Origin of the sequence: Streptomyces sp. NPDC006872, from assembly GCF_040635845.1 — a bacterium.
Taxonomy (GTDB): Bacteria; Actinomycetota; Actinomycetes; order Streptomycetales; family Streptomycetaceae; genus Streptomyces.
This window is the reverse complement of sequence record NZ_JBEYIL010000012.1, coordinates 241,078-295,312: the sequence shown is the minus strand read 5'-3', so window position 1 is coordinate 295,312 and position 54,235 is coordinate 241,078. Positions and strand designations below refer to the sequence as shown.

The following is a 54,235-nucleotide window of genomic DNA, read 5'->3' as shown; positions in this document are numbered from 1 at the left end:
GTAGACGTCGGCGGTGTCGAAGAAGGTCACTCCCGACTCGGCAGCCGCCTCCAGAACCGCCAGGGCCTCCTTGTCGTCGACGTCTCCCCAGTCGGCCCCCAACTGCCAGGTGCCGAGACCGACGACGGATGCGTGCTGACCAGACCTACCGAATTCGCGCTCGTCCATGGCGTCAGTCTGTCATCCGCCGTGGCGTGGTGCGGAACGGGCCGCTCCGGGGCCGCCACCTGTGAATCGTTCACTCACAAGGGTGATGCCGTTCGACACACGGGCCGTACCTGTCGACCGGCCCTTAGCGTGAGCGCGTGACTGATAGTTCACTGAGCAACCATCAGCCGGGGGACCCCTCCTGGACCCGCTCCTGGACCCGCCGCGGCTTCCTGCGCACCACGGCCGCCGCCCTGGCCGCCGTACCGGTCCTGGTCGCCGCCGATCCCGCCGTCGCGGCGGAGCAACTGCCGGACTTCCCCGCGGAGGTGTCCCTGTCCCGTCCGGGGTACCGGAACTGGGACGGCGAGATCACCGTGACCGGTCTGTGGGCCTGTGCGCCCGCGAGCCCGGACCAGGTGGTCGACGTCGTCAACTGGGCCTGGCGGCACGGCTGGACGGTCCGGCCCCGGGGCGCGTCGCACGGCTGGTCGCCCTTCACCGTCCCGGAGGGCACCCCGGCGGACGCGCCCGTCCTGCTCGTCGACACCGCCCCGCACCTGACCGGCCTGGCCCTGGAGTCGTCCGACGAGGTGCGCGCCGGGGCCGGCGTCACCCTGGAGGCCCTGCTCACCTTCCTCGAAGGGCACGGCCTCGGCGTCACGGCGGCGCCGGCCCCCGGCGACCTCACGCTGGGCGGCGCCCTCGCCGTCGACGCGCACGGCACCGCCGTACCGGCGCGGGGCGAGGACCGGCTGCCCGGGCAGACGTACGGCTCGCTCAGCAACCGCGTCCTCGCCCTGACGGCCGTGGTGTGGGACGCGGAGACCGGGGCCTATGCGCTGCGGACGTTCCGGCGCGACGAGGCGGACTGCGCCGCGCTGCTCACCCATCTCGGGCGGTCGCTGGTGACCGAGGCGGTGCTGCGGGTGGGGGCGAACAGCAACCTGCGGTGCGTGAGCCGGACGGACATCCCGGCGAGCGAGCTGTTCGCGGCGCCCGGCTCGGGAGGGCGGACGCTGGCGAGCTTCCTGGAGTCCGAGGGGCGGGTCGAGGCCATCTGGTTCGCGTTCACCGAGTTCCCGTGGTTCAAGGTGTGGTCCGTCGAGCCGACCAGGCCGCTCACCTCGCGGCGTGTGACGTCGCCCTACCCCTATCCCTTCTCCGACAACGTCCCGACCCCGGTGGCCGACCTGGCCGGGCGGATCGTCTCGGACGCCACCTGGTATCTGGCGCCGGTGCTCGGCAACGCGCAGCTCGACGCGGCCGCGCTCGGACTCGTGGCGACGCTCTCGGCGGACGTCTGGGGGCCGTCGAAGAACACGCTGCTGTACATCAGGCCGACCACGCTGCGGGTGCACGCCAACGGCTACGCGGTGCTGACCCGCCGGGAGCAGGTGCAGCATGTCGTGGCCGGGTTCACCGAGTTCTACCGGGAGCGGCTGACCGCGTACGCGGCTCTCGGGCGCTTCCCCGTCAACGGTTCGGTGGAGATCCGGGTGACCGGTCTCGACGAGAGCGCGGAGGCCGAACTCGCCGGCGCCCGCCCGCCGTCGCTCTCCGCGCTGCGGCCCGACCCGGACCACCCCGAGTGGGACACGGCCGTCTGGCTGGATGTCCTGACGCTCCCGGGGACTCCGTACGCCGACGCGTTCTACCGCGAGTTGGAGGCCTTCCTGCTCACGACGTACGACGGCGCCCTCGGTCTGACCCGGGTGGAGTGGTCGAAGGGGTGGGGGTACACGGACGAGGCCGCGTGGAGCGACGGCGAGGTGCTGGGGACGGTGGTGCCGGAGTCCTTCGGCAGCGCGTGGGACGAGGCGGCGGAGGTGCTGGAGCGGCTGGACCCGCACCGGGTGTTCCGCGCGCCCCTGCACGAGCGGTTGTTCCCCTAGGTCGTGTCCGGGTCCTGGCCGTCCAGGTGGGCCTGCACCGTCGGCGCGTAGCGGTCGACGATCTGTTCGACCGGCAGCGCCCGCAGTTCGGTCCCGCGGGCGATGCCGAACATCACGCCGAGGCCGAGCAGGGCGGCCATGGCGAGCTCGGCGCGGACACCCGTGTCGGGCCCGGTGAGCCGGGCGGCGAGGCGATCGGTGACCTGGGCGCGGAAGTTGGCGCGCAGGATGTCGCCGTGGTCGCCGTGCAGGGGCGCGAACGCGATGCGCAGGACGGGGTCGGCGCCGCGCTCGCGCTGACTGACCAGCACATGCCGGACCATGTGCCGGCCCAGCCGGTCCAGCGGTGCGTCCAGCAGGACGTCGGCGTCCTCCTGGAAGGACATCACCCGGGCGAACAGGGCGTCCTTGTTGCCGAAGTACTTCAGGACCAGCGGCGCGCTCACCCCGGCGCGCTCCGCGACGGCCTTGAGGGTGATGTCGGCATGCGCCTGACGGGCGAGGAGGTACCGGGCGGCGCGCAGGATGGCCGCCTTGGTCGCCTCGGCGTCGCGCCGGGCGGGGGCCGCAGGGTTGCTCACGGCCGCGGCGTCGGGTGGAGTGCTCACACCCTTCATGCTCCCTCCATCACCCCGTCGCTCACAGACCGGGTGGCGCGGCCCTGGCCACGCCGCGTGTCCTGCGGGCCGTCGTCCGGGTCTGCGTCGCCGGGGATGGTGAGCGCCACCGCGCAGGCGGCCAGGGCCACTCCGCCCGCGACGCCGAAGGCCAGCAGATAGCCGTGCAGCGTCGGCACCGGGGCCCCGCCGACGAGGCTGGTGTGGTGCACGAGGACGGCGGCGACGGCGGCGCTGGAGACGGCCTGTCCGATCGTGCGCATCAGGACGTTGACGCCGTTGGCCGAGGCGGTCTGCCCGGCCGGGACGGCCCGCAGGATCAGCGCGGGCAGCGCCGAGTAGGCGAGCGTGGTGCCGGTCGCCACGACCGTGGCACCCACCATGATCATCCACAGTTCGCGGCTGTCGACCACGCGCAGCGCGTACCCGAAGGCGATCACGGCGGCGCCGAGGGCGAGGGTGATCCGCGGACCGCGCGCCTCGGAGATACGCGCGGAGACCGGCGAGAACAGCAGCATGGTGATGCCGCCGGGCAGCAGACACAGGCCGGTCTGGACGATGGACAGCCCGAGCCCGTACCCGCTCGCCTCGGGGGCCTGCACCAACTGGGCGGTGACCAGCGAGTTGGCGTAGAAGGCGAAGCCGGTCAGGAGCGCGGCCACATGGGACAGGCCGACCCTGGGCCGGGACACCAACCGCAGGTCCACCAGCGGCCGTTCGGAGCGCAGCTGCTGCCACCACCACAGGCCCAGGACCACCACGGCGGCGCCGAACAGCCCGACGATCCGGGCGCTCGCCCAGCCCCACTGGCCGCCCTGGGACACGGCGAGGAGCAGGCAGATCAGCCCTGCGGCCAGCCCGAGCGCGCCCGTCACGTCGAACCGGCCGGGCTCGCGCACCGGTGACTCCGGAACCGCCCATCGGATCAGCGCCACGCCGGTCGCGCCGAGGGCGGCGGTCACCCAGAACATCACATGCCAGTTCGCGTACTGCACCACCACGGCCGCCGCGGGCAGCCCCAGCGCCGCGCCGATGCCGACGGTGGAGCTCATCAGCGCCACCGCGGAGCCCCGGCGTTCCGGGGGGAGTTCGTCGCGCAGGATGCTGATGGACAGCGGGACGACGGAGGACGCGGCCCCCTGCAGCGCCCGGGCCGCGATCAGCACCCGGATGTCGGAGGTGAGGGCGCAGATCACCGAGCCGGCGGCCATCAGGCCGAACGACAGGAGCAGCACGCGCCGCTTGCCGTACATGTCGCCGGCCCGGCCGAGGACGGGGGTGAGGACCGCGCCCGACAGCAGCGAGGCGGTCACCATCCAGGAGACGGCGCCCGCGGAGGCGCCGGTCAGCCGGGGCAGGTCGGGCAACAGGGGGACGACGACGGTCTGCATGACCGCCATGAGGATGCCGCAGTACGCGAGGACCGGGATGGTGAGCCGGGTCCGCAGACCGGCGCCTTTGCCGGTCGGGGCGGATATCGGAGCGGGCGACGCCATGGTGCACTCCAGCGGCCTGTACGACATGAAAAAGGGTGAATGGAAATTCACCGTAGCAGTGAATCGCCATTCACCCAAGGTTCGCTCGGCTAGTCGCGCGAGGTCAGTGCCCTTGCGTGTGCACCGCGCGCCAGCTTCGGACCCAGCCAGCGCTTGAACCGGCGCAGGGCTTCCGACTGTCCGGCGGCCCTGTCGAGCCGGTAGTAGAGCTGGGGCGGGACATAGGGCAGCAGGGGCGAGTGCCGCTGGCCGAGCAGGGCGAACATCTGCTCCGGGGGGAGGTGGATGTAGCGGGCGAGGTTCTCGTACCACCGGGCGCTGTAGCGGGCGGCGCTCTGCGGGGTCAGCAGGGCGGACTTGCGTTCGCGTTCGTAGCGGACGAGGGCGCCCGGAAGGTCGGCGCTCTCCCGCAGGGCCTCGGCGAGGGCGATGGCGTCCTCCAGGGCGAGGGTGGTGCCGGCGCCGATCGAGTAGTGGGTGGTGTGGGCGGCGTCGCCGAGGAGGACGAGGTTGCCGCGGTGCCAGGTGCGGTTGGTGAGCGTGCGGAAGGTCAGCCACGGGGAGCCGCCGTCCGCCGCCGTGGCGCGGCCGGTCAGGGGGTGGCCGTCGAGGATGTGCACGAAGAGCTTCTCCAGGTCGGCCAGGCCGTCGGCCTCGCTCGCCCGGTCCAGGCCGAGTCCGGCGAGGGTCTCGGGGGCGCACTCGATCACGCAGGTGCTCTGCTCGGCGCTGAAGGGGTAGCCGTAGCACCAGATCCAGCCGTGCCCGGTCTCCACGAAGGCGAAGGTGAAGGAGTCGAAGACCTTGCTGGTGCCGAGCCAGACGTAGGAGTTGCGGCCCGGTGCGAGTTCGGCCCCGAAGTCGTCGGCGTGGTGGGTGCGCAGGGCGCTGTGGACCCCGTCGCAGGCCACCACCAGGTCGGCCTCGGGCAGGTCCGCCCCCGTGATCTCGCGATCGAACTCCAGCCGTACGCCGAGTGCGCGGGCGCGGTCGGCGAGGATCTCCAGCAGCCGGTGACGGCCGATGCCGTGCCCCTCGTCGCCGGGCCGACGGGTCGCCAGGTCCCGTACGTGGGCGACGCCTTCGTTCCAGCGGACGGAGCTCTCCTCGATCGTGCGCGCGGACTCGGGGTCGCAGACATGGAGTCTGTCGAGGAGCGCCCGCCAGTAGGTCACGCCCCAGCCGTAGGTCGAGCCCTCCGGGTTGCGCTCGTGGACGGTGATGTCGTGGGACGGGTCCTGTCGCTTGAGCAGGATCGAGAGGTAGAGGCCGGCGGGCCCGCCGCCGACGCAGGCGACCTTCACGCGCACTCCCAGGAGTTACCAGACGTGTTCGATTGACGACGCAGGGTAGCAGGATCGGGCACCCGTCGACGGACGCCTCACCTGCCCGTTCGCGCCACTTTCCGCACGTGAGCCACACCACCGACGCCACGGCGGCGCGCAAAAGACCACCGGAAGCGACGGCCGAACGGAAAGGAATTGCCGCTTCCGCCTCGCGCGGGCCCCGCACGCAGCAAGATCATCTTCGTTCAAGATTGCACGACATTTAATTAATTGTCCGGATCGCAGCCAACCGGTCTCGGGCGATTTCTCCCCTTCTCCTCCCACTCGATAGGCATGCGGGGTCGTCAACCGAACGCACCCCAGGAGGACCCGCATGCCAGAACTCAGCCGTCGCACCGCACTCGGCGCCGCCGCCTTCGCCGCCGGAACCCAACTGCTCGGCGCACCCACCGCCCGCGCCGAAGAGCCCCACCGGCACGACTCCCCCGCCTCCCCCGCCTCCTTCGACGAGGTCTACAAGGGACGCCGGATACAGGGCCGGCCCACCGCCGGGGGCGGTCATCACCACGGCGGCGGCTACGCCGTGCACATCGACGGGATCGAACTGCATGTGATGCGCAACGCCGACGGCACCTGGATCAGCGTGGTGAGTCACTACGACCCGGTGACCACCGCACGGGCCGCCGCCCGGGCCGCGGTGGACGAGCTGCAAGGCGCCCGGCTCGCCCCTTCCCGGCCAACTGACCTTCCCCCCTCACGCACTTGGAGCAACCGCACATGACCGTCCGCAAGAACCAGGCGTCCCTGACCGCCGACGAGAAGCGGCGGTTCGTCGCCGCCGTCCTCGAACTCAAGCGCACCGGCCGCTACGACGCCTTCGTCACCGCGCACAACGCGTTCATCCTCGGCGACACCGACGACGGCGAGCGCACCGGCCACCGTTCGCCGTCGTTCCTGCCGTGGCACCGCAGATTCCTGCTGGAGTTCGAGCGGGCGCTGCAGTCGGTGGACGCGTCGGTGGCGCTCCCGTACTGGGACTGGTCCGCCGACCGCTCGACGCGTTCGCCGTTGTGGGCGCCGGACTTCCTCGGCGGCAGCGGACGCAGCCGGGACGGCCAGGTGATGGACGGGCCGTTCGCCGCGACAGCGGGAAACTGGCCGATCAACGTCCGGGTGGACGGCCGCGCCTATCTGCGGCGCTCGCTCGGGGCGAGCGTCCGCGAGCTGCCGTCGCGGGCCGAGGTCGAGTCGGTGCTGGCGATGCCGACGTACGACATGGCCCCCTGGAACAGCGCCTCGGACGGCTTCCGCAACCACCTGGAGGGCTGGCGCGGGGTCAATCTGCACAACCGGGTGCATGTGTGGGTCGGCGGGCAGATGGCGACCGGGGTCTCCCCCAACGATCCGGTCTTCTGGCTGCACCACGCCTTCATAGACAAGCTGTGGGCCCGGTGGCAGCGCCGGCACCCCGGCTCCGCGTACCTCCCGGGCGGCGGGACACCGGACGTCGTCGACCTCCACGAGACGATGAAGCCGTGGAACGACACCACCCCGGCGGACCTTCTCGACCACACCGCCCACTACACGTTCGACGTCGACTGATCGCCGCGCCGGCGGTCAGCCCGCGTCGGCGTCCGCCGTACGGCACTCCGGGTGCCCCCAGCCCTGCGCGTTCTTGGCGATGTCCTCGCCGGCCGCGTACGGGCGGCCGCACACACAGCGGCCGGGGAACTTGGCCTTGATCGTGCGGGACGACGAACCACCGCCGCGCCGGGGCGACTTGCTCCCGGCGGAGCCCGCCGACTTCGGCCCGGACCTCGGCCCGGACTTCGCCTTCGGGGTGTCCGGCGAGGCCGGCGGCTCCGGGGAGCCCTGGTCGCTGCCGGCCGGCTGCTGGACGATCGCCGCCTGGCTGGCGGCGCGGTCGGCGAAGTCGTTGAGCGGATCGCCGTCGACCTGGTGGGCGGGCACATAGCGGAAGTCGACCGAGCGGCCGACGAGCAACTCGTCGATGCGGACGACCAGCTCCTGGTTGGCCACCGGCTTCCCGCCGGACGTCTTCCAGCCGTTGCGCTTCCAGCCGGGCAGCCAGGTGGTGACGGCCTTCATGGCGTACTGGGAGTCCATCCGGACCTCCAGCGGCACGGTCGGGTCGGTCGCCGCCAACAGGCGTTCCAGGGCGGTGAGTTCGGCGACGTTGTTGGTGGCCTTGCCGAGCGGGCCCGCCTCCCAGCGGGCCGGCGCCTCGGCGTCGTCGGCGACCACCCACGCCCAGGCCGCCGGCCCGGGGTTTCCCTTCGAAGCCCCGTCGCACGCGGCCACCACTCGTTCACGCATGCGCACGATCATGCCATGGCCGCGTGCATGGACCGCTCAGACGGGCGTGCTCCCGGGCACCTCGCCCTCCGTCGTCGTGAGGTCGATCACCGAGAAGTTCGCGCCCTGCGGATCGGTCAGGGCCGCGAACCGGCCGAACGGACTGCTCATCGGCCCGAAGCGCAGAACGGCGCCGAGCTTGGTCGCCCTGGCGACGGCGTCGTCGCAGTCGGCGACGACGAAGTACAGGTTGACGTAGGACGGCACCTCGGGCGGGAACTCCTCCGTCATCTTCATCCGGCCCAGCACGGTCTCGTCGCCGACGTTGAACATACGGAAGTCGATCGCGTCGTCCTCCATCTGCTGCGCGGTGTACGGGAACACGGCGCTGAAGAACCGGTCCGCCTTCTCGGGCTCGCGGGTGAAGACCTCGGCCCAGCCGTAGGCCCCGGGGACGGCCTGCGCCTCGAAGCCCTCGTGGACGCCCGCCTGCCACACGCCGAACACCGCGCCGCTGGGCTCGCGCCCCAGGCACATCGTGCCGAAGTCGCCGACCTGCATCGGCTCCATCAGCACCTCACCGCCGTTGGCACGGATCTTGCCGGCGGTCGCGGCGGCGTCCGGGGAGGCGAAGTACAGACACCACTGCGACTGGCCCTCCTGGCCGGGCATGGGCGGGACGACGGCGGCGACCGCCTTGCCGTCGGCGTAGGCCTGTGTGTAGTTCCCGTACTCCGACGACGCCTCGCCGAAGGTCCAGCCGAGGACGTCGCCGTAGAAGTTCTTGGCGCCCTCCAGATCGCTGAACATCGCGTCGGCCCAGCAAGGGGTTCCCTCTGGTCGTACGGCCATGACGACGGCCCTCCCGATGAGATGAGTTGTCCGGTTTCTCACGCTAGTCACCCGGCTGTCGACTCGCGCGCCGAACCCGGAACCAACCCTCGGCGACCCCTGAGCGCCCCGGCGCGCGGAAGCACGCGCAGGGAGCGGCCGGGCCACCCGAGCCGCGCTCCGCCTCAGGCGACCGGTTTACACCTCTGCGTCACGAAAGTCGCCCCCTTCACGCCGTACCCCATCCGTCACTCACGGTGTTTGGCTGGTCCCTGCGGATCACCGAACCGATCTTCGGGGACGGTCCGCTCATCTCCGCGCACCTTTCCTGGAGGGAATGTGTCCACACCGGACAGCGCCACCGGTTCCGCCCTCGACGAACCCGCCCCGCAGCCGTCCGCCGACGGGCAGCTCACCAGCCTCAGCACCCGGGCGGCCCGTCAGCTCGCCACGACCCACAAGTCCGAACCCCAGATGCAGGCCATCAGCTCGCGCTGGCTGCTGCGGATGCTGCCGTGGGTGGACGTCAAGGGCGGCACCTACCGCGTCAACCGGCGCCTGCAGCTCAAGGTCGGCCGGGGGCGGGTGCAGTTCGAGCACAACGGCGCGGACGACGTACGGGCCATCCCGGAGACCCTCACCGAGCTGCCCGTACTGCGCGGCTACTCCGACAACGGGACCCTCGCGGAGCTCTCCTCCCGCTTCCAGGTGCGCGAGGTGCGGGCCGGGCAGGTCGTCTTCGAGGCCGGGCAGCCGGTCACGGAGACCTACCTCGTCGTGCACGGCCGGTTCACCCGCTTCACGGCCGGCAAGTACGGCGAGGAGGAGATCGTCGGGGTCGTCTCCGGCGGCGACCAGCTGGGCGACGAGGCCCTCGGGCAGGACGACCCGCTGTGGCTGAGCTCGGTGCGCGCGGACACCTCGGGCGTGCTGCTGGCCCTGCCGTGGGACGTGCTGATGGAGTTCGTGGGCCGTGTGCCCTCGCTCGCCGCCCATCTGGAGTCCTACGCGGCACGGCAGCGGCTGCCGATGAACCGCAAGGGCGAGGCCGACCTGCCGATCCAGGCCGGCCATGTCGGCGAGCCGACGCTGGGCGCGGGCTTCGTCGACTACGACCTCTCGCCGCGCGAGTACGAGCTGTCGCTGACGCAGACCGTGCTGAAGGTGCACACCCGGGTCGCCGACCTCTACAACGACCCGATGAACCAGACCGAGCAGCAACTCCGCCTCACCGTCGAGGAGATCCGCGAGCGGCAGGAGTGGGAGCTGGTCAACAACCGGGAGTTCGGGCTGCTGCACAACGCCGACTACTCCCAGCGCGTCAGCACGTTCACCGGCCCGCCGACCCCGGACGACATGGACGAGCTGCTGTCGATGCGGCGCAAGACCAAGCTGTTCCTGGCCCATCCCAAGGCGATCGCGGCCTTCTTCCGGCAGTGCAACCGGCGCGGGCTGATGCCGGGCACGGCCACCGTCGAGGGGCATGAGATCCCGGCCTGGCGCGGGGTGCCGATCTTCCCCTGCAACAAGATCCCGATCACCCCCCAGCACACCAGCAGCATCCTCGCGCTGCGCACCGGCGAGGCCGACCAGGGAGTGGTCGGCCTGTACCAGACGGGCATCCCGGAGGAGTTCCAACCCGGCCTGAACGTGCGGTTCATGGGGATCGACGCCAACTCGATCATCCGCTACCTGGTGACCGCCTACTACTCGATGGCCGTCCTCGTGCCGGACGCCGCCGGGGTCCTGGAGAACGTCCAGGTCGGCCGGACCGCCGAGTGATGAGCACCGGATTCACCCTGCCCGGACCGCCCGACCTCGCGAGCGGGGTGCGGGCCCGGCGCAGCGGGGCGGTCCCGGGCCTCAGATACCGGCAGGTCGCGCCCGCCGACCCGGAGAAGGCGGCGGAGGTCGATCGGCGGCTGGAGGAGTGGGCGCGCGGTCTCGACCTGTTCCCGCCGGCCTGGGACGGGGACTTCGCGGGGTTCCAGGTCGGTCGTGCCGTGGTGCTCCAGCATCCGGCCGCGCTCGACCTGGACCGGCTGACGGCGGCCGGCAAGCTGCTGCTCGCGGAGAACGTGGTCGACAGCTGTTACTGCGAGGAGGACGAAGGCCGCGGCGCGTCCCGCAGCGGCCTGGCCGGACGGCTGGTCCTCGCACAGTCGGCGCTCGACCCGTACCACGGCCCGCCCGGCTTCCAGGCGCAGTGGGAGGAGGGCATGCAGGCCGACGGTCCGCTGCGCTCCTACTACTGGGGGCTCAAGGACTTCGCGGCCGTCGCCACCCCCAGCCAGACGGACCGGTTCGTGCACGACATGTCCCGGCTGCACCTCGGCTACCTCGCCGAGGCGGCCTGGGGCGAGACCGGGTACCAACCGCGGACCTGGGAGTACCTGGTGATGCGGCAGTTCAACAACTTCCGGCCGTGTCTGTCGATCGTCGACGCGGTCGACGGCTACGAACTGCCCGAGCAGCTCTACGCCCGTCCGGAGATCCAGCGGGTCACGGCGCTGGCGTGCAACGCCACGACCATCGTCAACGACCTGTACTCCTTCACGAAGGAGCTGGCCTCCGATCCCACCCATCTCAATCTGCCGCAGGTCGTCGCGGCCAACGACCGGTGCGGTCTGCGGGCCGCCTATCTGCGGTCGGTCGAGATCCACAACCAGATCATGGAGACGTTCGAGGAGGAGTCGGCCGTGCTCGCCGCCGGCTCGCCGCTTCTCGCGCGCTATCTCCAGGGGCTGTCGGACTGGGTGGCCGGCAACCACGAGTGGCACTCCACCAACACCCACCGCTATCACCTGCCCGACTACTGGTGACCAGCAATTCTCCAAGTTCTCTGACAGATCGTCATGCCCAGCGCCACAAGGAGCCACCGTTGACCACAGCCCACGACGCCGGCACCAAGACCGTCCCGGTGCCCACCCAGTCCACGTACCAGAACCGCGTCGCGGACTACTGGAACGCCGAGGAGAACCCGGTCAACCTCGAACTCGGCAGGATCGACGACCTCTACCACCATCACTACGGCATCGGCGACGCCGACTGGTCGGTGCTCGACGAACCCGACGCCGGGCTGCGCCGCGAGGCCGTCACCGCCGAGTTGCACCGGCTGGAGCACGCCCAGGCCGAACTGCTGGCCGGCCGGCTCGGCCGACTGACCCCCGCCGACCGCGTCTTCGACGCCGGCTGCGGGCGCGGCGGCGGCAGCATCGTCGCGAACCTGCGCCACGGCTGCCACACGGACGGCGTCACCATCTCGGCCAAGCAGGCCGCGTTCGCCAACGAGCAGGCCCGTAAGCGGGGCGTCGACGACAAGGTGCGGTACCACCACCGCAACATGCTCGACACCGGCCTCAAGTCCGGGGCGTACGCGGCGTCCTGGAACAACGAGTCGTCCATGTACGTCGAGCTGGACCTGCTGTTCGCCGAGCACGCCCGGCTGTTGCGCCGCGGCGGACGGTACGTCGTCATCACCGGCTGCTACAACGACACCTACGGGCAGGCCTCGCGGGAGGTGTCGCTGATCAACGCCCACTACATCTGCGACATCCATCCGCGCTCGGCGTACTTCCGGGCGATGGCGGCGAACCGGCTGGTGCCGGTCCATGTGGAGGACCTGACGGAGGCGGCCCTGCCCTACTGGGAGTTGCGCAGTCAGGCCGACCACCTGGTCACCGGCATCGAGCAGACGTTCCTGACCGCCTACAAGAACGGCAGCTTCCAGTACCTGCTGATCGCGGCGGACCGCGTCTGAAATCCGTTGGACAGCGCGGAGGTCGACCTCGTGCAATGGGACGCATGTGTGCCGCGAAGATGCGTCCGGACGAGATCGACCTCGACGCCCCGCTGGTGAGCCGCCTCGTCGCCGCCCAGTTCCCGCAGTGGGCCGGGCTGCCCGTGCGGCGGCTGGCGTCCGCCGGGACCGAGAACGCCATGTTCCGCCTCGGCACCGACATGGTGGTGCGGCTGCCCCGGTATCCCGGCGCGGTGGACAGCGTGGCGCACGAGCGGCACTGGCTGGCCCGGTTGGGTCCGAGGCTGTCGGTCGCGGGACCCGTTCCGCTGGCATCGGGCGAGGCCGACGAGGACTTCCCATGGCCCTGGTCCGTCTACCGGTGGCTGGACGGCCGCAACCCGGTCGCGGGCGCCGTCGAGCAGCCGGAGCTGCTGGCGGCGGACCTGGGGGCGTTCGTGGCCGCCCTGCGCGGGATCGAGGCGCAGGGCGGGCCGGCCAACCATCGGGGCGTGCCGCTGGCCGAGCGGGACGCGCCCACGCGCGAGGCCCTCGGCCAGTTGCAGGGGCGGATCGACACCGCCGCGGTCACCGCCCTCTGGGAGGAGGCCCTGCGGGCGCCGGGGCGCTCGGAGCCGCCCGTCTGGGCCCATGGGGACCTCTCGCCCGGGAACGTGCTGGTCGAGGACGGACGGCTCACGGCAGTGATCGACTTCGGCTGTGTGGGGGTCGGTGACCCGGCCGTCGACCTGATCGTCGCCTGGAACCTGCTGCCCGCCCCGGCCCGCGGCGTCTTCCGCGAGGCGGTGGGCGCGGACGACGCCGAGTGGGCGCGCGGCCGGGGCTGGGCGCTGTCGATCTCGCTGATCCAGCTGCCGTACTACTGGGACACCAATCCCACGCTGGCGGAGAACTCCCGGCATGTGATCAAGGAGATCCTGGCCGAGGCCTACTCGCCGTCGTAGGCCTTCTTCAGGGCGGCGACGTCGAGCTTGCTCATGGCGTACATGGCCTTGGTGGTGCGGACGGCCTTCTCGGCGTCGGCGTCGGTGACCATGTCGATCAGGCCCTCCGGGACGACCTGCCAGGACAGGCCGTACTTGTCCTTGAGCCAGCCGCAGGGGCCGGGCTCGCCGCCGTTCTCGGTGAGCCTGGTCCAGTAGTAGTCGATCTCCTCCTGGTCCGCGCAGAAGATCTGGAAGGAGATCGCCTCGCTGAACGTGAACTGCGGGCCGCCGTTGATGCCGATGAACCGCTGCCCGTTGGCCGTGAACTCCACGGCCAGCACGGAGCCTGCCACGCCGGGGCCGGCCTCGTTGTAGCGGCTGATCCTCCCGATGCTGGAGTTCTTGAAGATCGAGACGTAGTGGTGGGCGGCTTCCTCGGCCTGGCCGTCGAACCAGAGAGACGCGGTGAATCCGTCGGTGGTCATGAGTACCTCCTGGGCGTGGAACGCGGTCATCAGTGTCGACCGTTCCCCTCCCCGGAACTCATCGCTCGCCCGGGAGATTAATCCGAACGGCCCCGCCGGGTGCGCCCTTAGCATCCGGCTCATGACGTCACCCAGCGCCGACAACGGCATCCGGCCCTTCCGTCTCGCCGTCCCGCAGAGCGACCTCGACGATCTGCACGACCGGCTGGACCGGACCCGCTGGCCCGCGGGACTGCCCGCGACGGGCTGGGCGTACGGGGTGCCGACGGACTATCTCCGCGAGCTGGTCCGGTACTGGCGCGACGCGTACGACTGGCGGGCGGCGGAGGCGCTGCTGAACGAGTGGCCGCAGTTCACGACGACGATCGACGGGGCGAACGTCCACTTCGCGCATGTCCGCTCCCCCGAGCCGGACGCCACGCCGCTGGTCCTCACGCACGGCTGGCCGGGATCGATCGTCGAGTTCCTGGACGTGGTCGGCCCGTTGACGGACCCGGCGGCGCACGGCGGGGACCCGGCCGACGCCTTCCACCTGGTCGTGCCGAGCATCCCGGGGTTCGGCCTGTCCGGGCCCGTCGCGGAGAGCGGCTGGGAGGCGGGTCGGGTCGCCGACGCATGGGCCGAGCTGATGAGTCGCCTCGGCTACGAGCGGTTCGGGGCGCAGGGCGGCGACTGGGGCGCGGTGATCTCCCGGGAGCTGGGCCGCGCCCACCCGGACCGGGTGATCGGCGTCCATCTGAACCTGCTGCCGGGCGCGCAGGCCACCCGGGAGCCCACGCCCGAGGAACTCGGCGCACTGAGCCCCCAGGAGCGGGAGCACACGCTGCGGTCGTGGCGGCGGTGGGTCGCGTTCTCGGTGGAGGGCACCGGCTACTACGTGCAGCAGGCCACCCGACCGCAGACCCTGGCGTACGGGCTCAACGACTCGCCGGTCGGTCAACTCGCCTGGATCGTCGAGAAGTTCCGGGAGTGGACGGACTCCGAGGAGCTGCCGGAGGAGGCCGTCGACCGCGACCGGCTGCTGACGAACGTGATGCTCTACTGGCTGACCGGGACGGCGGGTTCGTCGGCCCGGATGTACTACGAGCGCGAGCACGCCACCGGGCGGGCGGCCGCTCCCCGGGAGCCGTCGACCGTGCCGACGGCACTCGCCCTCTTCCCCGCCGAGCCGCAGATCCCGCTGCGGGTCAGGGCCGAGCGCACGGAGAACCTGGTGCGCTGGACGGAGTTCGACCGGGGCGGCCACTTCCCGGCGATGGAGGAGCCGGACCTGCTGGTGGGCGATGTGCGGGCGTTCTTCCGGCAGTTGCGCGAGAAGGGCTGAGGGGCGCGCTCTGCCCGTGGCGAATCTGCCGCGGGCAGAGAAACCCCGTTGGGGCGGCGTCCGCGGCCGACAGTGGAGTCGACGGCAGCCACGCCACGACGAGGAGAACCGATGACTCCACTCACCACGCTCGCTCCCCGGGCCCAGGAGGGCGACACCGCGCCCACCCGCTTCGACGACCAGCTCGCCGCCCAACTGCTCGGGCAGCGCATCGTCCTGCTGGGCACCCAGGTCGACGAGGTCTCCGCGAACCGGGTCTGCGCCCAGCTGCTGATCCTTTCGGCGGAGGATCCGCGCACCGACATCAGTCTGTACATCAACAGTCCGGGCGGTTCGGTGCACGCGGGGCTCGCCGTCTACGACACGATGCGGCTGATCCCCAACGACGTCTCGACGCTCGCCATGGGCTTCGCGGCCAGCATGGGCCAGTTCCTGCTCAGCGTCGGCGCGCCCGGCAAGCGGTACGCGCTGCCGAACGCGCGCGTCATGATGCACCAGCCGTCGGCGGGGATCGGCGGCACCACGGCGGACATCGAGATCCAGGCGGAGAACCTGGACTTCACCAAGCGGACCATCGAGCGGATCACCGCCGAGCACACCGGCCAGACGCCGGAGACCATCTCCCGCGACGGTGACCGCGACCGCTGGTTCACGGCCGAGGAGGCCAGGGAGTACGGCCTGGTGGACCGTGTCGTGGAGTCCCTCGCGGACGTCCGCCCGGCCGCCGCCAAGCGACGGATGGGGCTGTGACATGGGGACCTACACGATTCCGAACGTCGTCGAGCGGACCCCGCAGGGCGAGCGGTCCTACGACGTGTTCAGCCGGCTGCTGTCGGAGCGGATCATCTTCCTCGGCACCGAGATCGACGACGGCGTGGCCAACGTCGTCATCGCGCAACTCCTCCATCTGGAGTCGGCGGCCCCGGAGAACGAGATCGCGATCTACCTCAACTCGCCCGGCGGCTCGTTCACTTCGCTGATGGCGATCTACGACACGATGACGTATGTGCAGGCGCCGATCTCGACGTTCTGCGTCGGACAGGCCGCGTCGACCGCGGCGGTGCTGCTGGCGGGCGGGGATCCCGGCCGGCGGTTCGTGCTGGAGCACGCGCGCGTGCTGCTGGGGCAGCCGGCCAGCGGCGGGCGGCAGGGCACGGTCTCGGACCTGGCGCTGCAGGCCAAGGAGATGGTCCGCATCCGCGCCCAGGTCGAGGAGGTGCTGGCCCGCCACACGCACCACGACGTCGCGACCCTGCGCGCGGACATGGACCGCGACAAGGTGTTCACCGCTCCCGAGGCGGTGGCGTACGGGCTGGCCGACGAGGTGGTGAGCCGGCGTCTGCCGAGAGTGTGAGACACCTGGTGGGACAGACACCGCGTGGGACGCCGGCCCGCGCGGCTCGTCAGGCGGCCAGGCAGAGGCCGTTGTGCGACGAGGTCGTCGTCGTCCGCTGCCGGTCGGGGTGCCGGACGGACGGCCGACCGGTGAGCCGGACCAACTCGCCCTGGGCCCGGGCCAGCAGGTCGCCGAGGCTCAGGCCGAGGGCTCGGGCGGCGGCCGCGAGGACCTCCGAGGAGGCTTCCTTGCGGCCGCGCTCCACCTCCGAGAGGTACGGCATGGAGATACGGGCCGCGTCGGCGACGTCCTTCAGCGTGCGTTCCTGCGCCTGGCGTTCACGGCGCAGCACGTCTCCGACCAGGTCGCGCCACAGGGGCTCGCGCTCGGCGGTCGGGCGCAGGGGGATCACGCGGGCCTGGTTCGGCGCTTGGTTCGGCGCTTGGTTGCTCACCTCTCAAGCCTAGGAACGCGGGCCGCCACGGCAAGGGTCCGGCGTTGCGCCCTCGGTGGAATCGGGGGGCCGGTGTTCCGACGCGCTCGCATCCGGCACGCATGGGCCGCGCAGGAGCGGGTACCCGCCCCGTGAGCGGGCCCGTGCACACGTGTCCGCTCACGGACCGAGAACGACAGGCGTCGAAACGTGACCGCCAAGCGCGACTGTCGGATCGTGACTGTCTAGGGATACGAGGGAGAGGCAATGCAGACCGCCGTGATCCGGTCGGAGGCCAAGGTCGTCGAGGGCACCGCCGGGACCAGCACGGACGGCGCACCGCTGCCGGGTATCGAGGCGCCGCGGAGCGTGGCCCCGCGCGACGCACGTGAATTGTCCCGGCAGTTCTTCCAGCGGCTGGCCGTACTCGAAGAGGGCACGCACGACTACCAGTACGCCCGCAACACGCTCATCGAGATGAATATGTCCCTGGTGCGGTTCGCGGCCGGCCGGTTCCGCGGCCGCGGGAACGACATGGAGGACATCGTCCAGACCGGCATGATCGGTCTGATCAAGGCCATCGACCGGTTCGAGGTCGCGCGCGAGGTGGAGTTCACGTCGTTCGCGCTGCCGTACATCGTCGGTGAGATCAAGCGTTTCTTCCGGGACACGACGTGGGCCGTGCATGTGCCGCGGCGGCTGCAGGAACTGCGCGTCGAGCTGGCCAAGGCACGGGACGAACTCGCCAGCCGCCTGGACCGGGAGCCGACGACGGCCGAGCTGGCCACCCTGATGAACCTCTCGGAGGGCCAGGTGGTCGAGGCGCAGATCGCCGCCAACGGCTACAACTCCTCCTCGCTCGACGCGGCGCTCACCGGAGACGGTCCGGAGAGCGGCGAGGCGGTCCTGGCGGACTTCATCGGCGTGGAGGAGGACGGGCTGCGGCTCGTCGAGGACTTCCACTCGCTCGCCCCGCTGATGGCCGAACTCAGCGAGCGCGACCGGCAGATCATCCATATGCGGTTCGTGGAGGAGGCCACCCAGGCGGAGATCGGCGAGCGGCTGGGCTGCTCCCAGATGCATGTGTCCCGCCTGATCAAGCGGATCATCACCCGACTGCGCCAGGGAATGCTGGGCGAGTTGGGCTGCGCCTGACCGGCGGTTCGCCAGCGCCCTGAAGGGGCGCGGGGAACTGCGCGACCGGCCACGACGGCGCCGCAGCGGAACGACGGCACATCGCGCCACGTCCAGCGGAGCGCTCAGCTCTCGAAGCTGACCACGGCGCGGACGCGCTTGCCGACCGGCACGCGCTCGGCGGTGACCTCCGCCGCCAGCGCGTGCACGATCTCCAGACCGTGTCGGCCGATGCGCTCGGGGTCCTTCGGGAAGCGCAGGGGCAGCGCGTCGCTGCTGTCGTAGACGCACACGGTGACCGAGGCGTCCGTACCTTCCAGTTCCAGGATGTACGGGCCGTTGCTGTGCCGGTCGGCGTTGGTGACCAGTTCGCTGACCACCAGCATCACCTCACCGCCGGCCCGGGCGCCGATCGCGGCGCACCATTCCGTTCTGAGCTGGTCGACGAAGTGGGCGGCGAAGGCACGGGCCTCGGCTATGCAGCCGGGTTCACCGGTGTAGTGCGCCGCCCGCCGCAGCGGTTCCACGGGTACGTCGAAGCCAGTCGGTATCACTGCCCCGTCCAGGTGCTCGATCATGCGTTTCTCTCTCGGAGGCCGGACTGGCCGGACGCTGATGTGCACCTGTGCTCGTACCCCGTGCCGGGCCGTGCAGTCCCCGGCTGTCGTCACACCGTCCCCGCGCCGCTCAGGCGGCTCCTCACGCGGCGGGGATCGCGGGCGCCGACCGGCCCGTCGTCGCGGACGAGGTCAGGGACTCCGCCAGCGAGGACGGAGAGCTCTCCGGCAGGCCCGTGACATCGGGCACCAGGCCCGGCGCCGAGCCGGAGCCCGGAGGCTCGGCGCTGCGCGGCGCGGAACTCGGGGGCTCCGACGGCGGCGGCTCGGGGCTCTGTTGGTCGAAGCCCGGGGCTTCCGAGGCCGGCGATTCGGACGACGGGGCCTCGGAGGAGGGCGACTGCGAGGACGGGGAGGGCGACGGGGATTGCGAGGACGTCCCGGACGACGACGGCGGCACACAGCCCGACGGCTTGCCGCTCGCGTTCCCGGGCGGCGGGACGCACATCGACGGGGAGGTGGGCGAGCCGGGGCCGGTCGACGGGCTCGGTCTGCCGATGATGATGGACGGCGTCTGCTTGGCCGGGGGCTTCGTGGGCCGGTCCTTGTGGCCGTCGTCGCCCCGCGGTCGGGCGATCCAGTGGTGGTCGGGATCGGGGTCGTAGAGCACGAAGACGTCGATCACGGTCTTGGACGGGCTGACCACGACGGTCGTCGAGGGGCTGTACGACGGCCAGGTGGTCCCGGTCCGCTTGTAGCCGCTCTGCTGGGCGACGGGCGGGGTCAGCGGGTTGCCGCAGGCGCAGCGCACCTTCGGGACGCCGTACGCGTCGATCAGGACGGCCGTGCCGGCCTGCAGGACGGCCTGGTAGGTGGTCGCGGCGCCGTCGCGGTATCCGTGGTTGGTGACACGGGTGTCGAGACGCAGTTGCACAGGGGTGAGGGAGCGCAGGTAGGCGGGGACCTGGGAGGGGGTGACGCCGGCGACGCCCGCGAACGCCCGGTTCTTGGCGGGGACGGCCGTGAGGGCCTTGATCTGATGCTCCACGTCGCAGCTGGAGACGTTGAGGGTGCCGCCGTACAGTCCGGCCTGTCCCCCGTCGACTGCGGGGACGGTGTTCGCGGGCGGGGTGGAGGACGACGGCGCGATGGAGGCCGGCGAGGCGGAACTCCTGGTGGGGGACTCCGTGTAGCCGTCCGGGCCCGGGTCGCCGGCCGGCAGCATGAAGACCTCGCCCGCCTGGTTGGAGGAACTGTCGCCGCCCGGCAGGGTGAGCACCAGGGCGAGGGCCGTGACGGCCACGACGGCGGTGGTGATCAGCGCGACCCGGGGAGCGGACCTCCACCACGGCCGTCGCGGTTCCCAGCCGCCGTCCGAGAAGTCGGCGGAGTCGTCGTCGGGCGGCGGCGGGGTGGGCGGCTGGGAGGGCGGTCCGGAGGGGCCCGAGGGCGGCTCCGAGGGGCCCGACAGCGGTCCGGAGGGCGGACCGGCCGGTTGCCCGCCGGAGCGGCCGGTGGGTGGTTCTGTGGGGCGGCCTGATGACGGCGGTTCGACGCTCACAAGCACTCCCGACGTGGGTTTTCCGCGGCGGTTCATTCGATGGAGTCGATCCGAGCCCGCTGGACGGCGGGGTCGTTCGAGGGGTCGTGCGCGGGGCCGTGCGGCCGCCCCGACCGGCCCATCCGATATGCGCCGCTTTATTCCACAACGAACCCATTGTGTGCTCCGGTCGGGCGCCGCTCGCAAGCCGGGCGTCCGTCGGACGTCCCGTCGGACGCCCGTAGGTGTCCCGCCGGTGTCCGTCGGGCGCGGGCCGGACGCGGACGGCCCACCCGACGGGCGCGCGCTCCCGGGGCTGCTTAGCGTGGACAGGGTGAGCGTGCGCACCCTGCATGACCAGGCAGTATCCCGCCACGGGTGGGTTCAGGCGGTCGCCGCGGCACTCGCCGGGCTGATCGCCATGGTGGTCATGGCCGTGCTGGGGCTGTGGGCGGCGGGCGCCTCGGATCTGCCCCAGGGCGCGTTTCCCCAGGTGGTCGCGGCGACCGTCGTCACGGCCGTGGGCGGCACGGTCGAGCTCTCCGGCAGCGCCGGTGGACTCGCCGACACCCAGGTCGGGCTGACCGTGACTCCGCTGTCCGTCACCCTCGTCGGGGCGCTCGTCGTCGGCGCGGGATTCCTGCGGCCGCTGCGGCACCGGGCGGTCGCCGGAGCCCCGGAGCTGGCGGGCTGGGCCGTCCGGATCGCCGTGGTGTGGCTGCTCGGCCTGCTGGGCCTGGCGCTCGCCGCCCGCAAGACCTTCACCGTCGACCTCGGCGACGACACGCTGAGCGAGCTCGGGGAGCTGTTCGGCGTCCGCCCGAAGGTCGGGTTCACCACGGATGTGCCGCTCACCCTCCTGCTCGGGCTGCTGTGGCTGGCCGCCGTGCTGGCGCTGGCGCTGCTGGTGTCGCGCGGGGCTCCGCTGCCCGCCCGGCTGCTGCGCTTCCAGGAGTCGGTGCGTCCGGCCGCCCATGCGATGGTCGTGCTGCTGCTCGCGTGCGTCGCCCTGGGGCTGGTCATCGCCCTGGTCGTGGCGGCGACCCGCGGCCGGGCCCGGGAGACCTTCGCGGTGATCCTGCTGGGCCTGCCCAACCTGGTGTGGCTGGTGTTCACCATCGGGCTGGGGGCCACCTGGAACGGGCATGTGGAGGGCCCGTTCGGGCTGCCCATGCCACATGTGCTGGACGAGGTGCTGCGCGGCGACGACACGGCCGCGCTCAACCTGAGCAGCATGGCCGAGTACGACGGCCGGGTGTGGTGGCTGGTCGTGGTGGACGCGGTGCTGCTGCTCGGGGCGGCGTTCGTGATGGCGGCTCGTTCCCCGGCCCGGATGCGGGCCTGGCAGCACGCCGTGCACATGGCGCTCGCGCTGGTGCTCACCGTGCTGACGCTCTGTCTGATCGGCCGGATCACCGCGCATTACGGCCTGTCCGTGCTCGGTGTCAACGACCTCGCGGGCCTGTCCGGCGACCTGTTCCTGCACCCGGACATCTGGCCCGCCCTCGGCCTGGCCGCGCTGTGGGGCCTGGTCACCGGCTTCCTGGGCGCTCTGGCGGCCCGACCGGTACACCGCCGCGGCGAGACGCCGTCGCCTTGACGGTGGTTCAGGGCTGACGTGGGTCGAGAACCGGGCGGGCCCAGGTCGGGGGGTGGGGTGCGGGGCCCGGCGAATCGGTCGGTTCCGTCGGGGGACGGGGCGTGCGGTGGCCGCCGGTCTCGGTCGACCTCAGTTCCGCGACGAAGGCGGCGCAGGTGGGGTGGCGGGACTCGGGGTTCTTGGCGAGGGCCCGGGCGAACACCCCGTCGACCTCCCGGGGGAGGTCGGGGCGCACCTCCGTCAGGGGGGTCGGGTCGGCGTTCTGGTGGGCCCAGAGCAGGGCCATGTCGTCGTCGCGGAGATAGGGCGGGCGGGCCGCGAGGCACTCGTAGACCACGCAGGCGAGTCCGTAGACATCACAGCGGCCGTCGACCGGCCGGCCCGAGATCTGCTCGGGGGCGACGTAGTCGAGGGTGCCGACGAACTGGCCGACCGTGGTGAATCCGGTCAGCGACAGCGACTTCTTCGTCAGGCCGAAGTCGGTGAGGTAGACGTGCTCGGGATGGTCGCTGTCGGTGCCCCGGGACACCAGGATGTTGCCGGGCTTGACGTCGCGGTGCACCAGCCCGTGGTCGTGGGCGGCGTCCAGTGCGGAGGCGACCTGCGCGGCGATCCGGACGGCGGTCGGCAGCGGCAACGGGCCCTCGCGGTCGAGGAGATGGCGCAGATCGCTCCCCTCGACGTACCGCATGGCGATGAACAGCACGCCGTCGGTCTCGTCCGCCTCGAACACGGGCACGATGTGCGGGTGGTCGATCGCCGCGGCCACCCGTGACTCATGGGTGAAACGCTTGCGGAAGGTGTCGTTGCGGGCCAGTTCCGGGGCGAGCAGTTTGAGCGCGACCGTCCGGTCCAGGCGCAGGTCACGGGCGCGGTAGACGACGGCCATCCCCCCGCGTCCGATCTCGCGCTCGATGCGGTAGCCGGCGACCTGGCGGCCCACCAGTTCGGAGGGCCGGCCGGCGAACGGGCTCGTGCCGCGTTCCATCAGGGTTCCCGGTCGGGGTGCACGATCCGGGTGGGGGCGTGGGACTGGTCGTCGAGCACGTCGGTGGCGTCGGTGTCGTGGGTCGCACCGGTCACGTCCCTCGCGTCCCTCGCGTCGAACGCGTCGTCGGCCTCGGGCGGCCGGTCCGTGGCGTAGGTGCTGAGGCGGGTGCCGTCGCCGTACACCCAGCGCCTGCGGGCGGAGTCGTACAGCCACATGTCCTCGCCGTCGACGACCACCCCGATCCGCAGGCCGTGGGTGCGGCGGCGGAAGGACTCGCCGTCGAGGCCGCCGTCGGCCACCTCCTCCACCGCCGCCCGGTAGCGGGCGAGGGACTGTTCGGCGCGGCCGAGGAGGGGGCGCGGGTCGGCGGAGGTCGCGAGGGGGCCGTCGGAGCGGGGCGGGTCCTGGGGGACGGCGACCAGGAAGCGGCCGTCCACCCAGGCCGACCAGCCGTTGGAGCACAGCACATGCCCCCAGTCGCCGCGTCGCTCCATGAGCCGGACCGGCAGCAGCGCGTCGAGCGGCACGGTGGGCCGGGTCGGGTCGGGGGCCTCCCAGGCGGGCATGCCGTGCTGGGGGACGACGTGCGTGGGACGGAATCCGGGAGTCGTCATCGGCCGCCCCCTACTTCCGCATCACGACGGGCTCGTGGCGGCGCAGCAGTCGGGACACGGCGAATCCGAAGACCACCGAGAGCACGACGAGCATGCCCATGTTGACCAGCCACACCCCCGCCGAGTGCTCGAACAGCGGGTCGGCGGTCTTGGCGCCGGGCACGATCCGGGCCAGATCGATCGTGCCGGCCATCGCGCCGAACGCCCACCGCGCCGGCACGAGATAGGCCAGCTGCTCCAGGACGGGTTTGCCGTCGAGCTTCAGCAGTGCGCCGCAGAAGACCACCTGGACGACGGCGAGCAGCACCAGCAGCGGCATCGTCACCTCCTCCTTGCGCACGAGTGCGGAGACGAGGAGGCCGAGCATCATGGCGGCGAAGGAGAGCATGGCGACGGCCACGGTGATCTCGAGCAGGGGCGGCATCAACACGCCCTTGCCGCCCGGTGCGTTGAGGTCGACGCCGAGCAGGGCGACGAGCGTCAGCACCACCGCCTGTACGACGGTGATCGTGCCCAGCACGACGACCTTGGACATCAGGTACGCCGATCTGGACAGGCCGACGGCCCGCTCCCGCTGGTAGATCACGCGTTCCTTGACGAGTTCGCGCACGGCGTTGGCGGCGCCGGTGAGCACGCCGCCGACGCACAGGATGAGCAGCGCGTCCATCGCGCTGTCCAGTACGAGCTTGCTGCCCGCCAGGGCGCGGTCCATGGCGCCCATGATGAACGGCAACGCGATCATGATGGCCAGGAAGGTGCGGTCGGCGCTGAGCGCGGCCGTGTAGCGGCGGATCAGGGTGCTGAGCTGGGCGCCCCTGCTGCGCGGCCGGGGCGGCGGCAGGAGGACCACCGGGCCGGTGCGCGGCAGCCGGGGCTGGTCGCTGGAGTTGACGACGTACTCCCGCCGGAACGGCGACTCCTGGAACTCCCCCGCCCAGTCCCGGTCGTGGTCGCCCTCGAACGCCTCGAACGCCTCGGGCCAGTGCTCGAAGCCGAAGAAGGCGAGGGCGTCGTCGGGCGGGCCGAAGTAGGCGACCTTGCCGCCGGGCGCGAGCACCAGCAGCCGGTCGCACACCTCGAGGCTGAGGACGCTGTGGGTGACGACGATGACCGTGCGGCCGTCGTCGGCGAGGCCGCGCAGCATGTGCATCACCGAGCGGTCCATGCCGGGGTCGAGGCCGGAGGTCGGCTCGTCGAGGAAGAGCAGCGACGGCTTGGTCAGCAGCTCCAGGGCGACGCTGACCCTTTTGCGCTGGCCGCCGGAGAGGCTGTCCACGGGTTGCTCGGCGCGCTCTTCGAGACCCAGTTCGCGGATGACCTCCTGGACCCGTTCGCGGCGCTCGGCCTTGGCGGTGTCCTGCGGGAAGCGCAGTTCGGCGGCGTAGGAGAGGGCGGCGCGCACGGTCAGCTGGGCGTGCAGGATGTCGTCCTGCGGGACCAGTCCGATGCGCTGGCGCAGTTCGGCGTAGTCGCGGTAGAGGTCGCGGCCGTCGTAGACGACCGTGCCGTGGTCGGCGGGGCGCTGTCCGGTGAGGGCGTTGAGCAGGGTGGACTTGCCGGCGCCGCTGGGTCCGACGACCGCGAGCAGGCACTTCTCGCCCACCGGGAACGACACGTCGTCGAGGAGTACCTTGCGGCCGCGGTCGACGGTGACGGTGAGGTCCTGGACGTCGAGGGAGACCTCGCCGGTGTCGACGTACTCCTGGAGTTCGTCGCCGACCAGGCAGAACGCGGAGTGGCCGATGCCGACGACGTCGCCGGGGCCGAGCGGGGCGCGGGTGACGGGCGAACCGTTGAGGTAGGTGCCGTTGTGGCTGCCCAGGTCGAGGATCTCGTGGCCGCCGTCGGGGAGCGTGCGCAGTTCGGCGTGCCGACGCGAGACGACGAGGTCGTCGACGACCAGGTCGTTGTCGGTGGCGCGGCCGATGCGGACGGTGGTCGTCGGCATCGGCCGGACGCTGGTGGGCTGTTTGAAGGTGCTCGTCAGCGCGGGCATGGAGACGGCCGTCGGGCGCTGCACCGCACGCGGTCGGTGGTCCGACAGGGAGACGTAAGGTCCGTCGGACGGGCTGCCGAAGCGGATCACGCTGCCCGGGCCGACGCCCCACTCGCGGATCCGGCGGCCGTCGGCGTAGGTGCCGTTGGTGCTGTGTTCGTCCTCGACGGTCCAGTGGTCGCCCTCGGGCCGCAGCACCGCGTGATGCCAGGAGACTCGGGTGTCGTCGATGACGACGTCGCTGAGTGGGTCCCGGCCGACGTGGTAGTCGTGGCCCGGGAACAACACCAGGGAACCCGACTCGGTCTCCAGCACGAGTTCGGGCGCAGTCGAGGAGACCGGACGCTCCGCCATGCCCTGATTCTATCGATTGATCACCTTATGTGCCCGACGGGAAGATCCGTGACGGGCGTCAGCCGACGGAGACGACGAGGGCCGGGACGGTGCGCTGCATGCGCAGCGCGTCGACGGACTCGGCGAGCAGTTCGTACTCGGTGGTCTCGTCGCCGACCGCGATCCGCACGAGCCGGCCGCCCGCCAACTCGTCGGCCACCAGCTCCTGCCGGTCCATGTCCGCGCACCAGGCCCGCAGCAGTGCGGGCACGTCGGGCACGGTGTCGGCCACCGGGACCAGGGCCCCTTGCGGGAAGTGCTCGCTCTCGGGCTGCGGATCCAGCCGTTCGGCCATCCAGGACGCCCGGTCGCGCAGCCACCACAGGGCGAGCGCCAGCGTCGGCGCACGATAGGTGCCGAGCGGTACGCCGATGCGCCGGCCGTCACAGACGCCGTACGCCGTGACATGGCACAGGAATTCGTCGTGCACGTCATTCTCCCCCGGTGCTCGCCTGTCGGTTGCGCCTCGCTTCCGTGCGGCTCCTGTGAGTGAAGTGCCTTGACGTTCGAGTATGTTCACTACTGAAACAGTGTCACCATGACTTTCCGGCCAGTCTCCTGGCATATTCGCCGACGTTCATGGCCGGAATACGGCGAGCACCCAGGCGCGATGTCATCACCTGACGGAAAATCGACCAGGGCGGCGGGCCCGGGCAGGCCGATCACCCGGCGATCACACCGGATCGACGAAGGCCGCCGATCCCGGTCCTGACCAGGATCGACGGCCTCGGCGCGGGCAGGTTTCCCCTTCCCCGCGCATACTGAGCGTGACGAAAACGCCGTGGCTGACTGCTGCGAGGCCGAAACGCGCGCCGCAGGGTCTTTCCCGGCCCTCAGCCGTTGATCACCGCGTCGATCCGGGCCAGCTCGGCGTCCTCGAAGTCCAGGTTGTCCAGAGCGCCGACGCTGTCCTCGATCTGCCGGGCGCTGCTCGCGCCGACCAGCGCGGAGGTCACCCGGCCCCCGCGCAGCACCCAGGCCAGGGCGAGCTGGGCGAGGGACTGACCGCGAGACTTGGCGATGTCGTCGAGGGCACGCAGCTTGCCGACGAGCTCCTCGGTCAGCGCCTCGGAGTTCAGGAACGGGCTGTCGCTCGCCGCACGCGAGTCCTCCGGGATGCCGTCCAGGTAGCGGCCGGTCAGCAGGCCCTGCTCCAGCGGCGAGAAGACGATCGAGCCGACCTGGAGCTCGTCCAGGGCGTCGAGCAGGCCCTCGCTCTCCGGGCGGCGGTCGAGCATCGAGTAGCGCGGCTGGTGGATGAGGAGCGGGGTGCCCAGCTCACCGAGGATCCGGGCGGCCTCGCGGGTCTGCTCCGCCGAGTAGTTCGAGACGCCGACGTAGAGCGCCTTGCCCTGCTGCACCGCGGAGTGCAGGGCGCCCATCGTCTCCTCCAGGGGAGTCTCCGGGTCGGGGCGGTGCGAGTAGAAGACGTCGACGTAGTCGAGGCCCATCCGGGTCAGGCTCTGGTCCAGCGAGGACAGCAGGTACTTGCGCGAGCCCCACTCGCCGTACGGGCCGGGCCACATCAGATAGCCGGCCTTCGTGGAGATGATCAGCTCGTCCCGGTAGGGCGCGAAGTCCGCCTTGAGCGCCTCGCCCAGCGCGGACTCGGCGGCGCCGGGCGGCGGGCCGTAGTTGTTGGCCAGGTCGAAGTGGGTCACGCCGAGGTCGAAGGCGCGGCGCAGGATGGCCCGCTGTGTCTCGACCGTGCGGTCCGCCGGGCCGAAGTTGTGCCACAGTCCGAGCGACAGCGCGGGGAGCTTCAGGCCGCTGCGTCCGGTGCGCCGGTAGGGCATGTCCGCGTAGCGGTCGGGGTGTGCGGTGTACAACGCGTCTCCAGGAGATCAGTTTCAGCAGGTGACATCCACTCTCGCGCTGCCCACAGCAGTGGTCCAACAGAAGAATCCGATGAGATTCAGCGGATACGCTTCTCAATCATGGAACTGCGCCACCTCCAACACTTCGTCGCGGTCGCCGAGGACCAGCATTTCACCCGGGCCGCCGAACGCCTGATGGTCTCCCAGTCGGGGCTGTCGGCATCGATCCGGGCCCTGGAGCGGGAGCTGCGCGCGCCGCTCTTCGTGCGGACCACCCGGCGGGTGACGCTGACGGAGGCCGGCCGGGCGCTGCTCGCCGAGGCGGAGCGGGTCCTGGCGCAGGTGCGGGCGGCCCACGAGGCGGTGGCCGCTGTGCAGGGCGTGGTCCGCGGCACCCTGTCCGTGGGCACCGAGCAGTGCATCGCGGGGGTGCATGTGGCGGGGGTGCTGGCGGCGTTCCGGCGGCGGCATCCGGACGTGGAGATCCGGCTGCGGCAGACCGGCTCCGGCGCGCTGGGCGAGGAGGTGGCGGCCGGCCGGCTCGACCTGGCCTTCGCCTACCGCACCCAGACGGACACCGAGCAGCTGCGCTGCGTACCGCTGGCCACCGAGCCGATGTACGTGCTGTGCCATCCCGACCACCGCCTCGCCGCGGCGGCGGCGCTCACTCCGCAGGACCTGGACGGCGAGGTGTTCGTCGACTTCCACCCGGACTGGGGCCCGCGCCGCGCCACCGACGCCGCGTTCGCCGAGGCGGGGGTGCGGCGCACGGTCGCCCTGGAGGTCAACGACGTGCACAGCCTGCTGGACCTGGTGGACGAGAACCTCGGCGTCGCGGTCGTCCCGCGCCACTTCCGGCACAAGCGCGAGGCGCTCACCGCGCTCGCCCTCAAGGGCACCGGCGAGGCCCGGTACGAGACGGTCGCCCTGCTGCCGCCCGCCCGCGCGACCAGCCCGGCGGCCCGGGCGCTGATGGGGCTGCTGGAAACAGGGGGCGCGTGAGCGCGCGCTGCGCGATGGTGGACGTATGCATGCGAAGGACATCCTCATCGACGGGTACAACCGCATCCAGGAAGAGGTCCACGCCGCCGTCGAGGGCCTGGCCCCCGACCGCCTGGGCGCCCGGCCCGGCGAGTCGGCCAACTCGATCGCCTGGCTGGTCTGGCACCTCACCCGGGTCCAGGACGACCACGTCGCCGACGCCTTCGGGCTCGACCAGGTGTGGCTGAGCCAGGACTGGGAGAAGCGGTTCGGCCTCGACCTGCCGCGCCTTGACACCGGGTACGGGCACAGCGCGGCGCAGGTGGCGAAGGTGCAGGTGTCCGAGGGCGGCCTGCTGACCGGGTACTACGACGCCGTGCACGCGCAGAGCCTGACGGCGCTGCGCACGCTGACGGCGGCGGACCTGGAGCGCGTCGTGGACGAGCGCTGGGATCCGCCGGTCACATTGGGCGTACGCCTGGTGAGCGTCCTGTCCGACGATCTCCAGCACGTCGGACAGGCCGCCTATGTCCGCGGACTGCTTCAGAGCGCGGCCGCGTAACCCGGCAGGACGACGTCCTCGATGAGCGCCTTGCGCTCGTCGAACGGGATGAACGCGCTCTTGAGGGCGTTGACGGTGACCGTGCGCAGGTCCTCGACGGTCCAGCCGGCCTGCTCGACGAGCAGCGACATCTCGCGGGTCATCGTCGTGCCGGACACCAGCCGGTTGTCGGTGTTGAGGGTGACCCGGAAGCCGAGGTCCTTCAGCGCGGTGATCGGGTGCTCGGCGATGGAGACGGCGGCGCCGGTCTGGAGGTTGGAGGTCGGGCACATCTCCAGCGCGATCCGGCGGTCGCGCACCCAGCCGGCCAGCCGGCCGAGCTTGCCGTCGACGATGTCCTCGGTGATGCGCACGCCGTGCCCGATGCGCTGGGCGCCGCACACCTGGAGGGCCTGGTGGATGCTGGGCAGCCCGTGGGCCTCGCCGGCGTGGATGGTGAAGGGGACGCTCTCGCGGCGCAGGTGCTCGAAGGCGTCGAGGTGGTCGGCGGGCGGGAAGCCGTCCTCGGCGCCGGCGATGTCGAAGCCGACGACACCCGCGTCCCGGAAGGCGACGGCCAGGTCGGCGGCCTCACGGACGCGGTCGAACATCCGCATCCCGCAGAGCAGGGTGCCGACCCGTACGGGGGTACCGGCGGCCGCGGCCTTGGCCATGCCCGCCGCGAGGCCCTCCTGGACGGTCTCGACGACCTCGCCCATGGTGAGACCGCCGTTGGTGTTCAGCTCGGGGGCGTAGCGCACCTCGCCGTAGACGACACCGTCGGCGGCGAGGTCGAGGACGTACTCCTCTGCGGTGCGCAGCAGGCCCTCACGGGTCTGCATGACGGCGAGGGTGTGCTCGAAGGTGGCTATGTAGCGCACCAGGTCGCCCGAGTTGGCCGCGTCGAAGTACCAGTCGGCCAGCGCGTCGGGGTCGGTGGTGGGCAGGGTGTGGCCGACCGCTTCCGCGAGCTCGACGACGGTGGCGGGGCGCAGGCCGCCGTCGAGGTGGTCGTGCAGGACGGCCTTGGGCAGCCGGCGGAGCGTGTCGGTGTCGATGCGGGGCGCGGTCATGTGCGTGTTCCTCGGCAGGTGGTTCGGGTTCGGCAGGTGGTTCTCAGGCGGTGGCGGGCTGGAGCAGGTCCCAGCGGTTGCCGTACAGGTCCTGGAAGACGGCGACGGAGCCGTACGGCTCGTGGCGGGGCTCCTCCAGGAAGGTCACACCGGCGGCGAGCATGCGGGCGTGGTCGCCGGCGAAGTCCTCGGTGTGCAGGAAGAACCCGACGCGGCCGCCGGTCTGGTCGCCGACGCGGGCGCGCTGGGACTCGCCCTTGGCGCGGGCGAGCAGCAGTCCGACGCCGTCCTGACGGTCCCCCGGCCGTACGACGACCCAGCGGGCGCCGTCGGGGCGGGGTTCGTCCTCGACGAGCCGGAAGCCGAGCGCCTCGGTGTAGAAGCGGATCGCCTCGTCGTAGTCGTCGACGACGAGGGTGACCAGGGCGATGCGACTCATCGGGGCCTTTCGGGGTGCATGCGGAAGGCTGCGGGAGCCGTTCCGGAGGTGCGATTGACGGGAGACGTTATACGTAAAACTTCACGGACGCCAGTCGCTTCCGCGCGGGCGGTCCCCACGGTCCGCCTAGGTCGCAAGTCCGAGACCCGGGCCGGGCCGTGGCCCGAGGCGGGCGACTCGCTTCCCCGTTACCGTCCCGGACATGAAGATCACCGAGCCGCCCCGCAGTCCCGAGCGGCGCAAGCAGGACCTCCTGGACCGGCTGGAGCGCGAGATCGACGTCTGGGTCGCCACGGCCGACCGGGAGGGCCTGCCCTGTCTCGTCGCCCTGTGGTTCGTCTGGGACGGCGCGCATCTGTGGCTGGCCACGCGGCCCACGAACCCCACGGGGCGCAACCTCCGGGACGGCCGGCGCGCCCGGCTGGCCTTCGGGGACACCCGGGACGTGGTGCTCGTGGACGCGGAGGCGGAGACGTTCCCGGCGCAGGACGCGCCCGTGGCCGCCGCCGAGGCGTTCCTGGCGAAGACGGGCTGGGATCCGCGCCGGGAGCGCGCGGAGTACGCCTGGTTCCGGATGCGGCCCGTGGCGGTCCAGGCCTGGCGCGAGGTGCAGGAGCTGCCCGGGCGGCACCTGATGCGGGACGGGGTGTGGGTCGTTCAGGACCCGCGGTGAGCCACGTTCTCGGTGAGACGGCCGGGGTTGCCGTTGCCCGGGACGGCCGGGACGGGTGCGCGGCGGCCCGGCCACCGGCAGCGCGGCGCCGGGCCTCCCGCGTCCGTGTCGTTCAGTGCAGCGGCTTCTCCAGCACCGCCTTGCGGTGGCCGAACGTCTCGATGGAGTAGCGCCCGTGGTAGCTGCCCATGCCGCTCTCGCCCACTCCGCCGAACGGCAGGTCGGAGACGGTGAGATGGGCGAGGGGCAGACCCAGGCCGAGTCCGCCGGAGGAGGTCTCGGCGGCGATGCGGCCGCGCGTGTCGTCCGATTCGGTGAACACGTACAGGGCGAGGGGCTTGTCACGGTCGTTGATGAAGGCGATCGCCTCGTCGAGGCCGTCGACCGTCACGATCGGCAGGATCGGGCCGAAGATCTCCTCCTGCATGACGGGCGACGCGGGGTCGACATCGGCGAGGACGGTCGGCGCGATGTACTTGTCCGTGCGGTCGTGGGCCCCGCCGACCACGATCCGGCCGGAGTCGAGCAGCCCGGCGAGCCGGTCGAAGTGGCGTTCGTTGACGATGCGGCCGTACTCGCCGGAGGTCTGCGGGTCGGTGCCGTAGACCGCCTCCACGGCGCGCGTCAGCAGGGGTTCGAGGGCGGCGGCCGTCGCCGGGTCGGTGAGGACGTAGTCGGGGGCGACGCAGGTCTGGCCGGCGTTGAGGAACTTGCCGCGGGCCAACCGGTCGGCGACGACGGCGAGATCGGCGTCCCGGTCGACGAACGCCGGTGACTTGCCGCCGAGTTCGAGGGTGACCGGGGTGAGGTGCTCGGCGGCGGCGCGCAGGACGATCCGGCCGACGGCGCCGTTGCCGGTGTAGAAGATGTGGTCGAAGCGCTCGGCCAGCAGAGCGGTGGTCTCCGGGATCCCGCCCTCGACGACGGCGACCGCGTCGGTGTCGAGGTGCGCCGGCAGCAGCCGGGCCAGGGCGGCGGAGGTGGCGGGCGCGAGCTCGCTGGGCTTGACGACGACCGCGTTCCCGGCGGCGAGGGCGCCGACCAGCGGGGCGAGCAGGAGCTGCGCGGGGTAGTTCCAGGGCGCGATGACGAGGACGACGCCGAGCGGGTCGACCTGCGTCCAGGCGCGCGCGTCGGCGCCCAGGTGGGCGGGGACCGGGGCGGGCTCGGGGCGCAGCCACTCGTCCAGGTGGTCGAGGGTGTGGTCGATCTCGCGGACGGTGAAGTCGATCTCGGTGCGGTAGGCCTCGGTGGAGCTCTTGCCCAGGTCGGCATGGAGGGCGGCGGCCAGTTCGGCGCCGTCCTTCGTGAGCAGCTCGCGCAGTCGGCGCAGCTGGTCCGTGCGCCAGGCGACGGGCTTGGTGCGGCCGGTGCGGAAGGTGGCGCGCAGCCGGGCGACGACGTCGGCGGGCTGCTCGGGGCCGGCGGACTGCTCGGGGGTGGCGGCGGTGGTCACGGTGCCTCGCTGGGGTGCGCGGGCCTGTCGGCCCTGGGTTCTCGGGGTTTTCCGGGGCGAGCGGAAGCTCGGTGTATATGCCAACCTTTCAGGTGCCAAAATACATTCCCGGGGCGAGGAGGGTTCTCAAGGGGCCCGGCGGGCGAGTTCGCGTACCCGCCGCTCGAGGAAGGCGCGTTCCGCGGGGTTCTCGCTCAGCGCGAGGGCCGCCTCGTAGGCCCCGATGGCCTCGGCGGTCCGGTCGAGGCGACGCAGCAGGTCGGCGCGGACCGCGTGCCAGACGTGGTAGCCGTCGAGGTCGAGCGCGTCGACGAGGTCCAGGGCCCGCCCCGGTCCCTCGGTCTCGGCCACCGCGACCGCCCGGTTCAGGGCTGCCACCGGGCTCGGGGCGAGCGCCATGAGCTGGTCGTACAGGGTCAGAATCTGCCGCCAGTCGGTGTCGGCGGCGGTCGGCGCGTCGCTGTGGACGGCCTGGACGGCGGCCTGGATCTGGTACGGCCCTGGCCGGTCGCGGCGCAGACAGCGACGGACGAGCGTCTGTCCCTCGGCGACCAGCTCCCGGTCCCACCGGTCGCGGTCCTGCTCGGGCAGCGGCACGAGCATGCCGTCGGCCGTCTCGCGTGCGCCCCGGCGGGACTCGACCAGCAGCATCAGCGCCAGCAGTCCGGTGGCCTCGGGCTCGTCCGGCATCAACTCGGCGAGGAGCCGGCCGAGGCGCACGGCCTCCGCACACAGGCCCGGATCGCCCCCGTACCCCTCGTTGAAGATCAGGTAGACGACGGCGAGCACACCCTTCAGCCGGTCGGGCAGATCCGCGTCGCGCGGCACGCGGTACGGGATGCGCGCGTCGCGGATCTTCGCCTTGGCGCGGACCAGGCGCTGGGCCATGGTCGGCTCGGGAACGAGGAAGGCGCGGGCGATCTGCGCGGTGCCGAGGCCGCCGAGGAGCCGCAGGGTGAGGGCGACCTGCGCCTGCGGGGCGAGCGCGGGGTGGCAGCAGGTGAAGATCAGCCGGAGCCGGTCGTCGCGCACAGGGCCCTCCTCCACGGGCGGGTCGGCCTCGTACAGCAGGGCTGCCTCGGCCTGACGGGCGTCCCGGGTGGACTCACGGCGCAGCCGGTCCACGGCCCGGTTGCGGGCGGTGGTGATGATCCAGCCGGCCGGGCTCGGCGGCACACCGGTCTGCGGCCAGCGCCGCACGGCCGTGGTGAAGGCGTCCTGGACCGCTTCCTCGGCGAGGTCGATGTCGCCGAGGAAGCGGACGAGGACGGAGACCGCGCGCCCGTACTCGGCACGGAAGACGGCCTCGACGTCGGTGGTGTCGGCCACGGTTCAGTGGGTGCCGGCGAAAGGGCGTACCTCGATGGGGAGAGTGATGGCCAGGGCGGCCTTCCTGCCCCACTCCAGGGCCTCGTCCAGGTCGGCGGCCCGGATCAGACAGAGGCCCCCGAGGTACTCCTTGCCCTCGGCGTACGGCCCATCGGTGATGAGCACGTCGCCGTCCTCGGGGCGCAGCACGGTGGCCGTCTCCGGTCCGTGCAGTCCGCCGGAGAAGACCCAGGCCCCGGCGGCGCGCAGCTCGTCGTTGTAGGCCGCCACCCGGTGCATGATCTCCGCCAGCTCGTCGGGGGGCGGCGGCGTGCCGCCCGTGGGCTGGACCACGCTGAGCAGGTAGTGCTGCATGACGTCCTCCTTGGCGTCGTTCGGTCTGTGTCACCTCCTACACGAACGGCAGTCCCCCGGATCGACACCCCACACCGGGAATCGGGAAAGAATCTTGCCCATGACCGCACCGCACCCCCTCCTCGCCCAGGCCCGCCGCCTCGCCGACGAGCTGCTCGCCCCGCACGCCGAACAGGTCGACCGGGCGGAGGTGCCGGTCGGCCATCTGACGGAGATCAGGCGCTCGGGTCTGCTCGGCCTGAACGCGCCGCACGAGTACGGCGGGGCCGCGGCACCCGGCGCGGTGGTACGCGAGACGGCGGAGATCCTGGCCGGGGCCTGCTGCTCGACCTGGTTCGTGCAGACACAGCACCACACGCCGGTGCTGACCCTGGTCAAGAGCGAGGGCCCGGTGCGCGAGCGTCTGCTGGGCCGGCTGGCCACCGGCGAGCTGCTGTCCGGGGTGGCGTACGCGCATCTGCGGGCGCACCCGCGCACACCCGTGCGGGCCACCCGGGAGCGGGGCGGATGGCGCTTCGACGGGACGGTTCCCTGGTACACGGGGTGGGGCCTGAACGATGTGATGCTGCTCGCCGGGGTGACGGAGGCGGACGAGGCGCTGTTCGCCTTCGCCGAGGCGCGGGAGCAGCCGGGGCTGCGGGCCTCGGCCCCGTTGCGCCTCGCCGCGCTCACGGCGGCCCGCACGGTCTCCCTGGAGCTGGACGGCCTGTGGCTCCCGGAGGAGGCGGTGGCCCTGCGCACCCCGTACGCGACCTGGTCGGCGGCGGACCGGCTCAAGACGGTGAACGCGGGCCCGGCGGTCTTCGGCATCACGGAGACGGCGCTGACCCTTCTGGACGAGGACACGGCGAGCCCGCTGCACGCCCGCCTGACGAAGGTCCGGGACCGGGCCTACGCCCTGACCGACACCGCGAAACCCCACGAGCACCTGGCAGAACGCCTGGCCCTCAAGACACAGGCGTTCGAGGTGATGCAGGCAGCGACCACGGCGGCGGTGGTCACGGGCGGCGGCCGCACGATGCTCCTGACGAACCGGGCCCAACGCCTGGCGAGGGAAGCCCTGTTCCTCCTGGTCCAGGGCCAGACGGCGGAATCGCGAAGGGCGCATCTCGACACCCTGGTCCTTTAGGGGCGCGGGGAACTGCGCGAGCAACCACCCACGACGTGCCAGCCGCCATACAACGGATCCCCCGTCTCAGTCGGCGAACGGCACCTGCACCGACCCCACCTGCTTACCGGCCGGATGCTCCCAGACCCGCTCGTCGGCCAACCGCGGCAGCACCCCCTCGCCGAACCAGTACGCCTCCTCCAGATGCGGATACCCGGACAGCACGAACTCCTCGATGCCCAGCGCCGCATACTCCTTGATCCGCTCGGCGACCTCCTGGTGGCTCCCCACCAGCGCGGTCCCCGCGCCCCCGCGCACCAGACCGATCCCGGCCCAGAGATTGGGGTGGATCTCCAGCCCGTCACGGCCGCCGCCGTGCAGCGCGAGCATCCGCTGCTGGCCCTCGGACTCGCTGCGCGCCAGCCCGGCCTGCACGGACTTCACGGTGTCCGCGTCGAACCCGGCGAGCAGCCGGTCGGCCTCCGCCCAGGCCGCTTCGGAGCTGTCGCGGGTGATGACGTGCAGCCGGATGCCGAACCGCAGCGTGCGCCCTCGCTTCGCCGCGAGCCCCCGGATCCAGGCGATCTTCTCGGCGACCTGGGCCGGCGGCTCGCCCCAGGTGAGGTAGATGTCGACGTGCTGCGCGGCGATCTCCCCGGCGATCGGCGAGGAGCCCCCGAAGTACACCTCGGGCACCGGATCCGGCACCCGGGCCAGCTTGGCGTCCTCGACCCGCAGGTGCTCACCCTTCAGGTCGACGGTCTTGCCCTCCCACAACTGCCTTACGATCTCCAGGAATTCGCCCGTACGACGGTAGCGGTCGTCCTTGTCCAGGAAGTCGCCGTAGGCCCGCTGCTCGTGGCTCTCGCCGCCGGTGACGACATTGAGCAGGAGCCGTCCGCCGCTCTGCCGCTGGAAGGTGGACGCCATCTGCGCGGCGAGCGTCGGTGAGACGGAGCCGGGCCGGAAGGCGACCAGGAACTTCAGGCGCTCGGTGTGCTGGCTGACCATCGCCGTGGTCAGCCAGGCGTCCTCGCACCAGGCCCCGGTCGGGGTGAGCACCCCCACGAAGCCGAGGTCCTCCGCGGCACGGGCGATCTGGCTCAGATACGCGACCGTCGGCGGCCGGTCGCGTCCGGAGGCGGTGGCGGGGGTGCCGTGACCGCCTCCGACGACATGGCGGCTGTCGCCGTTGGTGGGGAGGAACCAGTGGAAGGTGAGAGACATATGGGGGGTCTCCGATCGAGGGTGGGGGCTGGAGTTCAGCTCGCCGCGGCCAGGTACGGCGTCCGTCCCAGCGCGGCCGAGAACTGGTCGACGACCTGGGTGAGCGCCTCGGTGGCTGCCGGGGCGACGGTGACGGAGCCGTCCTCGTGGGCGGTGATGTCCTTGTCGAGGGTGAACCAGCCCTGCACGATGTGGGCCGCGCCCATGGAGTTGAGGACCGGACGCAGGGCGTAGTCGATGGCCAGGACATGGGCGGTGGAGCCGCCGGTGGCCAACGGCAGGACCGTCTTTCCGGTGAGCGCGTACTGCGGCAGCAGGTCGAGGAGCGCCTTGAGGACGCCGGAGTAGGACGCCTTGTAGACGGGCGTGCCCACGACGACGCCGTCGGCGCGTGCGAACAGCTCGGTCGCCTCGACGATCGCCGGGTGCCGGAAGTCCGCGCCGAGCAGGGCCTCGGCCGGGATCGTCCGGACGTCGAGCGGGATCACCTCGTGTCCCTGGGCCGCGAGCCGCTGGTCGAGGTGGCGCAGCAGACGGCCGGTACGGGAGAAGGCGGAGGGGCTGCCGGAGACGGACAGGACGGTGGCCATGGGTCCTCTTTCGCGGAACGATGCGATGCAGTTGCGGTGCAGTTGCGGTGCGGTTGCGGTGCCGCAAGGCATGCGGGAATCCTGATGCGGAATGTTTTCGGGCACGCCGAATTCAAAGGGCGCGTCGACGCCCGGGCTGCGGGGTTGCCAAGACGCAGGCGGACGCGGTGAATTCAGGCGGGGAAAGAAAAAGCGCGGCGGATCTCGGGAAGGGGATCAGGCCGCGACGCAACAGGAGGCGCTGGAGACGCGCGCGAGATCGACATGGCGTCGCCGCGTGAGGTCCAGTCGCTTCTTCATGCTCTTGATCGTGGCAGCCGCCCGCGACGACAGTCAAGGAAAACCCGACCGGTCTCGGATCGCGGACCATCGCATTGCGCGGACACTCGGTCAGGTCACCTCCGGCCGTGTCGCGGACAACCGTCGTCAGAAATGCGCCTGCCGAGGATCGGCGCGATCATGTTCGGGCCGCTCCGCCAGGCCTGCGCGCGGCGACCGCGTCCGTCCCCCGCCGTCGGTCATCATCGGCCATCATGAACGTCTCGCTCGTCCTGTTCACCTGTGATCTGCGCCTGCACGACCATCCGCCGCTGTGGGCCGCCCTCGCCGGATCCCGGCGGACGGTGCCGTTGTTCGTGCGCGACCGGGCCGTGGCCGAGGCCGGGTTCGCCGCGCCCAACCGACTGGGGTTCCTGGCCGACTGCCTGCGGGATCTCGACGCGGGTCTGCGGGCGCGGGGCGGGCGGCTCGTGGTCCGCTCCGGGGACCTGGTGGAAGAGGTGTGCCGGGTGGCCACCGAGACGGGCGCCGGCGAGGTGCATGTGTCGGCCGACGTGAGCGCGTACGCGCAGCGCCGTGAGGAGCGGTTGCGGCGCGCGCTGCAGGCGGCGGGCGTACGCCTGCACGTGCATGACACGGTGACGACCGCGGTCGCGCCCGGAACGCTGACTCCGGCCGCGTCGGATCACTTCGCCGTGTTCACGCCCTACTTCCGGCACTGGTCGCGGCAGCCGCTCCGCGAGGCGCTCGGCGCGCCCCGGACCGTGTCGGTGCCCGAGGAGGTCGGCTCCGAGCCATTGCCCTCGCACCGGGGTCCGGCGCCGGGCGGGGAGACCGAGGGTCGCGCGCGGCTCGCCGGCTGGCTGCGCGACGGCATCGCCTGCTACGAGGACCGGCACGACGACCTGGCCGGCGACGCGACCTCCCGGCTCTCGCCGCATCTGCACTTCGGCACCCTCTCCCCCGTCGAACTCGTTCACCGGGCGCGGACCGTGGGCGGCCCCGGCGCCGAGGCGTTCGTACGGCAGCTCGCATGGCGCGACTTCCACCGCCAGGTGCTGGCCGTACGGCCGGCCGCGGCGGTCGCCGACTACCGCCCCCGGCAGGACCGTTGGCGTACGGAGCGGACGGCGGGCGCGGACATCGAGGCGTGGCGGGAGGGCCGTACCGGCTACCCGGTGGTGGACGCGGCGATGCGGCAGTTGCGCGACGAGGGCTGGATGCACAACCGGGGCCGACTGCTGACCGCGAGCTTCCTCACCAAGACGCTGTACGTCGACTGGCGGATCGGCGCCCGGCACTTCCTGGACCTGCTGGTCGACGGGGATGTGGCCAACAACCAGCTCAACTGGCAGTGGACGGCGGGCACCGGCACCGATTCCCGGCCCAACCGGGTTCTCAACCCCGTCGCCCAGGCGAGGCGGTACGACCCGGACGGGACGTATGTCCGGCGCTGGGTGCCCGAGTTGGAGGGGGTCGCGGGCGGGGCGGTGCACGAGCCGTGGAGACTGCGCGGCCCGGACCGGGCGGCTGCGGCCGGTTACCCGGAGCGGATCGTCGACCTCTCGGACGGGCTCGCGCGCTTCAGACAGGGCCGGGGGCTCGGGTGAGTTCCGCCCGCCCGAAGCCTGCGCTCACTCGTGCAGGGGAAGGAGTGCGGGTCGTTTCGCCGTGCGGCCGTCGCCGGAGGAGCGGCCGAGCAGGCGGCGGCCGAGCCAGGGGCCCAGGAACCCGGCGGCCCAGCGCAGTTCGCCGAGGCCGGCCCGCAGACCGGACGGGACCGGGTGCGGCGGGGCGGGCAGCGGGTGGGTCCAGGAGTCGTCGCTGCCCGGCAGGCCGAGGGCGTGGGCGACGGCGGCGGCGATGCGTTCGTGACCGAGCGGGGAGGCGTGCAGCCGGTCCGCGCTCCACAGCCGCGGGTCGGTGACCACGGTGTGCCGGCCGGCGTCGGCGACGACGACGTCGTACCGGTGGGCCGCCTCCCGGATGCGGGCGTTCAGGGCGAGGACCCGCGGGGCGAGGGGCCGGGCGAGGGGGATGAGTCCGGTGGGGTCCGGGAAGGTGACGGTGGCGACCCGGGCGCCCTGCCCGGTGAGTGCGGCGAACGTGGCATCCAGGTGGCCGGCGACCTCGTCGACGTCGAAGCGGGGGCGCAGCAGGTCGTTGACCCCGGCGACGACGGTGGCCAGGTCGGGACGCAGCGCGAGCGCCGGGCCGAGCTGCTCGGCGCGCACCTGGCCCGCGAGACGGCCGCGCACGGCCAGATTGGCGTACCGGAGGCCGGGGTCGTGGTCGGCGATGTGCGCGGCGAGCCGGTCGGCCCAGCCGCGCAGGCCGGTGCTGTCGTCGCCGTCCCCGAGCCCCTCGGTCTGGCTGTCGCCGAGGGCCACGTAGCGCGTGTAGTGGATCTCCGTGCCGGACATGGGAAGCCTCCGGTTCGGTGTGTGGAACGCGGACGCGGAACCACTTGGACTCTCGAACTCACCCTACTCACTTTTTTAACTATTCACACCGGTGTCCATGACGGCCCGGCAAGCATGTCTCACCTCTACACATAAAGGATAAATAAGAGCAGAATGAACAGGCGCGGCACTTACCGCACACCGCACCGAAGCGGTCGGGCCCTGAAAGTCAAAGGAGACGAATCATGGCCAACGTCTCGCCCACCAGAGGTGACATGTCGACGCACCCCGATGTCTCCGAGATGCAGGCGCGGTACGCCCGCATGCTCGGTGGTCGTGATGTGGCGCTCGTGGACGGACCGGTGTTCCTGCTCGGTCTGTACTGCGCCGTGTCCCCGTGGATACTCCACTACACCGCCGGCCAGCCCGCGCTCGCGACCCACAACCTGATCGTGGGCATCGCGATCGGCCTGCTGGGCCTCGGGTTCACCGCGGCTCCCGCCCGTATGTACGGCCTCAGCTGGGCCATGTGCGCGGCGGGCATCTGGATGATCATCGCACCGTGGGTCGTCGGCGACAGCCCGGACGCCGGTGTCGCGGTCAACAACATCATCATCGGCGCCCTCGCCCTGATCCTGGGGCTGATGTGCACGGCCACGGCGGCGAAGAGCACGCCGAGGCCCTAGTCTCCCCGGCCTTCCCCGACAGCTGGAAGGACGGCCGGCTCGTCTCCAGGAGGGACTTGAGGTTGGACAGGACCGCGGGCCGGCCGACCGACTGCCGGACAGCCGTGCGCCCGCCGACACCCTGCGGGGGGGGGTGATCGACGGGCGCACAGTCATCGACGTCGCGGCCGAGGCGCCGGCCGGATCGACCGACGCGGGGATCAGCTGACGTTGAGCGCCGTGTCGTCGATGACGAACGACGTCTGGAGGGTGGACCCTTCGACGCCGGTGAACGTGATGGTGGACGTGGTGCCCGCCAGGGAGGCGAGGCTGAAGCTCTTGAGGGCGTATCCGCTGGCCGCGTTGAGGTTGGAGTAGGTGGCCAGGGTGGTGGATCCGGCGGTGACCGTCAGCTTGTCGTACGCGGTGCTGGTGGTGGTCTCGGCCGTGTCGATGTGCAGGTAGAAGCTGAGCGTGGCGGTGGTGCAGCCGCTCGGGATGGTCACCGACTGGGACAGCGTGTCGGTGTGGGCGGAGCCGTAGCCGTCCAGCCAGGCCTTGTACGAGCCGGTACGGGCCGCCTGGCTGCTGGAGTTGGTGATGACGCCGCTGGTGGCGGTCCAGGTGGTGTTGCCGGACTCGAAGCCCTGGTTGCCGAGCAGCTGGGCGGCGGTGCAGGTGCCGTCGCCGCCGTCGTCCCCGCCGCCGCTGTCGCTCCCGCCGGCCAGCCACTCGGTGGCGTTGAGGGCGAGGGCCGCGTTGGTGGCGCCGGAGTCGTTCCAACCGTCGTAGAGGGTGTTGCCGGACTGGCCGGTGTCGTCGTCGATGGGCGAGCTGTCGCCCCAGAAGGCGACGCGGCCGCTGCCGAAGGTGCTGGTGGCGAAGAAGGCGCCGGTGTTGCCGGAGTAACCGGTGCGGTAGAGCAGGCCCTTGACGCTGGAGTTGTCGGCGGGCTTGAGGGTGGCCGTCGTGCCACTGGCGATGAGGCTCTTGGTGACGGTGCCGAAGGAGCCGTGCAGGACGGGGTCGCTGCTGTCGCTGATGGCCGACGGGTAGTCCGAACTGATGCTCAGCGAGTCGATGGAGAAGCCGAACGGGTCGGTGGAGTCGACGCTGTTGTTGGTCATCAGGTCGTTGAGGATCTCGACCGCGTCCTCGCCGTCGTTGTTGCGGTCGGCGCCGGTGTGGTCGGAGACCATGAACAGACCGCCGCCGTTCTTCACGAAGTTCATGATCGCCGTCTTCTCGGCGGTGGTGAACAGCGTGTTGGGCTCGGGGAGGACCAGCGTGTCGAAGTTCGACAGGTCGGTCGCCGAGGAGCCGCCGTAGGTGAGGGCGCTGGTGGCGGTCTTGAGGCTGTAGTCGCCGGTCTTCTGGAGGGCGACGCCCCAGGAGGAGATGGCGCCGGTCCAGTCGCTCTCGGAGGACGGTGAGGAGTCCTCGCCGAGCGGGTCGGGCTGGCTGGTGGAGATGATCCAGTCGGCGTTGCCGGCCGTCTCGGCGTGGCCGTTGTCGAACAGGATGCGGTGGGGGGTGGCCGCTTGCGCGGGCGTGGCACTGGTGGAGACCTGGAGGGCGGCTCCGGTGACGAGCAGCCCGAGGCCGGCCAGGAGGGTGGGGACCTTGCGGCGGGATCTCTGTGATCCGAGCATCCGGCGAACCTCCGTGGGGAAGGGGGGACACGAGGCGGGTGCGGGCGCCAAATCTGCGCGCGTAGACCTCACATCGAAGGGTTCTACACGCGTGGAACGATTGAAAGGTACATGGCATTACTGGTCCGTGAACATCAAAGGCGCGCAATAACGCGAACAGAAAACGTCGACAGCCGTCAGCCGCGAAGTGGAACGGACTGCCCCACCGTTCAGCGGGCACAAGCACTGCAATGACGTCTCGCCAAGAAGCGGAGGGCGGAGATGGAGATCGACGGCATCATCAGTGCCATCTTCATCGGCATCATCATCGGCGTACTGGGGCGGCTCGTCGTCCCTGGCCGCCAGCGCATCGGCCTGCTGTGGACCATCGCCGTCGGCATCGTGGCGGCGCTGATCGGTTCGGCGCTCGCCACGGGGATCGGCGTGGACGACACCAAGGGCGTCGACTGGATCGAGTGGCTCATCCAGATCGGCCTGGCCGCGGTGGGCGTCGTGGCACTGGACCGGTCGAAGGGACGACGCTGACGGACGCGGCGGCGGTGGCGGCAGGGATGAGGGAGGCGGGACGGCGGCAGCGCCCCTGAAGGGGCGCGGGGAACTGCGCGACCAGCCACGACGGCGCCGCAGCGGAACGACGGCACATCGCGCCACTTTCAGCGGAGCGCTCAGCGCGCGTACACGTACGGGGTCGTCGTGCTGACCGGGGCGAAGCCGAGGCGCTCCAGGATGGGGCGGCTCTGGGATTGGGCGTCGACCTGGAGATAGCGGTAACCGCGCTCGGCGGCGATCCGGGCGCGGTGGGCGATCAGGGCACGGTAGATGCCGCGTCCGCGCCAGCCCTCGACGGTGCCGCCGCCCCACAGACCGGCGAACCGCACTCCGGGGATCAGCTCCATCCGCGCCGAGCTCACCGGCACGTCCCCGGCCATCGCGAGAAGGGCGACGAAGGTGTCGGGATCGCCGGCGAGCCGGGCGAGCAGGAGGTCCCGCAGCCAGGAACCGTCGCGGCCGAAGGCCTTCTCGTTCGCCTCGACCATGAGCTCGACGCCCGCCCGGTCGGTGACCGGGACGATACGGACGCCGTCGGGCAGTGTGACGTCGAGGAGCTGGTCGCTCGTCTCGCCGATCATCAGGGTCTCCTCCGGATCGGCCGTGAAACCGGCCGCCGTGAGCCGTTCACCGAGGTCGGCGGGGCTGTCGTGGCCGTGCAGCTTCCACTCGAACTCGTGGCCGAGCCCGGTGAAGTAGGCGATCTGCGCCGCGATCGCCGCGTCGGCCCCGACGGAGTCCAGGTCGGACCACAGGACGCCGCTCCAGCCGCCGCGGCCGCCGATGTGCCGGACCACGCCCCCGGTCCGCTCGACGCGGGCGTCGGAGCTGTCGGGACGCGCGCCTTCGCGCATGTCCCGGTCGTACAGGGCGAGTACCGCGGCATGATCCATGCCGCCCACTCCAGCACCTCGGCGCGGCCCCCACAACGCAATTACCGCCGCGTCACCGCCGCCAGATACGCGCTCAGGCGGTCGCGGTTGCGGGCCAGACAGTCGATCCGGGCCTGGATGCGGTCGATGTGCCCCTCCAGGAGCGCGGCGGTCTCGGGGGTCAGGTGCTGTACGGGCAGGACGATCTCGTCGGGCCCGGACAGGAACGGCAGGATCGCGCGGATCATCTCGGTGGTGAGGCCGGAGTCGAGCAGTCCGCGGATCTGCTGGACGTCCCGGACGGCCGCCTCGCCGTAGTCGCGGTAGCCGTTCTCGCCACGGTCGGGGTGGAGCAGGTCCTGCTCCTCGTAGTAGCGCAGCAGCCGGGTGGGGACGCCGGTGCGGCGCGAGAGGTCGCCGATCTTCATGCCGCACTCCCCACGCCCGTCGGCAGCTCTCCAGCGGGCCGCCCTTGCCTTCACACTGATGTGAATGTTCGACCATGGTCGCATGTCCACCGCATCCATGGTCAAGGGCACCGCCGTGCCCACACCCCTGCCCTGGTCGGGGCTGCTCGCCCTGTCCACGGCCGCCTTCACCGCCGTGCTGACCGAACTGCTGCCCGCCGGGCTGCTGCCCCGCATGGCGCCGGCGCTCGGCGTGTCCGAGGCGCGGGTGGGCTTCCTGGTCACGGGGTACGCGGCGGCCTCGTTCGCGGCGGCGATCCCGGTGACCGCCCTGCTGCGCGGCCTGCCGCGTCGGCCGGTCCTCCTCGGCGCCCTGCTGGGCTTCGCGCTGAGCAACGCGGTGGTCGCGCTGTCGTCCTCGTACGGCGTCACCTTCGCGGCGCGGCTGGCGGCCGGTGTCATGGGCGGCACGCTGTGGGCGATGCTCGCCGGGTACGCGGCCCGGATGGTGCCGGCCGAGCGGCGCGGCCGGGCGATCGCCGTCGTGCTCGCCGGCATCACGCTCGCGCTGGCGCTGGGCGTGCCGGCCGGGACCGCGCTGGCCGGGGCGGTGGGCTGGCGTGCCACGTTCGGCCTGCTGGCCGGGCTGGCGGTGCTGCTGATGGGCTGGGTGCGGTGGCGGGTCCCGGGCTTCCCCGGCGAGGCGCGGGGCGAGCGGGTGCCGCTCGCCGGGGTGGCCGTGCTGCCGGGGCTCCCCGTGATCCTGTCCGTCACGTTGTTCCTGCTGCTGGGCCACCAGGTGATGTACACCTACATCGCCCCGTTCACCGAGCAGGCGGGTTTCGGGCGCACGGATGTGGTGCTGCTGGTGTTCGGGGCGTCCACGGTGGCCGGGATCTGGGGGACGGGCCTGCTCGTCGACCGGCGTCCGCGTGCCACGCTGCTCGGCGCGCTCGCCCTCTGCGCGGCGGTCATGCTCGCGCTCGGCCGCACCGCGGACGCGCCCCCCGTGCTGCTGGCGGCGGTCGCGTTGTGGGGCGTGGCCTTCGGCGGGGCGCCGACCCTGATCCAGACGGCGCTGGTGCACGCGTCGGGGCCCGCCGCCTCGGATGTGGCGACCTCCCTGCAGACCACGGTGTACAACGCGGGCATCGCGGGCGGCTCGCTGACCGGAGGAGTCGTGCTGGAGCGGTGGGGCGCACCAGCACTGCCCTGGACGGCGTTCCCGCTGATCGCGCTGGCTCTGACGGCGGTCGCGGTGGGCCGCCGACACGCGTTTCCGGCGGTCCCGGGCCGACGGCCCAGCGGCGGCTGAGCGCGACCGCAGGCCCCCGGTTCGACAGGTCGGCAGTTCGACTGCCGACCTGTCGACCTGTCGACCTGTCCGACGGGGACCTGCGGGCCGTCCTGCCGACGGGACGGGAGCGGCTCAGCGCTCGGTGCGGGTGCGGAACCGCCGATAGAGGGCCGCGCCGCCGAGCATCATGGCCGTGCTGCCGACGAGGGCGGGCAGCGTGGCGTCGGCTCCCGTGTGCGCGAGCGAGGACACGGCATCGGGCGATTCGGCCTGCGCCGCCAGGGCCGGGGCCTGCGGGTTGTCCTTCGGACCCGGGGCCTGAGGCTCCGAGGGCGGGTTGTGCCGGACCGGCGCCTCGGGCTCGGAGGGGTGCCCCGGCTCGGCGGGCTCGACGGGTTCCTCGCCCGGCCCCTCGCCCGGCCCTTCGTGTGGCCCTTCGTGTGGCCCTTCGTGTGGCCCTTCGCCGGCGACGTTGGCGGACTCGTTGCCGAACGCCGGGTTCGCGATGCCGACGACGTTCACGCTGTTGCCGCTGACGTTCACCGGGAGATGGACCGGCAGCTGGAGCCCGTTGCCGGAGACGACGCCCGGAGAGTCCTGGGCGCCGCCCTGCGCGGTGGCGCCTCCCTCGGAGGTCGCGCCGGGCGCCCCGGGAGCAGCGGCCTTGCCCTTGTTGGCGCAGGTGTTGCCCGCGGCGGGGTTCAGTAGGCCCACCACGTTCACCGTGTTCCCGCACAGGTTCACCGGGAGGTTCACCGGCAGCTGGACACCGTTGCCGGAGATCAGCCCGGGCGAGCCTGCCGCGGCGCCGTTCGCCGCCGAGTCGGCGTGTGCGGGCAGTGTCACAGCCATCGCGCCGGAGACTGCGGCGACGGCCAGCACACCGGTTCGGGTAACCCGTCTCATGGGGTCCCTGCCTTCCAGACATGAATCGCGGGCACTCGCCCGCACCCGTTAGAACGCCGACGAACCATCCGGGTTATGCCAGAACGCCCTTTCGCACCGTTCTGTCGCCCGGAGGCGGGTCACGGGGAGGCCGCTTATCGTGATCGAGGGCGCCGCCGCGGACCGCTGCAGGCGTCCCTGGAGGCGCTGATGCTGGCCAAGCTGTCGACGCGGCCCGGGCTGCGACGCTGCGCGCTCGCCGTGACCGCCGCACTGACCCTGCTGGGCGCGGGCCTGCCGACGGCCGCCGCGAGCGGCGACGGCGACGCGGACGACCGTCCGGATCTGTCCCGGTTCTACGGTCAGAAGGTCGCATGGTCGGCCTGCAAGGGCGAGGGCATGCCCGACGACCTCCAGTGCGCCAAGCTGACGGTCCCCGTCGACTACGCCCACCCCAAGAAGGGCACGCTCGACCTCGCGCTCGCCCGCTATCGGGCCACGGGCGACAAGCGTGGCTCGGTGGTACTCAACTTCGGCGGCCCCGGCGGCCCGGGAGTCCCTGAACTCGCCTACGGCGGCAAGGGGTTCATGGATCTCACCGACAGCTACGACGTGGTCACCTTCGACCCCCGGGGCGTCGGCCGCTCCTCCCCCGTCAGCTGCGGGGACGGCGAGGAGAGCGGGCTGGCCTCGCTGGACGACGACTCGGCGCTCTCCGATCCGCGGAGGCTGCTCGCCCAGCTGAAACAGGCGGCCGCCGACTGCACCGAGCACTCCGGTCCGGTCCTGCCGCACATAGGCACCGTCGACGCGGCACGGGACCTGGACGTGATGCGGCAGGCGCTCCGCGACAAGAAGCTCAACTACCTCGGCTTCTCGTACGGCAGCCGGCTCGGCGCGGTCTACGCCGCCCAGTTCCCCGACAAGGTGGGACGGGTGGTCCTGGACGGCGTCGACACGCTGACCGAGCCGCTCACCGAGCAGGGGATCGTGGGCGCCCGGGGGCAGCAGGTGGCCCTGGACGACTTCGTCGGCTGGTGTGTGAAGGACATCGCCTGCCCGTTCGGGCAGGATCCGCGCGTGGCCCGCCAGGAGGTCGTACGGCTCGTCCGCTCGCTCGACGAGGATCCGCTGCCGACCGACTTCGGCAGCGACTTCACCGGCCAGGACCTCGTCGGAGCCCTCGGGCAGGGGCTGTACAGCAGGGAGTTGTGGCCGCTGCTGGAGCGGGCGCTGGCCCAGTTGGTCGAGAGCGGCGACGCCGGCGGGGTGCTGGGTTTCGTGGGCGGCGGCTTCGCCCTCCCGCTCCCCTTCACACTCCGGACGCCACTCCTGGCACCGCTGCGGACGCCACTCCTGACACCGCTGCGGACACCGCTGCAGACACCGCTGCGGACACCGCTGCGGACATCGCTCCCCGACGAGCCCTCCCCCGGTGCGCTGGTCGACGCGGAGGACGTCCCCCTCGACAACCTGCCCGCCGCGCTGATGGCGATCAACTGCGCGGACGACCCGGACCGCCCCACCGCCGAGCAGATCACCGCGGATCTCCAGCGACTGCGCGCCGCGTACGACAAGGCGTCACCGGTCTTCGGGCAGTACCGCCTCACCGAGGTCCTGATGTGCTACGGCCGCCCCAGGGGCACCGACTACATCCGCGACGAGGTGAAGGACCTCGACTCCCCGCAGATGCTCCTGGTCGGCACCCGCGGCGACCCGGCGACCCCCTACCGCTGGACCGAGGAGACGGCGAAGCGGCTCGGCTCCTCGGCCGTGGTGCTCGACAACAAGGGCGAGGGCCACACCGGATACGGGTCGTCCAAGTGCGTGCACCGCAAGGTCGACGACTTCCTGCTGTACGGCTCCCTCCCGCCGAACGGCAGTTCGTGCGGGCCCGAAGAGGACGACGGCTGAGTGCGCCGCTTCCTGCCGCTGCTGCTCGTCGCCCTCACCGCGGCCGGGGCGACGGTCGCCTCGGTCACCCTGTCGGCCCGGTGGTGGCTCGCGGCCGGGCCGCTGCTGGCGCTGACCGGTCTGGGCGGCCGGGACCTGCTGCAGCGCCGTCGCTCCCTCCCGCGCAACTACCCGCTCCTCGCACATCTGCGGTATCCGACGACGCGGTCGGCACGCTCCAGCGATGCCCGCGCGGAGGAGGGAGAGGAGCGGGACGAGTTCCTGGTGCCGTCGCTGCGCCCGGTGGAGCCGGCCGAGGAGCCCCCGGTGGTGCGGGTGGGCGGGCCCGACTGCCGCCTGCCGTACGACATGGCGCTGCTGAACGTGTCCGCGATGAGCTTCGGGGCGCTGTCGCCGCAGGCGGTCCTCGCCCTCAACCGCGGTGCGGCACTGGGCCGTTTCGCGCAGGACACCGGGGAGGGCGGGCTGTCCGAGTACCACCTGCGGGGCGGCGGCGACCTCGTCTGGGAGATCGGGTCGGGATACTTCGGCTGCCGCGGCCCCGACGGCGGTTTCGACGCACGGGAGTTCGCCGACAAGGCGGCCCTGCCCGAGGTGAAGTGCGTGTCGTTGAAGTTGTCCCAGGGGGCGGCCCCCGGAAGCGGCGGGGTGCTGCCGGGGGTGAAGGTGAGCGCCGAGGTCGCGCGGGAGCGGAGGGTTCCGGAGGGCGTGACGGTGGTGTCGCCGCCCGGTCACCGGGAATTCTCGACGCCGCGGGAGCTGGTGCTCTTCCTGGCCCGGCTGCGCGAGGCGGCGGGCGGCAAGCCGACCGGGTTGAAGCTGTGCGTGGGGTCGCGGCGGGAGTTCCTCGCCCTCTGCCGGGCGATGGCGGCGGAGGGGGTGACACCCGACTTCGTGATCGTGGACGGCTCGGAGGGCGGCACGGGTTCCGGCCCGACGCAAGTGGCCGGGCGGCTCGGCATGCCGCTCACCCAGGGGCTGATCACCGTGCACAACGCCCTGGTCGGCGTCGGGCTCCGGGACCGGGTGCGGATCGGGGCGAGCGGCCGGGTGGCCACGGGCGCGGACATCGTCAGACGTCTCGCGCAGGGCGCCGACTACACGAACGCGGCCCGCGCGATGATGCTCGCCCTCGGCTGCGTCCGGGCCCGACGCTGCCACACCGGCGCCTGCCCGGTCGGCGTCGCGACGCAGGACCCGCTGCGGGCACGTGCGTTGAACGTCGCCGACAAGGCCCGGCGGGTCCGGCACTACCAGCGCGAGACGGTTCGCGACGCCGTCCGGATCATGGCCGCGATGGGCGTGCGCGAGCCCGGCGAGCTCACCCCCGCCCACCTGCTCCGCAGGTCCGGGCCGGGCGTGCTGCGCTCGTACGCGGAGCTGTACGAGTGGCTGGCGCCGGGCGAACTCCTCGCCGGGCCGCCGCAGTCATGGGCGGCGGACTGGAAGGCGGCGAGCCCGGACGGCTTCGGCTGAGCGCCGTCCACGGGACGGCCGCTACGGCTTGACGGTCACGAAGGAGTCGATCGCCGCGGTCAGTTCGGCCGGCTTCTCGACGGGGAGTTCGTGGCCGGCGTCGAGGATGCGGACGACCGCGTCCGGATAGGCCTTGGCCATCCGCAGCATCTGCTGCACCGGGAGCTGGATGTCGTGGTAGCCGTGGATCATCAGGGTCGGGGCCTGGATCTCCCCGACCCGGTCCAGGACGTCGAAGGCGCGCATCGCGCCGTACAGCGTCATGACCACCTCGCGCGGGGTGTCCGCGGAGGCCTTGACGTACGCGCGGATCTCGTCGCGGGGGTAGCCGGGGGCGAAGGCCCGCTGGATGTTGGCGGCGACGAACAGCTTGAACGGGACGAGGGTGGAGGCCCCCATCAGCAGGCCCCTGCCCCGGCTGTAGGTCATCCGGCCGATGGAGTTCACCAGCACCATGCGCTCGACCCGTTCGGGGTGGGAGAGGGCGACGGTCTGCGAGATCATCCCGCCCATGGAGTGGCCGACCAGCACGAACCGCTCGATCTCCAGGTGGTCGAGAAGGGCGAGGAGGTCACGCGCCAGTTCCGCGACCGTCTTCACCCCCGCCCCGCTGCTCTCGCCGTGCCCGCGCAGGTCGAGGCGGATCACCCGGCGCCGCTCGGCGAAGTGCGCCACCTGGTGGTCCCAGCGGCGCCGGTTCGCGGTCCAGCCGTGCACGAACACCAGGGGCACGCCGTCGCCGTCGCGCGGGCCCTCGTCGTCGTACGTCAGTGCTGCGCCCTCGACTTCGAGCTGCGGCATGGGTGCCTCCTGCAGTGCTGTCCCGGTTACTGACGCGTACGGTAACCGGCCGCGGGGGTCGGCGTCACCGTCGTCCGCCGAGAAAAAAATCCCGGCGATGCCCCGCGGACGAATCGGACCTATCGTGCTCATATGGAGCACGCACTCAGCCCCGCGACCCTCTCCGAACTGCGCCGCCCGCGCCCCTATCCCGCAGTGTCCGTGCTGACGCCGACGCATCGCCGGGAACCCGAGAACACCCAGGACCGGGTCCGGTTGCGCAATGTCGTGGCCGAGGCGAAGAAACAGCTGGACGCCGACCCGGCGGTCACCCGCGAGCGGCGCGCCGACGTCTCCGAGCAGCTCGACCGGGCGCTCGCCGAGATCGACCTGGCGCACACCGAGGACGGCCTGGTCATCTACGCGGCCCCGGGCGAGCACCAGGTGTGGTCCCTGGCCCGCGCCGTCCCCGAACGCGTCGTCTTCTCCGACACCTTCCTGACCCGCAACCTGGTCTCCGCCCAGGCCTCGGAACGGCCGTTCTGGGTGCTGTCGGTCTCCGCCGACCGCGTCACGCTGTGGAACGGCGGCGCCGACCGGGTCGTCGAGGCGGACAACAGCGGCTTCCCGATGACCAGAAGCCGGGAGAACTTCGACGCCGAGCGCCAGGAGCGGATCGGCGACCTGCCCAGTACTTTCCGCGACGAGGACACCCGCCACTTCCTGCGCGAGGCCGACTTCGCGATGAGCCGACTGCTGCGCCTGGCCCCGCGGCCGCTGTACATCACCGGTGAGCGGGCGGCGCTGTCGGCCCTCGACGAGCTGGGCACCGTCACGAGGGCCGCCGTGCACATCCCGCACGGCGGACTGTCGCACGGCACGCCGGACGCGGTATGGCAGGCCGTGCGCCCGATGGTCGCCGCCGAGGCGCTCAGGAGCGTGGACACGGTCAGCCGGGCGCTGGAATCGGCGCTCGGCCGCAAGGAGTTCGCGGCCGGCGTCGACGAGGTCTGGCAGAGCGCCCGGGAGGGCCGGATCCGGCTGCTGGCCGTCGAGGAGAACTACCGCGTCACGGTCCGCGACGACGGCGACCACCTCGTCCCGGCCGTGAGCGGCGACCTCGACGCCCGCGAGGACATCGTGGACGAGATCGTCGAGCAGTGCCTGGAGACGCGCGCCGACGTGCGCTTCGTGCCCGACGGCGCCCTGTCCGACGCCGACGGGATCGCGGGGGTCCTGCGGTACTGACCCGCCCTTCCCCGGCGGCGCGGCTCTCAGACGTTGCCGAGCAGGGCCTGCAGCCCCTGGTCGACCGCGGCGCCGACGTCCTCGCGGCCCGCGGGGACCACCGCGTAGCTGCGCAGCAGGAAGCGGCGCAGGGCGCAGCTGTCGAACTGGAGCAGGGCCATCCCGAGCGGGGAGTGGAACTCCATCACCGTACGGTCCGGCCCGCAGGGCCAGATGTGCACGTCTCCGCTCCCGGCCGGGCCGCTCACGCCCTGCTCCAGCAGGGCACGGGCGAAGGTCCAGGTGACCGCCTCACCGGCGAGGGAGACCTCCGACGGGAAGTCGACGTGCACGGCGAAGGGGTCGGTGGCGGCATAGCGGAGCGTGGCGGGCACGGGCAGCTCCTGGTCGTCCGCGGTGATCAAGCTGGCGCGGACGGGTTGTTCAAGAGTGATGTCCATGCATGTACGACCTCATAGAGGCGCTTCGCATTACGCGAAACCGGGATCGAATTCATGTGACCTGTGTCACATGGGTAGACCTATAGAACATAAAGCCGTAGAACGCGAGCCCGACAGTCACCTCGCCCCCCTCAGGAGTCCCCCAAGTCACGTACGTCACCTACGACTTGACCTCCTCCGGGCACCCACGACCCACCCCTCGCCGGCCCTCCGCGAGGACACTGGCATATGCCGGAAGCATCACCGAATCGTGTGTTGCCAAATCCCTTACAGGGTGTCGCGGGCTGTGCAACAGTCGTAACGGCCCTTGCGTCAGCCTTCGTCGTACCGTTCCCGCATCGGAGTGCGTCATGCCGCCCCATGTCTCTGCGGACCGCTCAGCCGCCCAGCCGCCAGGGCGCGGCTCGGTCGACGCGCTGATCACCCAGACACGGCGGCTCAAGGGCGACATGGACGCCGTTCGCCAGAACGCGCAGGACGACGGAACAGACCCGCAGGGCCGCTGGCAGCGTGCGCTCTACGATCTCGCGCTGCACCAACTCGACGACCTCGACGCGCACTTGGCCCAGCTGCGGGACGGCCCGCCGCCGGTGTCGGCCGCCGCGCCCGCGACCGCCCGGCGCGAGTCGCTGCTCAGCCGGGTCGGCAGCGCCGAATGGAACCTGCTGACGGACGAGGCCGTGTGGTCCGAGGAGCTTTACCGGATCCTCGGCCGCGACCCCGCCGCTCCCCCGCTCACCCTCGACGAACTGCCCTCCCTCGTCCTCGAGGAGGACCGGCCGAAGCTCACGGCGATGGTCACGGACTGCCTGATCGACGCCCGGCCCATCGACGGGGAGTTCCGCGTCCTCCGCCCGGACGGCGAGCCGCGCACCGTGCACATGATGGGCGAGCCCGTGCTCGACGCCGAGGGCGGCACCGCCTCGATGTGGGCCGTCCTGCGGGACGTGAGCGAGGTGCGCCGCGGCCAGCGCACCGTGCGCGAGAGCGGTGACTCGCTCCAGCGCCAGCGCCACCGGGCGCAGACCGAGCACCGGCTCGCGGTCGAACTGCAGGAGGCCGTCCTGCCGCCGTGGCGCGGCTCCGTGCGCCTGCCGCACCAGGGCCCCCGCTCGCTCGACCTCGCCGCCCACTACCTGCCCGCCGCCACGACCTCGCTGATCGGCGGCGACTGGTACGACGCCCTCGAACTCTCCGACGGCCAGACCCTGCTCAGCGTCGGCGACCTCACCGGACACGGCCCGGCCGTCACCTCGACCACGGCGATGATGCTGGGCGCCCTGCGCGGCATGGCCATGGCGGGCACCCGGCCCGCCCAACTGATGTCCTGGCTCAACCAGTTACTCGACGCCGCCGTCCAGCCGGCCCTGGGCAGCGCCGTCTGCTGCCGCTACCGGCCGGACACCCGCACCCTGGCCTGGGCACAGGCCGGACACCCCGCCCCGCTGCTGTTCCGCGACGGGACGGGGCGCCGGCTGACCGCACCGGAGGGCGTGCTCCTCGGAGCCACCACGCACGCCGTCTACGGGCAGGCCGAGGAGACCCTCGAAGAAGGCGACCTGCTCCTGCTGCACACCGACGGACTGGCGCCCGCCGAGCGGCTCCTCGCACTGGCCCCCCGGCTGGACGGTCCGCGCAGCGCACAGGACTGCATACGGATCGTCCTGGAGGAATGCGACCAGGCCGAACGTGCGGACGACGCCTGTGTGCTCGTCGCCCGGGTCACCAGGTGAGCCTCACATCGTGAGCCTCACGTCTGGGCGCTGCTGCCCGACCTGCCCCCCTTCTGCTTCGGCAGGGCCAGCCTGATCTCCTCGCGCAGCTCGCTGATCCTCGGGTAGTTGGCGTACTCCGCGGTGAGCCGGTACATCTGGCTCAGCCGGTCCCAGGTGCGCCGGGAGGAGTTCGACCCCATCGACATCAGGGCCAACCGGGCGAACCGGTCCGCCTGTTCGGGGTCGTCCGCGATGAAGCAGGCGGACGCCATGGACAGATGATCGAAGATCTTCGACCGCTCACGCCCGTCGACGCGCAGCGCCAGGGCCTTCTCCGCGTAGTGCTGGGCGTGCACGGCGGCCTGCGGGTCGAACTCGGCCAGCGTGCG

55 protein-coding genes (2 of these 55 running past the window's edge) are annotated in these 54,235 nt (G+C 71.9%); 24 read left to right on the top strand and 31 right to left on the bottom strand.

Going from position 1 to position 54,235, the window contains the following annotated elements; translation table 11 throughout:
- A protein-coding gene (locus ABZ725_RS33145; protein ID WP_358806176.1) for an aldo/keto reductase crosses the window boundary here: on the bottom strand, window positions 1-168 show its beginning. The gene continues 816 nt to the left of window position 1, outside the view; the window shows 168 of its 984 coding nt (coding positions 1-168); it begins with the start codon at window positions 166-168; its stop codon lies beyond the left edge, outside the window.
- A gap of 137 nt (window positions 169-305) precedes the next feature.
- On the opposite strand from ABZ725_RS33145, the gene ABZ725_RS33140 reads away from it, so the two are divergent.
- Window positions 306-2,042 (top strand): cholesterol oxidase substrate-binding domain-containing protein, encoded by a 1,737-nt coding sequence (locus ABZ725_RS33140; RefSeq protein ID WP_358806175.1) that lies wholly within the window; start codon window positions 306-308, stop codon window positions 2,040-2,042.
- Here the strand turns inward: ABZ725_RS33140 and ABZ725_RS33135 are convergent.
- The 3 genes from ABZ725_RS33135 to ABZ725_RS33125 all read right to left on the bottom strand — a co-directional run bounded on the left by ABZ725_RS33135 (window position 2,039) and on the right by ABZ725_RS33125 (window position 5,465).
- Window positions 2,039-2,659, bottom strand: coding sequence for a TetR family transcriptional regulator (locus ABZ725_RS33135; protein WP_358806174.1), 621 nt, complete (start codon window positions 2,657-2,659; stop codon window positions 2,039-2,041). The genes ABZ725_RS33140 and ABZ725_RS33135 overlap by 4 nt on opposite strands.
- Window positions 2,656-4,155 carry an MFS transporter gene (locus ABZ725_RS33130; RefSeq protein WP_358806173.1) on the bottom strand — a complete coding sequence of 500 codons (1,500 nt, stop codon included), beginning with the start codon at window positions 4,153-4,155 and terminating at the stop codon, window positions 2,656-2,658. The genes ABZ725_RS33135 and ABZ725_RS33130 overlap by 4 nt, the downstream gene beginning before the upstream one ends.
- A gap of 89 nt (window positions 4,156-4,244) precedes the next feature.
- Window positions 4,245-5,465 (bottom strand): FAD-dependent monooxygenase, encoded by a 1,221-nt coding sequence (locus ABZ725_RS33125; protein ID WP_358806172.1) that lies wholly within the window; start codon window positions 5,463-5,465, stop codon window positions 4,245-4,247.
- Window positions 5,466-5,814: 349 nt separating this feature from the next.
- Between ABZ725_RS33125 and ABZ725_RS33120 the strand changes: the two genes are divergently transcribed.
- Together ABZ725_RS33120 and ABZ725_RS33115 are read left to right on the top strand one after the other, a co-directional pair.
- Window positions 5,815-6,222, top strand: coding sequence for a tyrosinase cofactor (locus ABZ725_RS33120; RefSeq protein ID WP_358806171.1), 408 nt, complete (start codon window positions 5,815-5,817; stop codon window positions 6,220-6,222).
- On the top strand, window positions 6,219-7,043 hold the full coding sequence (locus ABZ725_RS33115) for a tyrosinase family protein (RefSeq protein WP_358806170.1): 825 nt from the start codon (window positions 6,219-6,221) through the stop codon (window positions 7,041-7,043). Before ABZ725_RS33120 ends, ABZ725_RS33115 begins: the two co-directional genes overlap by 4 nt.
- Window positions 7,044-7,058: 15 nt before the next feature.
- Here ABZ725_RS33115 and ABZ725_RS33110 read toward each other — a convergent pair whose 3' ends face one another.
- Both ABZ725_RS33110 and ABZ725_RS33105 read right to left on the bottom strand, forming a co-directional pair.
- Window positions 7,059-7,790, bottom strand: coding sequence for a ribonuclease H (locus tag ABZ725_RS33110; protein ID WP_358806169.1), 732 nt, complete (start codon window positions 7,788-7,790; stop codon window positions 7,059-7,061).
- A 24-nt stretch (window positions 7,791-7,814) separates the two neighbouring features.
- Window positions 7,815-8,609, bottom strand: coding sequence for a VOC family protein (locus tag ABZ725_RS33105; protein WP_358806168.1), 795 nt, complete (start codon window positions 8,607-8,609; stop codon window positions 7,815-7,817).
- Window positions 8,610-8,927: 318 nt separating this feature from the next.
- Here ABZ725_RS33105 and ABZ725_RS33100 point away from each other — a divergent pair, with 318 nt between their 5' ends.
- From ABZ725_RS33100 to ABZ725_RS33085, 4 genes are read left to right on the top strand one after another with little or no spacing between them, the layout of a single operon-like run.
- Complete coding sequence (locus ABZ725_RS33100; RefSeq protein WP_358806167.1) at window positions 8,928-10,370, top strand: family 2B encapsulin nanocompartment shell protein; 1,443 nt, start codon at window positions 8,928-8,930, stop codon at window positions 10,368-10,370.
- Window positions 10,370-11,410, top strand: coding sequence for a family 2 encapsulin nanocompartment cargo protein terpene cyclase (locus ABZ725_RS33095; protein WP_358806166.1), 1,041 nt, complete (start codon window positions 10,370-10,372; stop codon window positions 11,408-11,410). Before ABZ725_RS33100 ends, ABZ725_RS33095 begins: the two co-directional genes overlap by 1 nt.
- A gap of 59 nt (window positions 11,411-11,469) precedes the next feature.
- Window positions 11,470-12,348: a geranyl diphosphate 2-C-methyltransferase gene (locus ABZ725_RS33090; protein WP_358806165.1), complete on the top strand. Its 879-nt coding sequence runs from the start codon at window positions 11,470-11,472 to the stop codon at window positions 12,346-12,348.
- A gap of 44 nt (window positions 12,349-12,392) precedes the next feature.
- Complete coding sequence (locus ABZ725_RS33085) at window positions 12,393-13,292, top strand: aminoglycoside phosphotransferase family protein (protein WP_358806164.1); 900 nt, start codon at window positions 12,393-12,395, stop codon at window positions 13,290-13,292.
- Here the strand turns inward: ABZ725_RS33085 and ABZ725_RS33080 are convergent.
- Window positions 13,277-13,759: a VOC family protein gene (locus ABZ725_RS33080; protein ID WP_358806163.1), complete on the bottom strand. Its 483-nt coding sequence runs from the start codon at window positions 13,757-13,759 to the stop codon at window positions 13,277-13,279. The genes ABZ725_RS33085 and ABZ725_RS33080 overlap by 16 nt on opposite strands.
- Before the next feature lie 121 nt (window positions 13,760-13,880).
- On the opposite strand from ABZ725_RS33080, the gene ABZ725_RS33075 reads away from it, so the two are divergent.
- The 3 genes from ABZ725_RS33075 (at window position 13,881) to ABZ725_RS33065 (ending at window position 16,437) form a co-directional block, all read left to right on the top strand.
- Window positions 13,881-15,083, top strand: coding sequence for an epoxide hydrolase family protein (locus tag ABZ725_RS33075; RefSeq protein WP_358806162.1), 1,203 nt, complete (start codon window positions 13,881-13,883; stop codon window positions 15,081-15,083).
- A 111-nt stretch (window positions 15,084-15,194) separates the two neighbouring features.
- Complete coding sequence (locus ABZ725_RS33070; protein ID WP_358806161.1) at window positions 15,195-15,833, top strand: ATP-dependent Clp protease proteolytic subunit; 639 nt, start codon at window positions 15,195-15,197, stop codon at window positions 15,831-15,833.
- Window position 15,834: 1 nt separating this feature from the next.
- Window positions 15,835-16,437 carry an ATP-dependent Clp protease proteolytic subunit gene (locus ABZ725_RS33065; RefSeq protein WP_358806160.1) on the top strand — a complete coding sequence of 201 codons (603 nt, stop codon included), beginning with the start codon at window positions 15,835-15,837 and terminating at the stop codon, window positions 16,435-16,437.
- A gap of 49 nt (window positions 16,438-16,486) precedes the next feature.
- On the opposite strand, the gene ABZ725_RS33060 is transcribed toward ABZ725_RS33065, so the two are convergent.
- Window positions 16,487-16,831: a helix-turn-helix transcriptional regulator gene (locus ABZ725_RS33060; protein WP_358806223.1), complete on the bottom strand. Its 345-nt coding sequence runs from the start codon at window positions 16,829-16,831 to the stop codon at window positions 16,487-16,489.
- 288 nt (window positions 16,832-17,119) lie between these two features.
- On the opposite strand from ABZ725_RS33060, the gene ABZ725_RS33055 reads away from it, so the two are divergent.
- Entirely contained in the window at window positions 17,120-18,007 is an 888-nt protein-coding gene (locus ABZ725_RS33055; RefSeq protein ID WP_351909781.1) for an RNA polymerase sigma factor SigF, read from the top strand.
- Window positions 18,008-18,111: 104 nt separating this feature from the next.
- Here ABZ725_RS33055 and ABZ725_RS33050 read toward each other — a convergent pair whose 3' ends face one another.
- Complete coding sequence (locus ABZ725_RS33050) at window positions 18,112-18,564, bottom strand: ATP-binding protein (RefSeq protein ID WP_358806159.1); 453 nt, start codon at window positions 18,562-18,564, stop codon at window positions 18,112-18,114.
- 121 nt (window positions 18,565-18,685) lie between these two features.
- Window positions 18,686-20,104, bottom strand: a complete 1,419-nt coding sequence (locus tag ABZ725_RS33045; RefSeq protein WP_358806158.1) for a DUF6777 domain-containing protein — start codon at window positions 20,102-20,104, stop codon at window positions 18,686-18,688.
- 313 nt (window positions 20,105-20,417) lie between these two features.
- On the opposite strand from ABZ725_RS33045, the gene ABZ725_RS33040 reads away from it, so the two are divergent.
- Window positions 20,418-21,683: a streptophobe family protein gene (locus ABZ725_RS33040; RefSeq protein ID WP_358806157.1), complete on the top strand. Its 1,266-nt coding sequence runs from the start codon at window positions 20,418-20,420 to the stop codon at window positions 21,681-21,683.
- 7 nt (window positions 21,684-21,690) lie between these two features.
- On the opposite strand, the gene ABZ725_RS33035 is transcribed toward ABZ725_RS33040, so the two are convergent.
- The 5 genes from ABZ725_RS33035 to mgrA form a co-directional block, all read right to left on the bottom strand.
- Window positions 21,691-22,671 carry a serine/threonine-protein kinase gene (locus ABZ725_RS33035; RefSeq protein WP_358806156.1) on the bottom strand — a complete coding sequence of 327 codons (981 nt, stop codon included), beginning with the start codon at window positions 22,669-22,671 and terminating at the stop codon, window positions 21,691-21,693.
- The gene (locus tag ABZ725_RS33030; protein ID WP_358806155.1) at window positions 22,671-23,288 is read right to left on the bottom strand and encodes a hypothetical protein; all 618 of its coding nucleotides are present in this window, start codon (window positions 23,286-23,288) and stop codon (window positions 22,671-22,673) included. Before ABZ725_RS33030 ends, ABZ725_RS33035 begins: the two co-directional genes overlap by 1 nt.
- A 10-nt stretch (window positions 23,289-23,298) precedes the next feature.
- Window positions 23,299-25,638, bottom strand: a complete 2,340-nt coding sequence (locus ABZ725_RS33025) for an FHA domain-containing protein (protein WP_358806154.1) — start codon at window positions 25,636-25,638, stop codon at window positions 23,299-23,301.
- 58 nt (window positions 25,639-25,696) lie between these two features.
- On the bottom strand, window positions 25,697-26,107 hold the full coding sequence (locus tag ABZ725_RS33020) for a hypothetical protein (protein ID WP_358806153.1): 411 nt from the start codon (window positions 26,105-26,107) through the stop codon (window positions 25,697-25,699).
- 403 nt (window positions 26,108-26,510) lie between these two features.
- On the bottom strand, window positions 26,511-27,506 hold the full coding sequence (gene mgrA, locus ABZ725_RS33015) for an L-glyceraldehyde 3-phosphate reductase (RefSeq protein ID WP_358806152.1): 996 nt from the start codon (window positions 27,504-27,506) through the stop codon (window positions 26,511-26,513).
- A 108-nt stretch (window positions 27,507-27,614) separates the two neighbouring features.
- On the opposite strand from mgrA, the gene ABZ725_RS33010 reads away from it, so the two are divergent.
- Together ABZ725_RS33010 and ABZ725_RS33005 are read left to right on the top strand one after the other, a co-directional pair.
- The gene (locus ABZ725_RS33010) at window positions 27,615-28,496 is read left to right on the top strand and encodes a LysR substrate-binding domain-containing protein (RefSeq protein ID WP_358806151.1); all 882 of its coding nucleotides are present in this window, start codon (window positions 27,615-27,617) and stop codon (window positions 28,494-28,496) included.
- A 25-nt stretch (window positions 28,497-28,521) separates the two neighbouring features.
- Window positions 28,522-29,037, top strand: a complete 516-nt coding sequence (locus ABZ725_RS33005; RefSeq protein WP_358806150.1) for a DUF664 domain-containing protein — start codon at window positions 28,522-28,524, stop codon at window positions 29,035-29,037.
- On the opposite strand, the gene ABZ725_RS33000 is transcribed toward ABZ725_RS33005, so the two are convergent.
- Window positions 29,019-30,089: an adenosine deaminase gene (locus ABZ725_RS33000; protein WP_358806149.1), complete on the bottom strand. Its 1,071-nt coding sequence runs from the start codon at window positions 30,087-30,089 to the stop codon at window positions 29,019-29,021. The two genes, ABZ725_RS33005 and ABZ725_RS33000, sit on opposite strands and share 19 nt — an antisense overlap.
- A gap of 43 nt (window positions 30,090-30,132) precedes the next feature.
- Window positions 30,133-30,528, bottom strand: coding sequence for a VOC family protein (locus ABZ725_RS32995; protein WP_358806148.1), 396 nt, complete (start codon window positions 30,526-30,528; stop codon window positions 30,133-30,135).
- 202 nt (window positions 30,529-30,730) lie between these two features.
- On the opposite strand from ABZ725_RS32995, the gene ABZ725_RS32990 reads away from it, so the two are divergent.
- Window positions 30,731-31,201, top strand: coding sequence for a pyridoxamine 5'-phosphate oxidase family protein (locus tag ABZ725_RS32990; protein ID WP_358806147.1), 471 nt, complete (start codon window positions 30,731-30,733; stop codon window positions 31,199-31,201).
- 112 nt (window positions 31,202-31,313) lie between these two features.
- Here ABZ725_RS32990 and ABZ725_RS32985 read toward each other — a convergent pair whose 3' ends face one another.
- The 3 genes from ABZ725_RS32985 to ABZ725_RS32975 all read right to left on the bottom strand — a co-directional run bounded on the left by ABZ725_RS32985 (window position 31,314) and on the right by ABZ725_RS32975 (window position 34,340).
- Window positions 31,314-32,657, bottom strand: coding sequence for an aldehyde dehydrogenase family protein (locus ABZ725_RS32985; protein ID WP_358806146.1), 1,344 nt, complete (start codon window positions 32,655-32,657; stop codon window positions 31,314-31,316).
- A gap of 126 nt (window positions 32,658-32,783) precedes the next feature.
- The gene (locus tag ABZ725_RS32980) at window positions 32,784-33,986 is read right to left on the bottom strand and encodes an RNA polymerase sigma factor (RefSeq protein ID WP_358806145.1); all 1,203 of its coding nucleotides are present in this window, start codon (window positions 33,984-33,986) and stop codon (window positions 32,784-32,786) included.
- 3 nt (window positions 33,987-33,989) lie between these two features.
- Window positions 33,990-34,340, bottom strand: a complete 351-nt coding sequence (locus ABZ725_RS32975; protein ID WP_351909813.1) for a YciI family protein — start codon at window positions 34,338-34,340, stop codon at window positions 33,990-33,992.
- Window positions 34,341-34,440: 100 nt separating this feature from the next.
- Here ABZ725_RS32975 and ABZ725_RS32970 point away from each other — a divergent pair, with 100 nt between their 5' ends.
- Window positions 34,441-35,469, top strand: coding sequence for an acyl-CoA dehydrogenase family protein (locus ABZ725_RS32970; protein WP_358806144.1), 1,029 nt, complete (start codon window positions 34,441-34,443; stop codon window positions 35,467-35,469).
- A gap of 66 nt (window positions 35,470-35,535) precedes the next feature.
- Here the strand turns inward: ABZ725_RS32970 and ABZ725_RS32965 are convergent, their stop codons facing one another.
- The 3 genes from ABZ725_RS32965 to ABZ725_RS32955 all read right to left on the bottom strand — a co-directional run bounded on the left by ABZ725_RS32965 (window position 35,536) and on the right by ABZ725_RS32955 (window position 37,565).
- Window positions 35,536-36,675, bottom strand: coding sequence for an LLM class flavin-dependent oxidoreductase (locus ABZ725_RS32965; RefSeq protein WP_358806143.1), 1,140 nt, complete (start codon window positions 36,673-36,675; stop codon window positions 35,536-35,538).
- Between the two features lie 35 nt (window positions 36,676-36,710).
- On the bottom strand, window positions 36,711-37,265 hold the full coding sequence (ssuE, locus tag ABZ725_RS32960; RefSeq protein WP_351909819.1) for an NADPH-dependent FMN reductase: 555 nt from the start codon (window positions 37,263-37,265) through the stop codon (window positions 36,711-36,713).
- 216 nt (window positions 37,266-37,481) lie between these two features.
- Window positions 37,482-37,565, bottom strand: coding sequence for a putative leader peptide (locus tag ABZ725_RS32955; RefSeq protein WP_351909959.1), 84 nt, complete (start codon window positions 37,563-37,565; stop codon window positions 37,482-37,484).
- 233 nt (window positions 37,566-37,798) lie between these two features.
- Between ABZ725_RS32955 and ABZ725_RS32950 the strand changes: the two genes are divergently transcribed.
- Window positions 37,799-39,154, top strand: coding sequence for a deoxyribodipyrimidine photo-lyase (locus tag ABZ725_RS32950; RefSeq protein WP_358806142.1), 1,356 nt, complete (start codon window positions 37,799-37,801; stop codon window positions 39,152-39,154).
- Between the two features lie 24 nt (window positions 39,155-39,178).
- Here the strand turns inward: ABZ725_RS32950 and ABZ725_RS32945 are convergent, their stop codons facing one another.
- A complete protein-coding gene (locus tag ABZ725_RS32945; RefSeq protein ID WP_358806141.1) occupies window positions 39,179-39,967 on the bottom strand; it encodes an SGNH/GDSL hydrolase family protein in 789 nt (262 codons plus the stop codon).
- Between the two features lie 224 nt (window positions 39,968-40,191).
- On the opposite strand from ABZ725_RS32945, the gene ABZ725_RS32940 reads away from it, so the two are divergent.
- Window positions 40,192-40,632, top strand: a complete 441-nt coding sequence (locus ABZ725_RS32940) for an SPW repeat protein (RefSeq protein ID WP_358806140.1) — start codon at window positions 40,192-40,194, stop codon at window positions 40,630-40,632.
- Between the two features lie 200 nt (window positions 40,633-40,832).
- On the opposite strand, the gene ABZ725_RS32935 is transcribed toward ABZ725_RS32940, so the two are convergent.
- The gene (locus ABZ725_RS32935) at window positions 40,833-42,263 is read right to left on the bottom strand and encodes a hydrolase (protein ID WP_358806139.1); all 1,431 of its coding nucleotides are present in this window, start codon (window positions 42,261-42,263) and stop codon (window positions 40,833-40,835) included.
- Window positions 42,264-42,524: 261 nt separating this feature from the next.
- Between ABZ725_RS32935 and ABZ725_RS32930 the strand changes: the two genes are divergently transcribed.
- Window positions 42,525-42,788 carry a GlsB/YeaQ/YmgE family stress response membrane protein gene (locus ABZ725_RS32930; protein WP_358806138.1) on the top strand — a complete coding sequence of 88 codons (264 nt, stop codon included), beginning with the start codon at window positions 42,525-42,527 and terminating at the stop codon, window positions 42,786-42,788.
- 140 nt (window positions 42,789-42,928) lie between these two features.
- On the opposite strand, the gene ABZ725_RS32925 is transcribed toward ABZ725_RS32930, so the two are convergent.
- The gene (locus tag ABZ725_RS32925) at window positions 42,929-43,705 is read right to left on the bottom strand and encodes a GNAT family N-acetyltransferase (protein WP_358806137.1); all 777 of its coding nucleotides are present in this window, start codon (window positions 43,703-43,705) and stop codon (window positions 42,929-42,931) included.
- Window positions 43,706-43,746: 41 nt separating this feature from the next.
- Entirely contained in the window at window positions 43,747-44,112 is a 366-nt protein-coding gene (locus ABZ725_RS32920) for a MerR family transcriptional regulator (protein ID WP_358806136.1), read from the bottom strand.
- Between the two features lie 82 nt (window positions 44,113-44,194).
- Here ABZ725_RS32920 and ABZ725_RS32915 point away from each other — a divergent pair, with 82 nt between their 5' ends.
- Window positions 44,195-45,406: an MFS transporter gene (locus ABZ725_RS32915; RefSeq protein ID WP_358806135.1), complete on the top strand. Its 1,212-nt coding sequence runs from the start codon at window positions 44,195-44,197 to the stop codon at window positions 45,404-45,406.
- Between the two features lie 114 nt (window positions 45,407-45,520).
- Here the strand turns inward: ABZ725_RS32915 and ABZ725_RS32910 are convergent, their stop codons facing one another.
- Window positions 45,521-46,294 (bottom strand): chaplin, encoded by a 774-nt coding sequence (locus ABZ725_RS32910; RefSeq protein ID WP_358806134.1) that lies wholly within the window; start codon window positions 46,292-46,294, stop codon window positions 45,521-45,523.
- 189 nt (window positions 46,295-46,483) lie between these two features.
- On the opposite strand from ABZ725_RS32910, the gene ABZ725_RS32905 reads away from it, so the two are divergent.
- Window positions 46,484-48,187: an alpha/beta fold hydrolase gene (locus tag ABZ725_RS32905; RefSeq protein ID WP_358806133.1), complete on the top strand. Its 1,704-nt coding sequence runs from the start codon at window positions 46,484-46,486 to the stop codon at window positions 48,185-48,187.
- The gene (locus ABZ725_RS32900) at window positions 48,188-49,663 is read left to right on the top strand and encodes an FMN-binding glutamate synthase family protein (RefSeq protein ID WP_358806132.1); all 1,476 of its coding nucleotides are present in this window, start codon (window positions 48,188-48,190) and stop codon (window positions 49,661-49,663) included.
- A 21-nt stretch (window positions 49,664-49,684) separates the two neighbouring features.
- Here ABZ725_RS32900 and ABZ725_RS32895 read toward each other — a convergent pair whose 3' ends face one another.
- Window positions 49,685-50,464, bottom strand: coding sequence for an alpha/beta fold hydrolase (locus tag ABZ725_RS32895; protein ID WP_358806131.1), 780 nt, complete (start codon window positions 50,462-50,464; stop codon window positions 49,685-49,687).
- A gap of 132 nt (window positions 50,465-50,596) precedes the next feature.
- Here ABZ725_RS32895 and ABZ725_RS32890 point away from each other — a divergent pair, with 132 nt between their 5' ends.
- The gene (locus ABZ725_RS32890) at window positions 50,597-51,691 is read left to right on the top strand and encodes a chemotaxis protein (RefSeq protein WP_358806130.1); all 1,095 of its coding nucleotides are present in this window, start codon (window positions 50,597-50,599) and stop codon (window positions 51,689-51,691) included.
- Window positions 51,692-51,717: 26 nt separating this feature from the next.
- On the opposite strand, the gene ABZ725_RS32885 is transcribed toward ABZ725_RS32890, so the two are convergent.
- Window positions 51,718-52,131 carry an SsgA family sporulation/cell division regulator gene (locus ABZ725_RS32885; RefSeq protein ID WP_358806129.1) on the bottom strand — a complete coding sequence of 138 codons (414 nt, stop codon included), beginning with the start codon at window positions 52,129-52,131 and terminating at the stop codon, window positions 51,718-51,720.
- A gap of 350 nt (window positions 52,132-52,481) precedes the next feature.
- Here ABZ725_RS32885 and ABZ725_RS32880 point away from each other — a divergent pair, with 350 nt between their 5' ends.
- Window positions 52,482-53,864 carry a SpoIIE family protein phosphatase gene (locus ABZ725_RS32880; protein WP_358806128.1) on the top strand — a complete coding sequence of 461 codons (1,383 nt, stop codon included), beginning with the start codon at window positions 52,482-52,484 and terminating at the stop codon, window positions 53,862-53,864.
- A 17-nt stretch (window positions 53,865-53,881) separates the two neighbouring features.
- Here the strand turns inward: ABZ725_RS32880 and ABZ725_RS32875 are convergent, their stop codons facing one another.
- Window positions 53,882-54,235: the 3' end of a hypothetical protein gene (locus tag ABZ725_RS32875; protein ID WP_351909863.1), read on the bottom strand. 1,149 nt of this gene lie beyond the right edge of the window; only the last 354 of its 1,503 coding nucleotides appear in the window; the start codon falls outside the window, past its right edge — the gene reads right to left on this strand; its stop codon occupies window positions 53,882-53,884.

Excerpts from the sequence above, each read along its gene's own strand:
- ABZ725_RS33075 (WP_358806162.1), top strand. The coding sequence starts at position 13,881 with ATGACGTCACCCAGCGCCGACAACGGCATCCGGCCCTTCCGTCTCGCC.
- ABZ725_RS33030 (WP_358806155.1), bottom strand. The coding sequence starts at position 23,288 with ATGACGACTCCCGGATTCCGTCCCACGCACGTCGTCCCCCAGCACGGC.
- ABZ725_RS32965 (WP_358806143.1), bottom strand. The coding sequence starts at position 36,675 with ATGTCTCTCACCTTCCACTGGTTCCTCCCCACCAACGGCGACAGCCGC.
- ABZ725_RS33120 (WP_358806171.1), top strand. The coding sequence starts at position 5,815 with ATGCCAGAACTCAGCCGTCGCACCGCACTCGGCGCCGCCGCCTTCGCC.
- ABZ725_RS33025 (WP_358806154.1), bottom strand. The coding sequence starts at position 25,638 with ATGGCGGAGCGTCCGGTCTCCTCGACTGCGCCCGAACTCGTGCTGGAG.
- ABZ725_RS32935 (WP_358806139.1), bottom strand. The coding sequence starts at position 42,263 with ATGCTCGGATCACAGAGATCCCGCCGCAAGGTCCCCACCCTCCTGGCC.
- ABZ725_RS33065 (WP_358806160.1), top strand. The coding sequence starts at position 15,835 with ATGGGGACCTACACGATTCCGAACGTCGTCGAGCGGACCCCGCAGGGC.
- ABZ725_RS32885 (WP_358806129.1), bottom strand. The coding sequence starts at position 52,131 with ATGGACATCACTCTTGAACAACCCGTCCGCGCCAGCTTGATCACCGCG.
- ABZ725_RS32940 (WP_358806140.1), top strand. The coding sequence starts at position 40,192 with ATGGCCAACGTCTCGCCCACCAGAGGTGACATGTCGACGCACCCCGAT.
- ABZ725_RS32955 (WP_351909959.1), bottom strand. The coding sequence starts at position 37,565 with ATGAAGAAGCGACTGGACCTCACGCGGCGACGCCATGTCGATCTCGCG.
- ABZ725_RS33055 (WP_351909781.1), top strand. The coding sequence starts at position 17,120 with ATGCAGACCGCCGTGATCCGGTCGGAGGCCAAGGTCGTCGAGGGCACC.
- ABZ725_RS33115 (WP_358806170.1), top strand. The coding sequence starts at position 6,219 with ATGACCGTCCGCAAGAACCAGGCGTCCCTGACCGCCGACGAGAAGCGG.
- ABZ725_RS33110 (WP_358806169.1), bottom strand. The coding sequence starts at position 7,790 with ATGATCGTGCGCATGCGTGAACGAGTGGTGGCCGCGTGCGACGGGGCT.
- ABZ725_RS33085 (WP_358806164.1), top strand. The coding sequence starts at position 12,393 with ATGTGTGCCGCGAAGATGCGTCCGGACGAGATCGACCTCGACGCCCCG.
- ABZ725_RS33000 (WP_358806149.1), bottom strand. The coding sequence starts at position 30,089 with ATGACCGCGCCCCGCATCGACACCGACACGCTCCGCCGGCTGCCCAAG.
- ABZ725_RS33080 (WP_358806163.1), bottom strand. The coding sequence starts at position 13,759 with ATGACCACCGACGGATTCACCGCGTCTCTCTGGTTCGACGGCCAGGCC.
- ABZ725_RS32920 (WP_358806136.1), bottom strand. The coding sequence starts at position 44,112 with ATGAAGATCGGCGACCTCTCGCGCCGCACCGGCGTCCCCACCCGGCTG.
- ABZ725_RS32950 (WP_358806142.1), top strand. The coding sequence starts at position 37,799 with ATGAACGTCTCGCTCGTCCTGTTCACCTGTGATCTGCGCCTGCACGAC.
- ABZ725_RS33035 (WP_358806156.1), bottom strand. The coding sequence starts at position 22,671 with ATGGAACGCGGCACGAGCCCGTTCGCCGGCCGGCCCTCCGAACTGGTG.
- ABZ725_RS32910 (WP_358806134.1), bottom strand. The coding sequence starts at position 46,294 with ATGAGACGGGTTACCCGAACCGGTGTGCTGGCCGTCGCCGCAGTCTCC.
- ABZ725_RS33130 (WP_358806173.1), bottom strand. The coding sequence starts at position 4,155 with ATGGCGTCGCCCGCTCCGATATCCGCCCCGACCGGCAAAGGCGCCGGT.
- ABZ725_RS32895 (WP_358806131.1), bottom strand. The coding sequence starts at position 50,464 with ATGCCGCAGCTCGAAGTCGAGGGCGCAGCACTGACGTACGACGACGAG.
- ABZ725_RS32995 (WP_358806148.1), bottom strand. The coding sequence starts at position 30,528 with ATGAGTCGCATCGCCCTGGTCACCCTCGTCGTCGACGACTACGACGAG.
- ABZ725_RS32970 (WP_358806144.1), top strand. The coding sequence starts at position 34,441 with ATGACCGCACCGCACCCCCTCCTCGCCCAGGCCCGCCGCCTCGCCGAC.
- ABZ725_RS32925 (WP_358806137.1), bottom strand. The coding sequence starts at position 43,705 with ATGGATCATGCCGCGGTACTCGCCCTGTACGACCGGGACATGCGCGAA.
- ABZ725_RS32890 (WP_358806130.1), top strand. The coding sequence starts at position 50,597 with ATGGAGCACGCACTCAGCCCCGCGACCCTCTCCGAACTGCGCCGCCCG.
- ABZ725_RS33010 (WP_358806151.1), top strand. The coding sequence starts at position 27,615 with ATGGAACTGCGCCACCTCCAACACTTCGTCGCGGTCGCCGAGGACCAG.
- ABZ725_RS32905 (WP_358806133.1), top strand. The coding sequence starts at position 46,484 with ATGCTGGCCAAGCTGTCGACGCGGCCCGGGCTGCGACGCTGCGCGCTC.
- ssuE (WP_351909819.1), bottom strand. The coding sequence starts at position 37,265 with ATGGCCACCGTCCTGTCCGTCTCCGGCAGCCCCTCCGCCTTCTCCCGT.
- ABZ725_RS32915 (WP_358806135.1), top strand. The coding sequence starts at position 44,195 with ATGTCCACCGCATCCATGGTCAAGGGCACCGCCGTGCCCACACCCCTG.
- ABZ725_RS33095 (WP_358806166.1), top strand. The coding sequence starts at position 10,370 with ATGAGCACCGGATTCACCCTGCCCGGACCGCCCGACCTCGCGAGCGGG.
- ABZ725_RS32990 (WP_358806147.1), top strand. The coding sequence starts at position 30,731 with ATGAAGATCACCGAGCCGCCCCGCAGTCCCGAGCGGCGCAAGCAGGAC.
- ABZ725_RS33050 (WP_358806159.1), bottom strand. The coding sequence starts at position 18,564 with ATGATCGAGCACCTGGACGGGGCAGTGATACCGACTGGCTTCGACGTA.
- ABZ725_RS32975 (WP_351909813.1), bottom strand. The coding sequence starts at position 34,340 with ATGCAGCACTACCTGCTCAGCGTGGTCCAGCCCACGGGCGGCACGCCG.
- ABZ725_RS33135 (WP_358806174.1), bottom strand. The coding sequence starts at position 2,659 with ATGAAGGGTGTGAGCACTCCACCCGACGCCGCGGCCGTGAGCAACCCT.
- ABZ725_RS33005 (WP_358806150.1), top strand. The coding sequence starts at position 28,522 with ATGCATGCGAAGGACATCCTCATCGACGGGTACAACCGCATCCAGGAA.
- ABZ725_RS33105 (WP_358806168.1), bottom strand. The coding sequence starts at position 8,609 with ATGGCCGTACGACCAGAGGGAACCCCTTGCTGGGCCGACGCGATGTTC.
- ABZ725_RS32930 (WP_358806138.1), top strand. The coding sequence starts at position 42,525 with ATGGAGATCGACGGCATCATCAGTGCCATCTTCATCGGCATCATCATC.
- ABZ725_RS32945 (WP_358806141.1), bottom strand. The coding sequence starts at position 39,967 with ATGTCCGGCACGGAGATCCACTACACGCGCTACGTGGCCCTCGGCGAC.
- ABZ725_RS32880 (WP_358806128.1), top strand. The coding sequence starts at position 52,482 with ATGCCGCCCCATGTCTCTGCGGACCGCTCAGCCGCCCAGCCGCCAGGG.
- ABZ725_RS33070 (WP_358806161.1), top strand. The coding sequence starts at position 15,195 with ATGACTCCACTCACCACGCTCGCTCCCCGGGCCCAGGAGGGCGACACC.